Raw genomic sequence first — 45453 nt, forward strand, 5'->3', positions numbered from 1 at the left:
CTCGGCGCGCTCGAGCTGCACCTTGCGGCCCAGATTTTCGCGCTCGGCGACGTAGATCATCTCCTTGGTGATGATGCCGGCGCGGGCAAATTCATACTGCGTGATCATCGCATCGCCGACGCCACGCATCGGTCTGTGGTAGGCGGTGAAGGATTTGGCGGCATGCGCCGCGCCGACATTGCCATTGTCTTCCGGCTTGACGTCGCGACCGTCATATTCCTCGACGCCGCCGCGCTCCATCACCCATTTTGCGCGCGGGCGCGCCAGCCCTGCATTGACGTCGATGATGACGTTCGGATCGGTGTAGGGACCCGACGTGTCATAGACCGGCAGGTCCGGCTCGCCGGCGCCCTTGCTCAGCATGATCTCGCGGATCGGCACCCGCAGGTCCGGCGCGCTTTCCGGGATCGCGTAGACTTTTCGCGACGACGGCAAGCTGCCGGTAGTGACCGCGGGCAAGGTGGTGTCGGGGTTGGAGCGGATGTTCATGACGTGGCCTCCGGTGAGATGTCGTTCTTGAATGTCGTCGCGTTCGTCATTGCGAGGAGCGAAGCGACGAAGCAATCCAGTCTTCGCTTCCGGCCTTCTGGATTGCTTCGCCGCCAAGGCGCTGCTCGCAATGACGTGGAGAAAGTGGTGCGCATCACGCCGCCTCCGCGCTCTGGCCGAGCCAGGCGCGCACACGGGCGTCGGGATCTGTGTTCTGGGTGACGTCGCTGACGACGGCGATGGAATCGGCGCCAGCGGCGTAGATCTCGGTGGCCTGTTCGAACTTGATGCCGCCGATCGCCACCAGCGGGATGTCTCCGATGCGCTGCTTCCAGGTGGTGAGTTTCGGGATGCCCTGCGGCGCGAAACGCATCGATTTCAGCGTGGTCGGAAAGACCGGGCCGAGCGCGATATAGTCCGGCGCGGCACGCAGCGCGACTTCAAGCTCTTCGTCGTCATGGGTGGACAGTCCGAGCGTCAGGCCCGCGCGCCGGATCGCGGCGAGGTCGGCGACGGCGAGATCCTCCTGGCCGAGATGCAGATGCTTGGCGCCAATGTCGATCGCCACCCGCCAGTAGTCGTTGACGACCAGCTTTGTCGAGGTGCCGGCCGTTACCGCCAGCGCCTCGCGCATCAGCGTCGTCGCTGCCGCATCATCGAGATCCTTGGCGCGAAGCTGCACGGTGCCGACGCCGAGCGCCGTAAGGCGTTTGACCCACGCGACGCTGTCGACGACGGGGTAGAAGCGGTCAGGATACGGCATGCCAGAACGGGGTCCCAAGGACTGGAGTGGAGGGAGAAGCGAAATCGCGCGCGCCCATCAGGCCCGCCTCGAAAGCAGTGCGGCCGGCGTCGACGCCGAGCCGGAACGCGTTGGCCATCGCGACCGGATCGGCGGCCTTGGCGATCGCGGTGTTGAGCAGCACGGCGTCAAAGCCGAGCTCCATGGCTTCGGCCGCATGCGAGGGTGCGCCGAGGCCGGCATCGACCACCAGCGTGACGTCCGGCAGCCGGTCGCGCATCAGTTTCAAGGCATCGCGGTTGATGATGCCGCGCGCCGAACCGATCGGCGCCGCCCACGGCATCACCACGCGGCAGCCGGCATCGACCAGCCGCAGCGCGACGCTGAGATCCTCGGTGCAATAGGGAAACACCTCGAAGCCGTCCTTGATCAGGATCGCGGCGGCTTCGACGAGGCCGACCAAATCGGGCTGCAGCGTGTCGTTGTCGGCGATCACTTCGAGCTTGATCCATGAGGTGCCGAACAATTCGCGCGCCAGTTTGGCGGTGGTGACGGCTTCGCGCACGCTGCGGCAGCCGGCGGTGTTGGGCAGCACCGCGACGTCGAGTTCCCGGATCAGTGACCAGAACGCGTCGCCGGTCTTGCCGCCGGCGGATTCGCGGCGCAGCGATACCGTGACGATGCCGGCGCCAGAGGCGCGGATGGAGTCCTGCATGATGGCCGGTGACGGGTACAGCGCCGTACCGATCAGCAGCCGCGACGCAAAGGTCTTGCCGTAAAAATCGACCAACGAACTAACCTCCCTGCCGGGGCGTGATGATCTCGATCTCGTCGCCATTTTTCAACGCCGTCTGCGCCCAGACGCTGCGCGGCAGCACGTCGAAATTCAGCGCGATCGCGAAATGCTTGCCCTCGTAGTCGAGTTCGGACAATAGCGCGTCGACATGCGACGCCTGGACGTCGCGATGTTCGCCATTAATGATCACGCGCATTGCATCACCTCATTGTCGATCTCACCGCGCTGCACATAGGCCAGCGTCAGCTCCGCCAGCGCCGGCGCCAGCAGGAAGCCATGGCGATACAACCCGTTGACCGAGATGCGCCGTTGCTGAACCGCGATCCGCGGCAAATTGTCGGGAAAGGCAGGGCGCACGCCGGCGCCGAATTCGAGGATCCTTGCTTCGGCAAAGGCCGGATGCACAGCATAGGCGGCGCCAAGCAGCTCCAGCGCCGAGCGGACGCTGACGCCTTGGTCCTCGCTCTCGATCGAGGTGGCGCCGAGCATGAAGCGGTTGCCGTCGCGCGGGATCACATAAAGCGGCCAGCGCGGGTGCATCAGGCGTATCGGGCGCGACAACTGCACCTCGTCGGTTTCGACGATCACGATCTCGCCCTTGACGCCGCGCAGTGCCGGCTGCTGGTCGCGCGCGCTGAGCCCGCGGCAATCGATCACGATGCCGTCGAGATCCCGCGGCCGCTGTTCGCTGTTGTACTTGATGACGCCGCCGGCGGCGGTGATCTGTGCATGCAGCTGCGGCAGCACGCGGCGCGGTTCAACATGGCCTTCGTCGGGATAGAACAGCGCGTTGCGAAACCGGCCTTCCAGCGACGGCTCGATGTCAGCCAGCGCGGCGGCGTCGAGCCGGCGGTGTCCCGCGGTCATTTTGGCAAAGCGCTCGTAATCGGCGCGGTCGCGCGCATGTGCGACGACCAATGAACCGTTGAACGGCGTATCGGGAATTTCCTGATGCCACAGCTGCAGCGCCCGCAGGCCGAGGCGGGAGACCACCGGCTCGGACACTTCGGCCTCGCACCACGGCGCCAGCATGCCGCCGGCCCAATGGCTGGTGGCCTGCTGCATGCTTGCGTCGCCGCGCTCATGCAAGGTCACGGCATGGCCCGCCTTGGCGAAGGTCAGTGCCTGCCAAGCGCCGGCAATGCCGGCGCCGATCACGGCTATGGGGGAATCCCCACGCGCAGTTTGCGTATTCTGTAACATCCCTGTCCCTTCGCCGGCATGACCCGGATCAGGTTCAAAGGGTCACCGCGGTCTCGCACGTCTCTTCGGATGAAGAGTGCCAGCTTGCGGTATCTCAGCTCCTCGTCGGAGCTCCCCTCGGAACGATTGCAATGTAAGCTGATGCGCCGGAGTGTCAACGCACGCCGCCTGAATGGCTCGGCTCAGGGCTTAGGAACCTGCGCATTGGCACCGGCAATTGCCGACTCGGCCGGCTTGTCGGCATTTTTGGCAAAGATTGGCTGGTGCGGCGGGCTGGAAGGCTGGCTTTGCCGTTTGGCAGCATAATAATAACCACCGGCGTAATACGACACCGTGCGGTTGTGGTCGCCATTGGCGGCACGGAACGCGCCAGCCAGATACTTCACGGCGTAAGTCAGGTTGGTGTCGGGATCGCGCAGCCCTTCGGCCGTGCCGGTGTAACCGAGCCCGCGCGCGGTCGCGAGCTTGATCTGCATCAGGCCGATCGTGCCGCCGCGGCCGATCAACGCCGCATGGTATTTGCTCTCGCGCACAATGATGCGGTGCACCAGCGCTTCCGGTACGCCGTTGGCCTTGGCGTGGGTGGAGATTATCGCATCATAGTCGGCTCGGTTCTCGGCAAAGGCGGTTCCGGGAACGGCGGCGAGAGCCAGTGTTGTCGCCAGCCAAAGAGAACGTTTCATCAAGGGGTCTCGACGTTTCAGGGCATTCAAATCCGGCTGCCATTTGCAGCCCGTAGCCTTTCAGCCAGCCTAATCACGCAGAATCAATTATTGTCGCTTAGGGCGCAAATCCTGCCTTTGTGTGGCGAGCTTTGGCACATACCGCCGGGTTTACCAAGAATTATGCCTGGCCATGGTTGGATCGGCCGGCAACCCATTGTTTTCCGTACGAGCGCCCGATGACGATGTCCGCCACCCACGCCGTCGAAATCCGCAGGCCATTGCATGGCTTGCTGCCGCTGGCTGTCGGCCTTGGCACTTACGCACTGATGCTCGCGGCTGGCAATGCGTTGCTCAATGACCCCGACACCTACTGGCAGGTTGTAGTCGGACAATGGATACTCGATCACCGCGCGGTGCCGCGCACCGACGTCTACTCGTTCACGATGAACGGCCAGCCTTGGATCTCGACGCAGTGGTTGGCGCAATTGCTGTTCGGCGCCACCTACCGCGCCTTTGGCTGGGCCGGGCCAGTGGTGCTCACCGCCGCCGCGATCGCGTCCACCTTTGCAATGCTGGCGCGGTTTCTCAGCCAGCGACTGACCAGCAATGCGACGCTGGTGTTTGTCGCGGTGGCGATCGCCCTGATGTTTCCGCATCTGCTGGCGCGGCCGCATGTGCTGGCGATGCCGGTCATGGTGGCATGGGTCGCGGGCCTGGTGGCGGCGATGGACCGCCGCGGCGCGCCGTCCTGGGCCTTGTTGCCGCTGATGGCGCTATGGGCCAATCTGCATGGCGGCTTCGTGCTCGGCCTCGCGCTGATGGCGCCGATCGGCCTCGATGCGATCTGGAGAACTCCCGCGGCAGCGCAGCGATCGCTGCTGCTGCGATGGGCGACGTTCGGGCTGGCGGCGCTCGTGGCGTGCTGTCTGACACCCTATGGCTGGGAGTCGTTGCTGGCGGCGCGGCGTATTCTCAATCTCGGGCAGGCGCTCGCTTTGATCGGCGAGTGGCGGGCGGCGAATTTCGGCCATGCCGGCCCGCTCGAACTGACGGTGCTGATCGCCTTCGCGCTGGTGCTGTGGCGCGGCGTCACATTGCCGCCGATGCGTATCGTTCTGGTGCTCGGCTTCGTGTTCATGGCGCTCAGCCACGTGCGCAATGCCGAGGTGCTGGCGCTATTGGCACCGCTGGTGCTGGCCGGCCCGCTGGCGGCCCAGATCGGTCGCGGTGACAGCGCGGCGGTCACGCCGCCGCGGCGCCTTCTGATCGCTGCTGTTGCGATCTGCGTGATGGCTGCGACCATTCTGGTCGCATCAACGCGGCGCTTTACCCCGGACCTGCGCAATTCGCCGGTGGCGGCGGTCATCGAACTTCAAAAACTTCATCTCAGCCGCGTGTTCAACGATTATGATTTTGGCGGCTATCTGATCGCCAGCGGCGTGCCGACCTTTATCGATGGCCGCACCGAACTGTTCGGTGAGAAGCTGATGGTCGATCACAACAATGCCAGCGGGCTCGCCGATCCCGACGATCTGTTCCGTTTGCTAGCGGACTACAAGATCGAGGCGACCTTGTTGCGGACGCAGAGCGCGGCAACCAAACTGCTCGATCGCGTCGATGGCTGGGAGAAGGTCTATAGTGACGAGATCGCGACCATCCATCTTCGCCGCGCCGGCGCGTCGCATACGCGGTCGCCGGCGGTCCAGCCGGATCTCACATAGGCTCAGGCCGTCGCCACGGCTGGCTCGCGCGGCGGCAGGGTAATTCTCGCGATCAACCCGTGCGGCTGGCGGTCGTTCAGCGTCAGTTCGCCGCCATGGGCCAGCGCCACCGCCCGCGCGATCGACAGGCCGAGGCCGAAGCCAGCGGATTGATGGTCCATGTTGCGGGCGTCGTCGCCGCGCACGAAGGGCTGCAGCATGGCGCTCTTCTGTGGGTCGGAAATTCCCGGCCCATCATCGGCGACATCGATGCTGGATCCGGCGGCGGAGACCGTCAGCCGAATGTTGGCCTCGGCGCCGAATTTGATGGCGTTCTCGACCAGATTGGTGACGGCGCGATGGAGGTCGTCGGGGCGGGCCATCGCCATCGCATGCGATGGTCCTTCATAGGTCACGGCATGGCCGACATCGACGAACTGGTCGGCGATCAGCTGCAACGTGGTGGCGATGTCGGTGAGTGTCAGTGCCTCGAGCTTGCGGTCGTTGCGCAGGAACGACAGCACGGCTTCGAGCATCGAGCGCATCTGGTCGAGGTCGCGCAGCATGTGGCGGCGATGGCCGTCGTCCTCGATGAATTCCGAGCGCAGCCGCAGCCGGGTGATCGGCGTGCGCAGATCATGGCTGATCGCCGCCAGCATCTTGGTTCGGTCATCGATCAGCACCGTGATGCGTTCGCGCATCCGGTTCAGGGCACGCGCCACCGATCGGATCTCCTCGGGCCCGCGCTCCGGCAGTGGTTCGGCGGCGCCATTGAGGCTGAAATCTTCCGCGGCCTTGGCAAATGAGGATAGTGGTGCCGACAGCATCCGCGCTGCCCATAATCCGAGCAGGGTCAGGCTGATAACCACGAACAGCAGCGTCATGAACCAGGGGCCGCCCCAGAACGGGCCATTATGGCGCTCCGGCTTTATGTTCAGCGAAATCAACTCGCCATCCGGCAGCGCGATCCCCAGCCGGTCGCGCGGCTCGCCGGAGATGCGCAACAGGCTGACACCCTCCAGAAGCCGATGCAGGCTGCGTTGCGGATAGTTCGCGCTGTCGTCGACAACGGCTGTGGTGGCGGGCGACAGCGTCTGGATATCGAATTGCGGGAAGGTCCGCGCCATGATCCGCAGCGTCGCGGGCCGTTCGGCCGCCGGCGTCGCAGCGAGCAGTCTGACCAGCGCGACGATTTCGCCATGGCCGCGATCAAACCTCTGATCGCTGGGATCCGGCTGAAACAGCATGAAAGTAGTGGTGACGATCAGATGGATCGCGATGATGGAAACCACCACCAGCGCGGCAATCTGGCCGCTGATCCGCCGGAGATTGACGACGTCGAGAAGCTTCATGTCCGTCGGTCTTGATCAGTTGGTGGTGGCGACGGCTATGGCTTCCACGGTCGGCGTGAACATATAGCCGCCCGATCGCACCGTCTTGATCAGGGTGGCATCCTGCGGGTCGGCCTCGATCTTGCGCCGGATGCGGCTGACCAGCACGTCGATACTGCGCTCGAACGAACCGGCATTGCGGCCCTGGGTCAGATCGAGCAGGCTTTCGCGCGACAGCACCCGTCCCGAGCGTTCGCAGAAGGCACGCAGCAGGTCGAATTCGGCCGACGTCATCGCGACGCGCGCACCGGCCGGGTTGCGCAGCTCGCGCAGCCGGAAATCGATCTGCCAGCCGGCGAAGGACAGCGCGGTGGCGCTTGGCGTCGCGCTGGCGTTGAGGGCGGTGGCCTGGCGGCGCAGTACCGCGTTGATGCGGGCCAGCAATTCGCGCGGATTGAACGGTTTTGGCAGGTAATCATCGGCGCCCATTTCGAGGCCGAGGATGCGGTCAACATCCTCGCCGCGCGCGGTCAGCATGATGATCGGCAACTGCGATTCCGCGCGAACCCGGCGGCACAGGCTAAGGCCGTCCTCGCCGGGCAGCATCACGTCGAGGATCATCAGATCGATCCGCTGGTCGGCCAGCGCCTTCTCCATCTCGCGACCGTCGGCCGCCGTGGTGACGTTGCAGGAATTGGTACGCAGATACTTCGCGATCAGCGTGCGAGTCTCGCGGTCATCTTCGACGACCAGGATATTGGGAGAAATTGCCATGGCGACCCTTTTGGCCGGGATTGAAGTCGTCTGCCGAAGTTTTTTGTTTCGGACTATTGCTGAACCCGAATGGGCAACATGCTGCAACATGTCAGCAAGGCAATAAAAAGACCTCGTTAATATCGTTAACGGAATGTGGAAGCGTCTCAAGCACCTTGGAGCTTCCCATGACCTCGATCTCGGCTGCATCCAGCAGCTCCTACCAGACACCGCTTCAGAAGCTGCAGCAGGAGCTGCAAGCCGAAATCACGTCAGGAAAGATTTCTACGGCCGATCAGGACGCGCTGTCTTCCGCGCTCACCGACATCGACTCGTCACTGCAGGCCGGTAAATCGGGGCAGTCAGGTACCTCGGCGAAGGCGTCGCCGGATGACCTCAAGTCCAAGATCAACGATCTGATCGCCGGCGAAGTGTCCAGCGGCAAGCTGACCGCCGATCAGGCCACTGAATTGCAAGACGTGTTCAAGTCCGCTTTTGCCGGCGGCGCGAATGGAGCGCGCGGGGCTGGTGGCCCGCCTCCCGGCGGTCCGCCGCCGTCCGACGGCACCACCTCCGCCGATAGTGCGTCGTCCACGGACAGCAGCACCACGGACGCCAATGATATTCTGCAGAAATTCATTGCCTCTCTGCAGCAATCCCAGGCGACCTCCAGCTCCAGCCTGTACAGCGCCAATGGTACGTCGTCGGCCTCGGCCAGCAGTCAGGCGTCGTATTCGGCGCTGTTGATCGACTACACCACATAGCCGAGCACCTCCGGTCGTTACTCCGGGCTACTTTTCGCTATTACCCGATCGAAGATGTGGATGTCCGGTCGCCGGACGTCAACAATTTGGCGGGAACCGGAACCGAGTTGATATCGTCGCGTTTCTTCTGCGTCACTCGCAACAGGAGAAATGTATGTTCAGGAAATATATGACAGCTGGTCTGCTTGGATCGGCGCTGCTGACCTCGACCGCATTCGCACAGAGCCCATCGGCCACTACCACGGCGCCGGCCGCGGCTCCCGTGACGGCCTCTGACGCAAACTATAATGGCAATTGGCGAGCCTCCAAGGTCGTCGGCCTCAGCGTTTACAATGAAGCCAATGAAAGCCTCGGTTCGATCAATGATCTGCTCACCGACAAGGCCGGCAATATCAAGGCTGCCGTCATTGGTGTCGGCGGTTTTCTCGGGGTCGGTGAACGGCTGATCGCGGTGCCGTATGACAAGGTCAAGTTCGTGACCGAGCCGGTTGTATCGGCCGCTGCAACGGGCAACCGTCCGGCCTCGCCGAGCAGCACGACCACGGGCGCAGCTCCCGCAACCCCGGCGCCCGCCGCGAAGCCCAATCCCTGGTATCCCGACCACGCTGTTCTCAGTGGCGCGACCAAGGATGAGCTGAAGGCCTTGCCCGAGTTCAAATTCACCACGAACTAGACTGATCTTCTGACCCATTGAGATGAGCGCGTCCGGTTCCGGACGCGCTCATCTTCGTTGATGATGTCAGGACTTATCCTTGACCAGCGGACAGCCGCCCTTGTCGAGTGGCCGGAACGCCTCGTCACCGGGAACTTCCGCCAGCAGCTTGTACAGGTCCCACTCGCCTTTCGATTCCGAGGGCTTCTTGACCTCGAACAGATACATCTCATGCACCATGCGGCCGTCCTCGCGGATCTTGCCGTTCTTGGCGAAGAAGTCGTGGATCGGGGTCGCCTTCATCTGCGTCATGACCTTCGGTGCCTCGTCGGTACCGATGGCCTCGATGGCCTTGAGGTAATGCATGGTCGCTGAATACAGCCCGGCCTGGATCATGGTCGGCATGTGTCCGACTTTCTCGTTGAAGCGCTTCGAGAAGGCGCGGGTGCCCTCATTCATGTCCCAGTAGAAGGCGTCGGTGGCGATCAGTCCCTGCGCTTCCTGAATACCCAGCGAATGGGTGTCGGTTATTTCCTGCAACAGCGCGATCATCTTCTGTCCGCCCTTGAGGATGCCGAATTCGGCGGCCTGCTTCAGCGCGTTGGTGGTGTCGCCGCCGGCATTGGCGAGCGCGATGACCTTGGCTTTGGAGGCTTGCGCCTGCAGCAGGAACGACGAAAAGTCGGAGGAGTTGAGCGGATGCTTGACACCGCCGACCACCTTGCCGCCGGTGGCCTTGACGATGTTGGATGCATCGCGCTCCAGCGCCGCGCCAAAAGCGTAATCCGCGGTGATGAAGAACCAGGTGTCTTCGCCGCGCTGAACCATCGCCTTGCCGGCGACATTGGACAGCGCATAGGTATCGTAGGTCCAGTGCACGGTGTTCGGCGAGCAGGCGGCGCCGGTGATATCCGAGCTGCCGCCGCCGGAATTGATATGGATCTTGTTCTTCTCGCGAGTCAGCGCCGAGACCGGCAATGCCACGGATGAGGTTGGCACATCGAAGATCGCATCGACCTTGTCATTATCGTACCAGTTGCGGGCGATGTTGACGCCGACGTCGGGCTTGTTCTGATGGTCGGCGGAGATCACCAGCACCGGCTTGCCCTTGACCTTGCCACCATAGTCGGCGACGGCCATTTCCGTCGCGACCACCGAGCCCTTGCCGGTGGAGTCGGCATAGAGGCTGGACATGTCGGTGAGGACGCCGATCTTGACGACGTCGTCGGAAATCTGCGCCTGCGCCGCCGTGGCCGACAAGACCAAGGCGAAGCCGGCCACGCAGGTGGCTGTGCTGAATTTCATGGATGGCTCCCTAGACTTTTTGGCGGCTTTTGCCGCTTGGTAGTTCAGCCATCCTGACCGCAATCATCTGACCCGGCAAGGCGGAACAGGCTACAGACCCGGCAACGCCGTCACCGCGACATTGATGACGCCGTCGGCCTCGGCGATCACCCGCAGCGTCCTGGAGTCGAAGCTGATGCCGCCGAGGCGGAGGCTGGTGATCTCGGCTCCGACGCGGATGCCTTCCTCGTTCTTCTGGAAATCGGCGACGACCGCCGCGATCTTCTTCTGTGCGTTGGAGGCGAATGGCTTGAGATCGATGGTGGCGCGTTCCGCCAGCGCGTTCTGCAGCAATGGCATCGCGGCGCGCGCCGCCGGGCCGAGCAGGCCGAAGGCAGCTTCGGATTCCACCGCCAGCGCGATGTCGGTCAGCCGGACGATCTGCGAGGCCGGATCCAGTATCGGCTTGCCCCAGACATGTATGGTGGCGTCGCCGCTCAGTCCGAACCAGCTCTTGTTGGCATTGGCGTTGACCAGCAGCGAGATCAGCAGCCGGTCGCCCGAGGCGGCCACGGTGGCCTTCTTGACCGTAATGCCGACCGCACCGGAGCCGTCTTCCGGAAAAGTCTTGCCGACCAGTTGCGCGTCGATGATCTTGTTGATCTCGGTGAATGGCATGTCGACGGGGATGCCGATGGCCAGTCGGCCGGGGCCAGGCGGGACGATGTTCAGCGTCGCCGGAAACGGGCAATCCGGGGTTGTCTGCGTCGCCGTGACCCTGGTCTCGGCTTCGATCCCGAGCGTCAGTGTCACATGGGTGGCGTCGATATGCGGTTGCGCGGCGACCGCGCGGGTCGGTTTCAGCTCCAGATAAAGGCCCTGCAGCGCGCTGGCGCCATGGAGTGGGATCGAGCGGCACAGCTTGGCCCATTCGCGGCGCGCATTCTGCTCCAACGCCGGATCATTGCGCAGCCGCGCCTGCAAAGCGGCGACCTGCTCGTTGACGGCCTTGTCGATCACCGGTTTGACCTGCGCCGGCACGTTGATGCGCGCGCCGGCCATCGACACGCTGGTATCGCCGAGATTGACCAGCGCGGCGAGATTGGGCTCGACCCGCCAGTTCGTTGCCAGTTGCGGCCGCGCCGAGACCACGACATTGCCGCGGATTTCGCCGGAAGCGTTCAGGTTCTTGATGTTGACGCTGCCGATCTGCTTGGCGACATTGCCACCGAGCAGGTTGCCGAGCGCGCCACCCAGCGCGTCGCGAACGTCGGTCGAGAGCGAGCCGGTCACGTCCAGCGTGCCGGTCAGCGGCGTCGACAGCGTCAGCGTGTCCTGGGCTCCCGTCGCGGCGATCGGTCCGCGCGCCGCCGTCCATTTGATATCGGCGTTCTGCAAAATCTGTTGGGCCGGATTGGCGGCCGTCCCGCTGAAGTTTCGTGGCGCGCCGCGGTCGGCGGCATCGCGGATCGCGCTGAGCGAAATTGCCACCGGAACGATGATGCTGGAGGTATGGGAAGCGGCTGGCAGCGGCGGCACATCGACCAGTGTTGGCGCCGAGCTTGCGCCGCGCGGCGATAGATAGTCCATCACCTTCAGGGCGCCGACAAAGAACGTCGCGACCAGCACGAACGCGATAAGGATCGTTTTAAAACGCATTGCTTCCCCGCTCATTGGAATGCGGAGGTTACAGCAAGGCGTTCATCGGGCAAAGGCTCCGACGGTCGCTCCGGCGATCTGCAAAATGTCACAATTGAAGCTGCGGGGTGTCCGATGGCGCAGACCGCCACGCGCGACCATTTGCGGCGTCCGGTAGATGGCGCGTTCGCTCTGGGCCGCCAATGGTCGGCCAGCAGGCAGAGGCTATCTAAGGTTTGGAAAACGAGTTTGCAGGCGGATAAGCGGCCGTCTGCCAATCACCTGGTCGGCCGGCCCGATCCTCCGGCATGTTTCTTAAATAAGCTAACGCTTTTGAAAGACGGCACAAATATACCTATGCGGCCTCATATTATTGGTGGGTCGAAGGATTTTTTTGTGAAATTGATTCGCAATCTTTCTATTAGAGCTCTGTTGGGTCTCATCATCGGCGCCATGGGTGTGCTGCTCGTCGTGCGAAGCTCGACGTCGCTCGTTGACGCGGTTGTGGCGAGTTCGAATGCCCGACGAATTGCAACCTCGGCCGTCGTCAGCAAGCATCTGTTTCGTGCGCTGATTGGCATGCGGCTCGACCGTGCCAAGGGCATTGCTGGTCTGGTCGGCGAGGATCCCGTCACCAGCGTGATGATTGCCGATATCGGCAGCGCGCGTGCCGATTTCGAGGGCGGATATCGCGATGCCATGACCGCGCTGGCGGCCCTCGATTCAAGGGAGATGACGCAGGCCGCCGACCGCCTCAAGGTCGCACATGACGGCGCCGCGGCGCTATGGCCGCGGATGGCGACGGCGACGCGCCAATCGAAGTCGGCGCGTGACGGGGAGCTGCTGGCAGAATGGTCGAAAGCTTCGCAGTCGATGCTGGATGCCCTTCTGTCCACCACGGACCTGCTGGAGGCGTCGCTGATGCTGGTCGATCCGGTCACCGATCATCTTCTCGCCATCAAGCGTGCCGCATGGACAGCGCGGCTCAGCCTTGGCAATGCCTCGTTGATGACTCAGGTCCCGGTAGCCGCCGGCAAGGCGATGACGGCCCCGGAAGTCCTCGCCTGGTCGAAGGAAGTGGCGCGCGCCGGCGGCGCCTGGGTGTTCGTGCTGGAGGCGGCCGAGCGTGCGACTGCGCCGCGCGCGTTGGTCGACTCGATCAAGGTGGCCAATACCAACTTCAGCGGTCCGTCCGCGGAGGTGGTGAACGCGCTCGTCGCGGCGCTCGCGGCTGGACAGAAGCCGACAGTGAGCATTGAAGAACTGCGCAGGCTCAACACGGTCAACACCGGCTATGTGGTCGACCTGATCAACGTGGCGCTCGATCAGATGGTAAAACGCGCTGACGAGCAGGCCAGCCGGGCGACGGCGACGCTGCTCACCGACGTATTGGTGTTGTTGGTCGCACTTGGGCTTTCGACCGGCGGTTTCCTGATCGTGCGGCGCCGTGTCAGTCAGCGCATCCAGGCGTTGACAGCCACGATCGACAGGCTGGCGCAGCAGGATTTCGTGGCAGCCATCCCAACACTGACCAACGGCGACGAAATCGGCCGCATGCAACAGGCCTTGATGGTCTTGCGCGAGAATGGTCGCGTCCATCAGGCCGCGGTGGAGGCCCGCGCCGTCGAGCAGGACGGAATTACCCGACGTGCTGATATCGTCGACCGGAAATGCCGAGCCTTTGATGGCCAAGTTGGGACCACGCTGGCGGCTGCTGAAGCGGCGGCCTTGCGGATGACCGATGCGGCATCCTCTATGACCGAAGCCACGCAGCGATGTACTTCCGAGGCCAGCACAGTGGCGCTCTCTGCCCGCGAGGCATCGACCGGGGCCGGCACGGTGGCCGCCGCGACGGAGCAACTATCGAGTTCGATCGCCGAGATCAGCCGGCAGATGAACCAGTCTTCCGAGATCTCCGGCGTTGCCATGAGCAAGGCGGAAGAGGCTGACGCGACCATCGCCGGGCTGGCCACGGCGAGCCAGAAAATCGGCGAGATCGTGACCCTGATCAGCAACATTGCTAGCCAGACCAATCTGCTGGCGCTCAACGCGACGATCGAAGCGGCGCGCGCGGGTTCGGCCGGCGCCGGCTTTGCCGTGGTGGCGTCGGAGGTCAAGAACCTGGCGACGCAGACGGCGCGGGCGACCGATGATATCACCAAGCAGATCGCCGACATCCAGGGTATCACGGGCAATGCCGTGGCCGGCGTGCGCTCGATCTCGGCGGTGATCGGACAGATGACCGGCATCACGTCGGCGATCGCAGCTGCCGTCGAACAACAGGGCAGCGCGACCAACGAGATCGCGCGCAATGTTCAGGAGGTTGCGACCGCTGCCAACCAGATTTCATCCAGTATTGTGAAACTCGGCGAAGCGGCGGAACGGGCCAATCATGTGGCAAGCGAGGTCGGTGATGCCGCGGATACGATGTCGGTTCAGGCCGTGGCGCTGAAATCGGACGTTGCCGGCTTCCTCGGCGACATCCGCGCGGCGTAACCCAAAGCCTATCCACGCTTGCCGCTGACATTGTCGGTGCGGCGGTCCATCGGCAGCACGATCACCCGGGTGCCCATATTGACGCGGGAATACAGGTCCGACACGTCCTGATTTGTCAGGCGAATGCAGCCCGAGGAGACCTGGGTGCCGATGGTCTCCGGCATGTTGGTGCCATGGATGCGATAGATGGTACCGCCGAGATATATCGCACGGGCGCCGAGCGGGTTGCCGGGACCGCCGGCCATGTGGCGCGGCAGATAGGGCTGGCGCGCGATCATTTCCGCCGGCGGCGTCCAGGCCGGCCATTCGGCCTTGCGGGTCACCGTCTGCACGCCGGACCAGGTGAAGCCGTCGCGGCCGACGCCGATGCCATAGCGGATCGCCTGACCACCGCCCAGGACGTAGTACAGATAGGTGTTCGGCGTATCGATGATGATCGTGCCGGGCGCCTCGCGGCTGGCGTAGCTGACGATCTGCCGCCGGAACCGCGCCGGCTGTTCGATCACCGCGTTGTCTTCATCTGATTGTGGCGATTGCATCAGCGGCACCGGCGACTGCTGCGCCGGTGGCATCATGAAGAACGGAAACAGTGGTAGCGGCGTGGCCGCGGCGGAGCCGGTCAAGGCCAGCGTGCCGATCGCCATCGCGCTCAGGGCGACAGCGCTACGGTGGAGGATTTTTCGGTTGATGAAGTCGGTCATGGTCATTCTCTGTTTGAGCGCCCTGCGAGCGCCGTTGCGGTGCTTCGTTAGGTGAATGACTACACAACCGATGCTTCAGCCGGTTTTCGCCGGACGGGAGAAACGGTTTCGTCGCAGAAGGGAATGTGTCGTCGATGATGTCGTGGCACGGCCGCGTGGCTCGGATGCACCGCACATTGTCCATCACCAGGAGCTCTGGAATTCCGGCGGCGATGAAAGACCCGAATCAATTCCTTCTTGCGACCTCGGAGCGGTCAGTCGGTGCAGCCGCTGATGGTGGCCGGCGGACCGGCGCCGATATTTGACACCTCACAAATGAGTCCACCAAAAAGTTATTTTGATACCCGTGGAGTAACCAGTTACCGCGCGCAGGAGCACACCCGTTTTTTATCTCGACGGTAAGGCAATGTCGTATTGACAACATAGCGATCTAACTCTCTCAATCGACATGTTATTAATCAGATGCGCGTGGCTTTGCGTGTCGGAGCGACGCCTCGTCAGATTTTTTCAATACGATCTTCGTGAATTTTACCTTCGCTTCGGGGGCGCGAATGTTTTGCCTATCGTCATTGAAATCCATTGCCTCGAAGAGTGCTGGTAGCCGGCGCTCACTGTGGCTTGCGGCGCTGTTGGGCTGTTCGGCGCTGGTGGCCGTCACCGACGCGCACGCGATCGACGTCGCCAACCAGACCGATTGGAATACGGCCGTCGCGGCAGTGGCTGCGGCAGGCACAGGCACGACCACGACGATCAATATCACCGCCGGTTTCACGCTGTCGAGTTCGCTGGCGCAACTGCAGGCCGCCAACACCGGCGTCATCGTCAACATAACCGGCAACGCGCAGGCCATTGACGGCGCTTCGTCGTTTCAGGGTATCCAAGTCAACGGTGCCAACGCGTTGACCGTCAATATTTCGGATCTCTCGGTCACAAATACCAAGGCAGCCGGCGGCAGTGGCGCCAACGGTCAGAACGGATATTACAGCGGCGGCCTGTCCTACGGTTCGGGCGGCGGCGGCGGCGGCGGCCTTGGCGCCGGTGGTGGCTTGCTGGTTGGTAGCGGCGCCAATGTCACCCTGTCATCGGTCACCTTCACGGGCAGTAGCGCCACCGGCGGCAACGGTGGTACGGGCGGCAGCGCCCAGAACGCCGCCGCCGATCCGGTCAATGGCGGCAATGGGGGCGCTGGCGGTGCTACGAACAATGGAGGTGCCAGCGGTGGCGGCGGCGCTGGCGGCACCGGCGGTCATGCCGGCGGCCAGGGCACGACCGGCACCACGGGAGCCGCACCCGGCGATGGCGGCGGCGGCGGCGGCGGCTCCGGCACCACCGGCAGCACCGTCTATACGACGAACAACAGTGGCGGCTCTGGCAACGCCAATGGCGGCAACGGCGGGGCGGGCGGCGACGGCGTCACCAACAACAATGGCAGCCAGGGACCCGGCTCCGACGGCGGCTACGGTGGCAGCGGCGGCGGCGCGCTGGGCGGGGCAATCTATGTCGCGACCGGCGGCACACTGACGATTCTCGATACGCCGATCGGTGGCGCTGTCGCAACAGGCGGTGTCGGCGGCAATGCCGGAGTCGGCGCGGGCCCGAGTGCGTTCAACGGCGCAGCCGGCGGAGCCGGCACCGGTTCGGGCGCAGCGATCTATCTCAGCGGCGTGATGGCCAATATCGGCGTCTCCGGCGGCACCGTCACCTATGCCAACACGATCGGTGGCACCGGCCTGACCACGAGCGGCGTTAACACCGCGCTCAACAAGACCGGGGCCGGCACGCTGGTACTTGCTGCGACCAACACCTTCATTGGCAACGTCAACATCAGCGCGGGCACAGTCTCGATCAGTTCGACGGGCAATCTCGGCGCATCGAACAATGGCGTGTTCATCTTGGACGGTGGCGCACTGGCCGTGACGGCGACAACGACGCTCGCCGCCGCGCGGGCGTTCAAGATCGCCGGTTTTTCGACCATCGATGTTGCCAACGGCACCACGACCACGCTGCAGGGCGTGATCGGCAATGGCGCCTCGACCGGCGCGCTGGTCAAGGAGGGCGACGGCACGCTGCTGCTCTCGGCCGCCAACACCTATGGCGGTTCGACCACCGTGAATGGCGGCACGCTGCGCGCCGGCAATGCCAGTGCACTGCCCAGCGGTAGCGCTTTTACCGTCGCCAGCACGGCGCTGCTCGACCTCAACGGCTTCAACAGCGCGACTGGTTCGCTGGCGGGCGCCGGTACAGTGACCAATGGAGGCGCCGCCGCGATCACTTTGACGGCCGGTAGCAACGGGACCAGCACTGTGTTTTCCGGTGTCATCCAGGATGGCGTCGGCGCAATCGCATTGACCAAGTCCGGCGCCGGCAATCTGAATCTGTCAGGCGCCAACAGCTTTACCGGCGCGACCATCGTCAATGCCGGCACGCTATCCGTAAACGGCTCGACGGCGACGTCGTCGATGACCACGGTCAATGCCGGCGGTGCGCTCGGCGGCAATGGCACGGTGGGTAATACCACCATCAATGGCGGCGCGCTGGCGCCGGGCAATTCGATCGGCACGCTGAACGTACAAGGCAGCCTCAGTTTCACAGCGGCATCGACCTACATGGTTCAGGTCTCGCCCGCCGCGGCGGACCGCACCAACGTCACTGGCGTCGCGACGCTGGGCGGCGCGACGGTCAATGCGAGCTTCGAGCCCGGATCCTATGTGGCCAAGCAATACGTCATCGTCAATTCTATCGGCGGTGTCAGCGGTACCTTCGGCGCGTTGGTCAACAGCAACCTGCCGGCCAGCTTCAGCTCGAATCTGAGCTATGATGCGAACAATGTGTTTCTGAATCTGACGATGGGAAGTTCGGCATCGCTGAACGTCAACCAGACCAATGCGTCGAATGCGCTGGCCGGCTATTTCAATCGCTCTGGCGGCATTCCCGCCGTATTCGCGACGTTGACGCCTACGGGCCTGACGCAGGTCTCGGGCGAACTTGGCGCCGGTTCGCAGCAGACCACCTTCGATGCCATGAACATGTTCATGGGCGTGTTGAGCGATCCGTCGGTCGAGGGACGCAGCGGTCCGTCAACGGCGTCGGCGGGGCCGAGCGCCTATGCCGCTGACAGTGACCTCGCGCGCGCCTATGGCGGGCGCGAGCTGTCGGGTTCGGAACGCGACGCGCATGCGATGATCACCAAGGCAGCGCCATTGACCGCGGGCTTTGACGCGCGCTGGAGTGTGTGGGCCGCCGGCTTCGGCGGTTCGCAGACCACCGATGGCAGCGCGTCGGCGGGATCAAGCAGCGCGACTTCCCGTGTCTATGGCACTGCGGTGGGCGCGGACTACCGGTTTTCGCTCCAGACCATTGCCGGCTTCGCGCTGGCCGGCGGCGGCAGCAATTTCTCGGTGGCGAACGGACTGGGCTCCGGGCGCAGCGACCTGTTCCAGGCCGGTGCCTTCGTCAAGCATCATGTCGGCCCGGCCTACATCCTCGGCGCGCTGGCCTATGGCTGGCAGGACGTCACCACCGACCGCGTGCTGGCCATTTCCGGCGATCGTCTGCGGGCAAATTTCAACGCCAATTCCTATTCCGGCCGGGTTGAAGCCGGCTATCGCTATCTGACGCCATGGATGGGTGTCGGTCTGACACCCTATGCGGCCGGACAGTTCACCACCTTCGACATGCCGGGTTATGCCGAGGGCTTTCAAGCTCCCGCCAATACGTTTGCTCTCAACTACGGAGCCAAGAGCGTGACGGCTTCGCGCAGCGAACTCGGTCTGCGCAGCGATAAATCATTCGCGGCACGGGAGACGATGGTCACGCTGCGCGGCCGCGGGGCCTGGGCGCATGACTACAATATCGACCGCAACGTCACCGCGACCTTCCAGACGCTGCCCGGCGCCACCTTTGTCGTCAATGGCGCGACACCGGCGCGTGACGCCGCGCTGACGACGGCTTCGGTCGAAGTGAAATGGCACAACGGCATGTCGGTCGCCGGCACTTTCGACGGCGAATTCTCGCAGCTCACCCGGAGCTACGCCGGCAAGGGTGTGGTGCGCTATAGCTGGTGAGCGCGATCGTTTTATCGACGTTCTAAATACAGTCCGATATTCCCGTGGTTTACCGGGGTTCCGCACTTCCTTAACCAAAACGGAATTAATCTGACGAACACTGCAACCAGGGGTTAGCTGGTTGGGGGTCGGCGGTGGACATTCTCTTGGTATTGCTGGTGTTGCAGCTCGCGTTGATGGCTTCGGCATGGTCATGTGCGAAGTCGTACTTCGAGAAGGGGCGCCTGCGTGGTCTGGAACAGGCCACCCAGGAAAGCGTGCGCGGCGCGCAGTCGCATCTGGCCTGCCGGGGCAAGCCGGTTCCCGATGCGGTATCCGCCAGTATCGCGTCGATTGGCGCCATGCTCGATGCCCGTGCCAAGGAAGCCTATGAGCCGCCGCTATGGGCGTTCGGCAATGCGCTGGGCGAGGCCTGCTGGCGAAATGGGTATGACGCGGGAGTTGAGCAGGGGGCGATTCCGGAGGGCAAGATCCGGATCGAGCTGGCGGCTGCCGAACTGCTGCAGGTCACTTGGCTCGCTCATCTCGGCTTCCAGCACATGATGCCGAATTACCGCGGATTTGACGTGCATCGCTTCAGCGGCTCGGACGACGCCCATGAAGGTGCCCGTTCGGTCGCGCTGCTGGAATGCGCGCTGCCGCGCCGGCAGCGCCCCTTCGCCGATATCAAGACCCAGATTTGCGGTCGCGAGAAGCTGATCGCCGACTGGTGGATGGTCGGCGCGGAACGAAGGCTGGCGTAGCTCCGTCGCGGGGCATTATTCGTTGATCGTGGCATCCGGACGCCAGGTCAGCAGCCGGTTCTCGAGCGTGGTCAGCAGCCATTCGGCGACCAGCGCCACCACGGCGATCACGATCATGGCGGCGAACACGCCATTGGAATCGAATGAGCCCTGCGCGGTTGCAATCAGCAGGCCCATGCCCTCGCGCGCGCCCAGAAACTCGCCGACGATGGCGCCAACCAGCGCGAAGCCGAACGACACGTGAAGGCTGGCGAGTATCCAGGACAGTGCCGAGGGAATCACCACCGCGCGGGTCATCTGCCAGTTGCTCGCGCCAAGAATTCTGGCATTGGCGATCAGGTTCTTGTCGGCCTCGCGGACGCCCTGGAAGGCATTGGCGAACACCACGAAGAACACCATCACGACGGCGAGTGCGATCTTCGACGCCGCGCCGAGCCCGAGTGCGACGATAAAAATTGAGCCCAGCACCACGCGCGGGATCGAGTTCGCCACCTTGATGTAGATCGAAAATACGTCCGACAATAGCTGGTTGCGGCCCAGAGCGATGCCGCACAGGATGCCCATCACCGCGCCGATCAGGAAGCCGGCGCCGGCCTCGTAAATGGTCACGGCGATCTGTTTCCATAAGGGCCCGATCGAGGTGCCGTTCTGGAACCAGTCGATCAGCTTGACGACGATGCCGGACGGCTGGCCGAAGAAGAACGGATCGATCAGATCAACGCGAACGCCGAGTTCCCAGCCGCCGATCAGGAAGACCAGCACGGCCAGACGCAGGGTCAGGACCAGCCGGTCATGGCGGCGCATCCGCTCGACGGCGGTTTCGAGTTTCGGCTCGGCGGGCTGTGATGTGATGCTGGTTTCGGTCATGTCAGTGTGCCGCCCGTGCGCGAAGCACTTCTTCGCGAAGATCGTCGGAGATTTTGCGTGCAATGGCGATGAAGCGCTCGTCGTAACGCAGCGTCGCCACGTCGCGCGGTCGCGGCAGGTCGATCGTATGCACCGACTTCACCCGTGCCGGGCGCGTGGTCAGCACCGCGACCCGGTCCGCCAGCAGGATCGCCTCGTCGAGGTCGTGGGTCACGAACAGCACCGCGGATTTGGCCAGCGTCCACAATTGCAGCAGTTCTTCCTGCATCAGCTCGCGGGTTTGCACGTCGAGCGCGGAGAACGGCTCGTCCATCAGCAGCACCTGCGGATTGTTGATGAAGGTCTGCGCCAGCGCCACGCGCTTGCGCATGCCACCGGACAATTGGTGCGGATGATGGCCTTCAAACCCCTTCAGCCCGACGCGGATGATCCAGTCGCGCGCGTCGGCTTCGGCCTGGTCCTTCTTGACGCCGCGAAACAGCGGCCCGGCCATCACATTGCCGAGCACGTCGCGCCACGGAAACACCGCGTCCTGCTGGAACACGAAGCCGACGCGACGGTCGACGCCATCGACCTTCTTGTCGAACAAGGTCACCTCGCCGGCCTGCGGCCGCGCCAGGCCGGCGATCAGGCCCAGCGTCGTCGACTTGCCGCAGCCGGTCGGGCCGACAATGGCCATGAACTCCCCCGGCGCGATGGTGAGGTCAAAGTCTTCCAGCGCCGACAGCAATTCGCCATTGGGCGTCACGAAGCGGCGGGCGACATGTTTGAGTTCGATGGCGGAGGGAGCTGCGGACATGATCAAGTTTCGATTCTTCGGTAGCGGTGGTTGCATGAAGCTGTTTCAACCGTCATTGCGAGGAGCGAAGCGACGCGGCAATCCAGAAAGCCGCAAGCGAAGACTGGATTGCTTCGTCGCAAGGGCTCCTCGCAATGACGAATGTGAGTCCTTCGTACGCCTCAATGCGTCGCGTTCGCCTTCACCACAAAGTCCGTGGTGTAGGTCTTGGCGAGGTCGATGGTCTTGCCCTGCAGGTTGGGCGAGAAGCTGGTCAGCACCTTCAGCACCGATTCCGGCGCGCCGGCGGGCATCATGCCATCGGGCGAATATTGCGCGCGGCCTTCGCGCAATCCCTGAATGTAGAGGTCAAGCTCGCCGGCATAGTAATCCTTCGGCATCGCGGCTGCGATCTCTTCCGGCGAATGCGAGTTCATCCATTTCAGCGTCTTGACCATCACATTGACCACTTTCTGCGCGGTGTCCTTGTTGGCTTCCATCCAGGCGCGGTCCATGTACAGGCAGGCGGCGGGATAGTCGCCGCCGAGCGCGGCACGGGTGGATTCCGGGGTTCGCAGGTCGATCCCGACCTTGGCACTGCCGTTCTTGATCGCGCGGGCGACCGTCGGCTCGGTGGTCATGCCGGACACGATCTTGCCCTGTTGCAGCGACGCCAGGAACGTGTCGCCGGCGCCGACCGGTACCAGCGAATAATCCTGCACCTTCAACCCGGCCTTGGCGGCCAGCGCGCGGGTCAGAAAGTCGGTCGCCGAGCCCAGCCCGGTGACGCCAAGCGCCTGGCCCTTCCAATTGGCGGGATCTTTCAGTTTCTCGGCGTCGGCGGCCTTCACCAGCACCACTTCGCCGGGAGCCACGGCGAACTGCACCACCGAGGTGATGAACTTTCCCTTCGACTGCAGATCGATGGTGTGGTCGTAGAAGCCGACGACGCCTTGCACTTCACGCGCCAGCAGCGCGGTCGCGGCCTGCGAGCCGGATGTCGAGTTGAACAGCTCAACGTCCAGCCCCTGTTCCTTGAAAAATCCGAGCTGGGCTGCGAGCTTGGCCGGCAGATAGATCTGCTTGTCGATGCCGCCCACCATGATCTTGATCGGGGTCTGCGCACGAACGGGTGCGGCCAGCGCTGCGACGGAGATGATCGCGACAACCGCAGCGGCGAATATTTTGCGCATGGATGTTTCCTGTCGTTTTGATTGTTGCGGGCATCCCACTCCGATGCCTGTCCCCAGGCCGATTGACATACCATTCTGAGGTCATGAATCCCCTCCGCGGCCCTGCTGTCAATCCGCCATTCGCTTTTTACCGGGCGCCCCAGCCGCGCAGCGTGATACAACAAAAGCCCCGTGCGAAACGGCGCGGAGCTCTTGCTGCAATTCTGTTTGTTAGGCCTTCAAATGCGGGTGCTAAAGCACACCGAACACGATGGCTCCGACGAGGGCGAAGGATGCGTAGGCGGCGACGACGCCAAGCTGGTCGGCGAGGGGACGGGGTACGCTCATGGACATCTCCCTGTTCAGGTCAAAATTGGACGCAACGCTGAAACATGAAAATCGTTCCGCTCCACCGATAGCTCAGGTTTTTGTTGCGGTGCAAAAAAGCCGGGAGCCTATCGCTGCCGCCGCCATCGCAACGAAGCCGGCGCCGCCGAATGCGAGGCTGAAGCCGTGACTGTCGTCGATCTGGCGCAGGCAGGCCAGCAGCGCGACGCCGAGGCTGAAGCCGATCTGGCGCATGGTGACGCAGATCGCGGATGCCATCGCGGCGCGGCCCGCCGGCACCGCGCTGATGGCGGCGGCGGTGATCTGCGAATTAATCAAGGCACAGCCGATACCGCTGGCCATCAGCGCGACGACGATCAGAGTGTTGCCGCCGTCCGTCCATGCGGCCAGCGACAGGCCGAAATCGGCAACGCCGACGATCACAAGGCCGAGCGGAAAGAACAGCTGCGCCGGCAGTCGTGATACCAGGCGCGCGCCGAACCGCGGCAGCACCAGCATCGGCACGGTCATGGCGGTGAGCAGGAGGCCGGCCCCGGCGGGATCGAGGCCCATCGGCCCGCGCGCCAGCCGCGGCACGTGCACCAGTAACGACCAGTAGCCGGCCGCGCTCGCCGCGGCCGTGACGCAGATCGCGGCAAACGGCCGTGACCGGAACAGCATGAGGTCGATGGCCGGATAATTGTGGCTGCGCTCGACGATGACAAAGCCGACGGCGCAGAGCAAAGCGAGACCTGTAACAACCGCCACGCCCGCCGACCACCATCCGCCCAGTATCTCCGCATCGAGCAGCACCACCGCGAAGCCGCCCGCCGCCAGCGCCAGCAGCAGGCAGCCGCGCCAGTCGATCTTGCGCCCGGCGGCGTCGGGATCTGAGGATTCCGCGACACCGCGGGCGACCAGCGCCAGGATCGCGGCGCACAGCGGCAGGTTGATCCAGAAAATCCAGCGCCATCCCAGCGTCGATGCGATGAGCGCGCCGAATGGCGGCCCGGCCACCATCGACGCGCCGATCACGGTGCCGCTGATGCCGAAGGCGCGGGCGCGCGATGATCCCACATAGGCGTGGGCGAGCAACGCCATTTGCGCGCTGGTCAGGAACGCGCCTGCGATGCCCTGCAGGGCGCGAAGCAGCAGCAGCGTGCCGAACGAAGGCGCCAGCGCGCACAGTGCGGAGGACGCGGCAAACAGCACCGTGCCGGTGGTGAACATGCGCCGGCGACCGAACCGGTCGGCGAGCGTGCCCGACGCGGGCAATGCCAGCACCAGCCCGAGACTGTAGATGTCGATCAGCCACGCCGAGGCTTCGCTGATAACGCCGAGGTCCGCGCCGATCTCGGGTCTTGCCGCGGCCAGCGCGGTGAGATCGAACTGGAATAGGAAGCCGCCGATGCAGGCGGCCCACAGCGTCATTTTCGCCTGCGTCAGCGAAGTAATTGATGCGCTGGCGGGGGGAGCGAGTGATGACGTCAGCGTTGTTGACGTCGGTGGATCGAGACGCGTTATATCGTAGGCCATGCCGCTACGTTGCGTCATAGGCTTCGCACGCGCCAATGATGTCGCTGCGAAACCGCATGAATCGACATCATGGCATCGATAATATCGTCTGGAGACAAGCATGCCGCGCCGCGTTCCGCCGTTCCAGCCATTGCTCGCCTTCGACGCGGTCGTGCGGCATGGCTCCTTCACCCGCGCGGCGGCCGAACTCGGCGTCACGCAAAGCGCGATCAGTCATCAGGTGCGCCGTCTCGAACGGCACTTTGGCACGCCGCTGCTGGTGCGTTTGAATCCCGGAGTCGAACTCACCATCGAGGGCCGCGCGCTGCTGCCAAAACTGACGGCGGCGCTCGACGACCTTGGCGCGCTCGATGTCCATGTCCGCCGCGCATCGCGGCAGCGCACGCTGCGGGTCGGCGTCGGCTCCGCGCTGTCGAACTGGTGGCTGATCCGTCGGCTGTCGCGCTTCGCTGGGCGGGCGCCCTCGATAAATCTTGAACTGGTGCCGCTGGAAAAGGATGGCGTGGCATCGCGGCCGGTTGATATCAGGATCGGTTGGGTTTTGGCCGGCGAAGCCCACCGCAGCACGACGCAGGCGCCGCTATTTCAAGAGCATGTGTTCCCGGTGTGCGCGCCGGCGCTGCGGGCGCAGGCATCGTCCACGCCCGCCGCCTTGCTGTCTTTGCCGTTGATCCACAAGGACGCCGATCGCCTGAGCGAGTGGTGCTGGGACGCGTGGTTTGCGCGCTTCGGGTTGCGCCGTGACGATGCCCGCGGTCGCGGAATGCAGCTTGGCGACATCGGAATGTGCCTCGCGGCCGCGGCGGAAGGCGGCGGCGTGGCACTCGGCCGTTCGCTGCTGGTCTCCGATGCGATCGCCGACGGCCGGCTGGCGCCGCTGTTTCCGGATGGTCCGGTAATGCGGTCGAGCAAGGCGCATGTGGCACGCTGGCCCGTCGCGTTGTCCAGCGACGCCGACGTGCAGAGCTTCGTAACATGGCTGGCAGATGAGGCCACGCAGACCTGCGCGGTGCCAGCCGGACCGACATGGTTAATCAAAAATGATTCCAACGCGTTGAAGAGTCATTAAAACATTTAGCCGAACTTGCGCGGATGACGCGCGGAATTCGTTTGTATCTCGTCGGCTCCGTCGTCCTTGTATCGCTTGCAGGTTGTGGTCGCGGTCTGTTTCAGACCGAGGAACGCGAACCCTGGCGTGCCGAGGCAGAAGTCGCATGTCTGAAATCCGGTGCCGTGAAAGAGGGCGCCGATCTGGTCCGGATCAGCCCGATTTCCGGGCCGGGGGTCTGTGGCGCTGAATTTCCACTCAAGGTCGCGGCGCTCGGCGAATCCAGCGAAAGCATCGGTTTTGCCGATGAATTGCGGCCGCCCGGCAGTGTCGGTGGCGCCGGTAATCAGCCACGCTGGCCGGTGCAGCCAGCCGGGCGCGCGAGTTCCTATCCGGAATCCTACCCCTCGGCGGCGCCCAGGCCGCAGGTTGGCTACGGCGTTCCCGGTAGTAACGCCCCGATCTCGTTGAATGCTCCCGGTGTCTCCCCGGACGAGGACGACATCGAATTGCCGCCGCAAGCAACGTCGCAAGACAACGCGCCGGACGCGTCGCGCCCCCGCGCACCCTATGGACGCTATAGTTCAGGCGTACAGCCGGCGCCTCAGCGTCTTGGTCCGGCGCAGGGCAGCGTCACCGGTACGGTCGGACCCGTGGCGATCAAGCCGACGGCGACTTTGGCCTGTCCGATCGTATCCGCCCTGGACAAGTGGTTGGCCGACGCCGTGCAACCGGCGGCGATGCGCTGGTTCGGCACCCGCGTGGCCGAGATCAAGCAGATCAGCGCCTATTCCTGCCGCGGCATGAATGGCAGCTCGCGCGCGCATATTTCCGAACATGCGTTCGGCAATGCGCTTGATGTGTCAGGTTTCGTGCTGGCCGACGGCCGCAAGATTTCGGTCGAGAGTGGCTGGAAGGGGATGCCGGAAGAGCAGGGGTTTTTGCGCGACGTGCAGGGCGGCGCGTGCCAGATCTTCAACACCGTGCTGGCGCCAGGCTCCAACGTCCACCACTACAACCACATCCATGTCGACCTGATGCGGCGGGCCAAGCGGCCGGTGATCTGCCAGCCGGCGGCGGTTGACGGCGAGCAAATCGCGGCCCGGGCGATGCCGCGCAGCACCTATTCCAGCCGCGAGCCGGCATCGACGGGGTCGCTCGGCCGCTGGTTCACGAAAAAGCCTGCCGCCAAGGCCCATGACGAGGAAGACTACGCCGACGAATAGCGCAGGCCCGGTCAGGCCGGACTTGGCTGGTAGGCCGCCAGAAACATCCTGGTTGCGCTCGCGACCACCGTGGCGATCTGGGCCGGCGAGGGCGCCGGTGCGGCCTGGAAAATGAACGGCATGAACAGCGAGGCCTGGCAGCACATCATGAATTGCGAGGCCGCCAGTTCGAAGTCGTCGATCGCAACGTCGCCCTGCTTTGCCCGCGCTTCCAGATAGGTCGCCAGCCGGCTGATCGTGAGCGCCACCACATTGTTGTAGAATCTCTGGCCCACTTCCGGCATGCGCTCGGCGATCGCCATCACCGTACGGGTTGAGGACCCGCCGCCCGGCCGGCACAGCAGCTGGATATAGGCGGTGCCAAAATCGTGCAGCGTGGTGGCCACGTCGCGTTCCGGATCGAAATTGAACGCCAGTTTTCCCTGCTCGAGCACTTCCTGCTCGACGATGGCTTCGAACAGCCGGTTCTTGTCGGCGAAATAAACATACAGCGTGCCTTTCGAGACGCCGGCGGCGCGCGCGATCTCGCCCATGCTACCGCCATCGAAGCCGAGCTTCATGAACACCGTGCGGGCGCCGTCGAGAATCTGGCGCCGCTTGGCACTGTCTTCCTCGCCGACCACCGATAAGGCCGTGTGTTGGGTCGCAACCATAAATTCAGCCTGTTCAAGGGAAGCGTTCGCGCTGAAACGCTTCCGACATTTGTGAATAGCTATGTTCGTATTACATTAGAATATAGCTTGACCGAACCGTTCGGTCAATGTAATCGGTATTTAATTACGCGGAACATCGGCAGGTTCGATACCGCGAGACCATTTCAGGAGCCCTCGATGGCCGGACCGCGTGACCAGGCAGCTCGTATCGTTCGTCCCGAGCCGGACGGGACCGCTGACGCCCCGGTGCGTGTCGTGTCCACCGCTTCCGCCGAAGCGCATGCCTCCAGTGAGCCCGTTGCTCGCGGCCCGGCGGATGCACCGGTCACCGAACAGCCCGCGGCCGCAGCGCCAATGACCGCTGCGACCAGCGCGGCGCCGAAGTCCGGCAAGAAGAAGGTCGTGCTGCTGGGCGTCGGCGCGCTGTTGGCGATCGGTGCCGTCTATTATGGCGCGAACTATTATCTGGTCGGCCGTTTCATGGTCTCGACCGACGACGCCTATGTCCGCGCCAATAATTCAACGCTGGGGGCTCGCGTTTCCGGGCACATCGCGTCGATCCTGCCGCGCGACAATTCGTCCGTGAAGGCGGGCGATGTGCTGTTCAAGATCGATGATGGCGACTACCGCATCGCCGTCGATGCCGCGCGCCGCAAGATCGAGACCCAGCAAGCGACCATTTTGCGCATTGGCCGCCAGGTCACCGCGATGCAGAGCGCGGTCGAGCAGGCCAATGCGCAGATGACCTCCGCCGATGCCATGTCGAAGCGCGCCCAGCTCGATTTCGACCGCCAGGATGCCTTGAGCACCAAGGGCTTCGCCTCGCGCGCCATTTTTGAAACCTCGCAGGCCACGCGCGATCAGACTGCCGCGGCCGTCCTGTCGGCGAAGGCCGCTATCGACGCCGCGCGCGACAATGTCGAAGTCACCAAGGCGCAGCAGAACGAGGCCCGCGCACAGCTCGCTGAATTGCAAAGCTCGCTCGACAAGGCGCAGCGCGATCTCGATTTCACCTCGGTGAAGGCGCCGGTGGATGGCATCTTCTCCAACCGCCTCGTCAATACGGGCGATTTCATCGCAGCCGGGCAGCGCCTTGCCAATGTGGTGCCGCTCAACGACGTCTATATCGACGCCAACTTCAAGGAGACGCAGCTGCGCCGCCTGAAGCCGGGCCAGCCGGTCAGCATCGAACTCGATGCCGACAACGGCCGTGCGATCGAAGGCACAGTGGACAGCCTGGCGCCGGCCGCGGGGTCGGTGTTCACGCTGCTGCCGCCCGACAACGCTACCGGCAACTTCACCAAGATCGTGCAGCGCGTTCCGGTGCGGCTCAAGGTCCCGGCCGATGTCGCCCGTGAAAACCTGCTGCGCGCCGGCATGTCAGTCTATGTCCGCGTCAATACCAAGCCGGGTGCCGAGCCGGCGCGCTGAATCGGGCCCGCGCGATGTCCATCACCACAGCCACGCCTGGCGCGATCGCAACCAGCGCCGCGCCTTCCGACAGGATCGCGCCGAAACGCCTGTTCGCGTTCCTGATCATGGTGTTCGGCATGTTCATGTCGATCCTGGACATCCAGATCGTCTCGGCCTCGCTTTCCGAGATCCAGGCTGGTCTGTCAGCCTCTTCCAGCGAAGTGTCCTGGGTACAGACCGCCTATCTGATCGCCGAAGTCATTGCGATCCCGCTGTCGGGCTTCCTGTCGCGGGCGCTCGGCACCCGCATGCTGTTCGCGATTTCGGCGGCCGGTTTCACCGTCGCCAGCCTGATGTGCGGTTTCACCTCGTCGATCGAGCAGATGATCCTGTGGCGCGCGATCCAAGGCTTTCTCGGCGCCGGTATGATCCCGACCGTGTTCGCCTCGGCCTATACGGTGTTTCCGCGCTCGAAATTTCACATCGTCGCGCCGATCATCGGGCTTGTCGCCACCATGGCGCCGACGGTGGGCCCGACGGTCGGTGGCTTCATTACCGACGCGCTGTCGTGGCACTGGCTGTTCTTCATCAACGTGGTGCCCGGTATCGGCATCACCATCGGCGTGCTGGCGCTGGTCGATTTTGACAAGCCGAATCTGGCGCTGCTCGATCATTTCGACTGGTGGGGCCTCGGTTTCATGGGCGCGTTCCTCGGCACGCTCGAATATGTGCTGGAAGAGGGGCCGCGCAACGACTGGTTCGGCGACACCTCAATCGCGATCTGCGCGGTAATCTGCGTGGTCACCTGCGTGGCGTTCTTCTGGCGGGTGCTGACCGCGCATGAGCCGATCGTCGATATCCGCGCCTTCACTGACCGCAATTTCGCACTGGGTTCGATGTTTTCCTTCTGCATCGGCATCGGGCTGTATGGTCTGACCTATCTTTATCCCCGCTATCTGGCGGAAGTTCGCGGCTACAGCGCGCTGCAGATTGGCCAGACCATGTTCGTGTCCGGCATCGCGATGTTCATGATGGCGCCGGTCGTCGGACGTCTGATGACCAAGGTCGATCTGCGCTATTTGATCGCCCTTGGCCTGGTGCTGTTTGCCGCCGGCACCTGGCAAATGACCTGGATCACCAAGGATTACGATTTTTACGAATTGTTGATCCCGCAGATCCTGCGCGGCATGGGCATGATGCTGGCGATGGTGCCGGTCAACAACATCGCGCTCGGCACTCTGGCGCCGGAGCGCATCAAGAATGCGTCCGGCCTGTTCAACCTGACCCGCAACCTTGGCGGCGCGCTAGGCCTGGCACTGATCAACACCGCGTTGGACGACCGCACCGACTTCCATATCTCGCGGCTGCACGACAAGGTCACCTGGGGCAACGCCCAGGCGGTCGATACGCTGAACAACTTCACCCAGAAATTCCAGGGCATGGGCGATGCCTCGATGATGGCGCTGAAGCAGCTCAATCAGATCGTTCACCGCCAGGCCACCGTGATGGGCTTTGGCGATTCGTTCTTTCTGCTGTCCTTCTTTTATCTTGCTCTGAGTACGTTGGTGCTTCTGCTCAACAAGCCGAAAAACCCGGCCGCGGGCGGTGGCGGGCACTAAATCGGGCAAGGCGACGTGATTGCTGAAATGGCGAGGGGCCCGGCGTTGTGCGCCGGACCCCTCGTTATCAAAATAAGCATCAGCCGGCCTGTAAGCCGGGTTTTGTAGGGTACCATCCGGTTGCCCGAATGATACGTGACGGCCATTCCTCTGGGACCGCATTTGCATGCGGCCTCAAGCAACCTACCCGGACAGCGAGCAAGACATTGCCCTGCAGTGTTATCGCTCGAGGCTTTCGCCTGTGGTGAGCGAACTGACTGCGTTGCCGTCCCTATTCGGTTTTGCTCCCGGTGTGGTTTGCCATGCCGTTTCCATTGCTGGAAACGCGGTGCGCTCTTACCGCACCTTTTCACCCTTACTCGCCTCGCCCTTGCGGGTTACGGAAAGCGGTTCGTTCTCTGTGGCACTTTCCCTGGGGTCGCCCCCGCCGGACGTTATCCGGCACCGTATGTCGATGGAGCCCGGACTTTCCTCTCCCGCAGCCTTTCGACCGTAGCGGGAGCGGCCGTCCAGCCGACTGACGGCGTAGCCATGGGGTTTGCCAGCGCTGGCGTCAAGCCGGACGTTGTCATCGCGTAGCAACGTTTTCCGACGGCAGGCTCACCAGCAGCGCGCGCAGCGTGGTCAGCGTGGAGTGGTCGGTGACGCCATCCACACGCTCGGGTCGGAAGTGTCGCTGGAACGCGGTGACGACTTCCATCGTGGTGGCATCGTACAGGCCATTCGGGGAAACGCCGTAGCCATAGCGTGCCAGCGCATGCTGCAAAGCCATCACATGCTCGCCCTCGGCGCCGAGCTTGATGCTGTCGCCGCGCACGACCGGCGCCGGTCGTACCCAATGGCCAACCCCGGAATGGGCGAGCGAATGCCATGGAAATTTCTCGCCGGGGTCTTTCTTGCGGGCCGGGGCGACATCGGAATGGCCGAGCACGCGATGCATCGGCATGTCATGGCGCAGCAGGATGCCGCGGCACAGCGCCGTGACCGCGGCAATCTGCCGGCCGGGGAAATCCGGATAGCCCCAATCATGGCCGCGGTTGATGATCTCGATGCCGATCGAGCAGGAGTTGATATCGGTCGCGCCGGCCCAATAGGCGATACCGGCGTGCCAGGCCCGTTTCGCTTCCGGCACGGTCTGCACGATACGGCCGTCTTCCAGCACGATGTAATGCGCCGAGACGTCGGTGCCGGCGCTGCATAGACGGGTGATCGCGCCCTCCGCGTCGGGCATGCCGGTGTAATGCAGCACGATCATGTCGGCGACCTGGCCGTTATTGCGCTCGCCGAAATTCGGCGATGGAATGACGTCGGAAGCAACCGATGAATCAGGAGAGAAGGTGGTCACGTCCGGCGCGCCTTTTGGCAAAGGGAGGGCGCGTGGACGCCTCGAATCGGATGCGGACGTGAACGAACCTGAGGGCATCGGACGAATCAAACCTGGCAGGAGAACGGCAGCGGCGCTTGCGCGAACACCCCTCGACGGCACTATTTCGGTCGCCACCCGTTCGTGCAACGGCGGTGTGACATCTATTCAGTGTTTTGTGACCGAGGCCCGGTTCAATCGGCTCCGGTTCCCGGCTCGCCGTGACCCGATTGGATAAATCCCGGCGCGATCTGTCAACGCTTTCTTAAGGCTAGGTGACGTTACTGAAGGGTGACAAGCCGTCCGATGGGCGGTCGAGTTCCCATTTGACGTCCAACACCTCCTGGCAACGCTTCTGGATAGATGCGGAGAGCACGGGGTGTCCGCCATAGCGGCGGGGTGCGTCGAACGGGATTGGTAATCGTGCGGTGCGGCTGCTTTTCACGTCGAAAAGTCGGATGCAGTGCTGACAGTTGGGGCGACATGGGCCAGCGTATGTCCAGTTTGACGTTGCGCCTTGATGCGAGCGACCGGCTTGTTGCGGTCGAGACCCGTTTAGGAGCGGGCGCATGATCACGTCGGACCCGCGCCATATTCCAGTTCTGGGCCGCGAGGCAGTCGAGGCGCTGCAGCCCTCCGACGGCGGTATCTATGTCGATGCTACTTTCGGCGCCGGCGGTTATTCGCGCGCCATCCTCTCCACGCCCGGCACCCGGATCATCGGCATCGATCGTGATCGTACCGCCATCGCCGGCGGTTTTGCGCTGGTCGACAGCTCGCAAGGCCGGCTGACGCTGGTGCAGGATCGCTTCTCGCATCTCGCGGACGTCTGCGCCGCGCAGGGCGAAGCCCTCGTCGACGGCGTTGTGATGGATGTCGGCGTATCCTCGATGCAGATCGATCAGGCAGAGCGCGGCTTCTCGTTCCGCTTCGACGGCCCGCTCGACATGCGGATGAGCCAGGATGGTCCGACCGCGGCCGATGTTGTGGCCATAGCGTCCGAGGCCAATCTTGCCAACATCATCTATATTTTCGGTGAGGAGCGTTATTCCCGCGTCGTCGCCAAGGCCATTGTCGCCGCGCGAAAAGAGGCGCCGATCCTTACCACCCAGCAACTGGTTGCGATCGTCTCCAAGGTGGTGTGGGCCAAGCCTGGCGAAATCCATCCGGCGACGCGCACGTTCCAGGCGCTGCGAATTTTCGTCAATGAGGAACTCGACGAGTTGCATCTGGCTTTGGCCGCGGCGGAGCGCGTGCTGAAGCCCGGTGGACGCCTCGCGGTGGTCTCGTTTCATTCGCTGGAAGACCGCATCGTCAAGAATTTCATGGTCGAGCGCAGCAAGACCGGCGGCGGCTCGCGGCATCATCCGGAAATCTCGCAGTCCGCGCCGCGCTTCAGCCTGATCAACAAGCGCCCGATCATCGCCGGCGGCGACGAGATCAGCGCCAATCCGCGCGCGCGTTCGGCCAAGCTCCGCGTCGCCGAGCGCACCGATGCGCCGGCGCGGGACGCGGGTCCGTTGCCGGGCTGGCCATCTCTCGTCGATGTGATGAAGGGGGGCTGAGCATGCGCATCATCCATCTCCTCGTCATCGCCGTGCTCGTCTTCGCCGCGGCCTATGTCTACCGCATCAAGATGGAGTCGACCGTGCGCACCGAACGCGTGCTGCGGCTGCATGCGGATATCCGCGAGCAGCGCGACGCCATTGCTTCGTTGCGCGCGGAATGGGCCAAGCTCGATGCGCCGATGCGGCTGCAGGGCCTTGCCGAACGGCATCTGGCACTGAAGCCGATCACGGCGCAGCAATATGATTCGTTGAAGAACTTGCCGGACCGGCCGCCAAGCTTTGCCAAGCCCGGCGCTCGCGATCCGATCGGCGCGATGATCGATACCATCGATCCGGACATCGTCACCGGCTCGCTGCCGTCACCGGAGGATCCGCAGTGAGCGATCAGGTGCCCACCACCCGCCGCCCCGTGGCCAAACCCGCCGAACCATGGCGGCAGCGGCTGATCCGCAGCCTGTTGTACGGGCGCAATGTCGACCGCGCTGCGAAAGCGCGAGCCCGCGTCGGCCTGGCGATGGTCGCGTTTGGCGGCATCTATGGCATTATCGCTATCCGGCTCATCATGTTCGCCGTCGCCGGTGATACCCACGGCGAACGCCGGGCCACCAAGGACGCGGTCGCGACCGCGCGGCCGGATATCGTCGATCGCAACGGCGCGATCCTGGCGACCGACATCAAGGCGCCGAGCCTGTTCGCGGAGCCGCGTCGCATCATCGACAAGGACGAAGCAATTGAACTTCTCACCGCGACGCTGCCCGATCTCGACACCTCGGAAGTGCGCGATCGGCTGCTGTCCAAGAAAGGCTTCGTCTGGCTGAAGCGAGAGATCACCACGCAGCAGCAGCGCGACATCCACCGTCTGGGTATTCCCGGCGTCGGCTTTCTGCGCGAGAACAAGCGGGTCTATCCGAGCGGCCCGGCGGTCTCGCACATCATCGGCCTGGTCAACACTGACAATGCCGGCATCGCCGGCATCGAAAAATGGCTCGACACCAACGGCCTGGCCGATCTGCATCGCGCCGGCTTTGCCTCGGACCGGCTGCAGCAACCGGTCGAACTCGCGGTTGACCTGCGCGTCGAGCACGCGTTGCGCGACGAGTTGATGAAGGCCAAGGACAAATATAAGGCCAAGGCGGCCTCCGGCCTGGTGTCCAACGTCAAGACCGGCGAGATCGTCGCGATGGTGTCGCTGCCGGATTTCGATCCGAACAATCCGAAGGAAGCGCACGATCCCGACCGCATCAACCGCCTCACCACCGGCGTCTACGAAATGGGCTCGACCTTCAAGACGCTGACGCTGGCGATGGCGCTGGACGCCGGCAAGGCCAATCTTTCCACCATGTATGACGCGCGCGTGCCGCTCAGCTATGGCAAGTTCAAGATTCACGACAGTCACTCGCTGGGCAAGTTCATCTCGCTGGCCGAGGTGTTCACCTACTCGTCGAACATTGGCGCGGCCCGGGTGGCGCTGTCGATGGGTGTTGAGGCGCACAAGGCGTTCCTGAAGAAGGTCGGCCAGATGGATCGTCTGCGCACCGAACTGCCGGAAAGTGCGATGCCGATCGTGCCGAAGCGCTGGGGCGAACTCAATACCATCACCATTTCTTTCGGCCACGGCATCGCGGTGGCGCCGCTGCAGGCGGTGATGGGCGTCAACGCCATGGTTAATGGCGGGTTACTGATTCCGCCAACCTTCCTGAAGCGTACCGAGCAAGAGGCGCAGGCGATCGGCAAGCGCGTGGTTAAGAAGGAAACCAGCGACAAGATCCGTTACCTTATGCGCCTGAATGCCGAGTCAGGAACCGCCAAGAAAGCGGAGGAATTGGCCAAGGGCTATTACCTCGGCGGCAAAACCGGTACCGCGGAGAAGGTCGTCAATGGCCGCTATTCCAAGAAGCAAGTGCTGAATTCTTTTACCGCGGTGCTGCCGATGGATAACCCGCAATACCAGGTGCTGGTGATGCTCGACGAGCCGAAGGCGCTGCCGGAAACCCATGGCTTCATCACCTCGGGCTGGAATACGGTGCCGGTCGGCGGCAAGGTGATTGCGCGGATCGCGCCGCTGCTGGGGCTGGAGCCGCGCTTCGATCTGGCGCCGTCCGACCGCCTTATTCTTGCGGCATCCAGAGCCACGCAATAGGCTCACAATCCCGCCGCATCGGCGCTTTACAGCCGGGGCGAAATACGGTTTGCGTGGCTCGCGCCACTCTGACTTGCCAGCCTGGATCAGCATGAAACTGCGTGACCTTTTCAGCGACGATGAGATAATCGATGACGCCACTGGCGACGTCGAGGTCAGCGGTCTGGCCGTCGACAGCCGCGCGGTGCGGCCGGGCGACCTGTTCTTCGCGCTGGCGGGCGCCAAGACCGATGGTTCACGCTTCGTCGCCGAGGCGGTTGCCTCCGGTGCAATAGCGGTTGCCGGTGATCAAGCGCCCAGCGGTCTGCCAGTGCCGTTTGTCGCCACGCATAGTCCGCGCCGCGCGCTGGCGCTGGCCGCGGCCAAACTCTATCCGCGGCAGCCCGCCGTGATCGCCGCCGTCACCGGCACCTCGGGCAAGACCTCGGTCGCGGCCTTCATGCGCGAGATCTGGCAGCAGCTCGGCCGAGAAGCGGCCAGCATCGGCACCATCGGGCTGGTGTCGCCGAAGCGCACCGTCTACGGCTCGCTGACCACGCCGGACCCAATCGCGCTTCACCGCCAGATTGACGAGATTACCGGAGAGGGCGTCACCCATCTGGCGCTCGAAGCCTCGTCACACGGGCTCGATCAATTTCGACTCGACGGCCTCCGCATTGCCGCCGGCGGCTTCACCAACCTGTCGCGCGACCATATGGATTATCATCCCAACGTCGCGCATTATCTCGGTGCCAAGCTGCGGCTGTTCCTCAATCTCGTGGTCGATGATGGCGCCGCGGTGATTGCCGCTGATCACGAATATTCCGGGCAGGTGCTGCACGCTGCCCAATCGCGGCATCTGAAGATCATCACGGTCGGGCGCAAGGGCAACGGCGCCGGCGAAGGCATCCGCCTGGTGGACGCCGTCATCGACGGCTTCTCGCAAAAATTGACGCTTGAGCATCGCGGGAAGGTCTGGGCGGTAACGCTGCCGCTGGTCGGGGAATTCCAGATCGAGAACGCACTGGTCGCGGCTGGCCTGGTGATCGGCACCGGCGCCGAGCCGGAGCAGGTGTTTGCCACGCTCGAACATCTCAAGGGCGCCCCGGGCCGGCTCGAACTGGTCGGCGATTATCACGGCGCGCCGGTGTTCGTCGACTACGCCCACAAGCCGGATGCGCTGGCCAAGGCGCTGCAGGCGCTGCGACCCTACGCCAGCGGCAAGCTCGTCGTGGTGTTCGGCGCCGGCGGCGATCGCGATGCAGGCAAGCGGCCCCTGATGGGCGAGATCGCGATGCAGAACGCCGACAGCGTCATAGTCACTGACGACAATCCGCGCAGCGAAAACGCCTCCAGCATCCGCGCTGCCATCCTGCTGGCCGCCAAGGGCGCCACCGAAATTGCCGACCGTGGCGAGGCGATCCGCACGGCGGTCGAAAGCCTGCAGCCGGGTGACGTGTTGCTGATCGCGGGCAAGGGTCATGAGACCGGACAGATCATCGGCGAGCGGATCCTGCCGTTCAGCGATCATGAAACGGCGGTGGCCGCGCTGACGGCGAGGGTGGCATGAGCGATCTGTTATGGACCTCTGCCGCGATGGCGGCCGCGATGCGCGCCGCGGCGCAGGGCGCGCTGCCGGCGGGTATCACCGGCATCTCCATCGACAGCCGTTCTCTTCAGCCGGGTGATGCCTATTTCGCCATCAAGGGCGACATCCATGACGGCCACCTTTTCGTCGAGGCGGCGCTGAAGGCTGGCGCCGGGCTCGCGGTGGTGGAAGCCGCGCAGCGCGACAAATTTCCCGCCAATGCCCGGCTGTTGATCGTTGATGACGTACTGGCTGGACTGGTCGAACTCGGCCGCGCCTCGCGTGCCCGGCTGGGCGCGCGCGTGATTGCGATCACCGGCTCGGTTGGCAAGACCTCGACCAAGGAGGCGCTGCGCCGTGTGCTCGAAGCCCAGGGCGCCACCCACGCGTCGGTCGCTTCGTTCAACAACCATTGGGGCGTACCGCTGACGCTGGCGCGTTGCCCGGCGGGCGTGCGCTTCGCCATCTTCGAGATCGGCATGAACCATTCCGGCGAGATCGAGCCGCTCGTGAAGATGGTGCGGCCGCATGTCGCCGTGATCACCACCGTCGAGCCGGTGCATCTGGAATTCTTCGCCGGCATCGAGGCCATTGCCGACGCCAAGGCGGAAATCTTTCTCGGCCTCGAGCCCGGCGGCGTGGCCATCCTCAACCGCGACAACGCGCAGTTCGCCCGCCTGCGGCAAAGCGCGGAGCGGGCCGGGGTATCGCGTATCGTTTCGTTCGGTACCGATGCGGAGGCCGAAGCGCGGCTGGTTGATGTTGCCTTGCACTCCACCAGTTCTGATGTCCGTGCCAGCATCCTCGGCCATAACGTCAGTTACAGCCTCGGCATGCCCGGCCGCCACATGGCGATGAATTCGCTGGCCGTTTTGGCTGCCGTTGAAATGACGGGGGCTGACCTGGTTCTAGCCGCACAGACGCTGTCGCAGGTGCAGCCGGCCGTCGGCCGCGGCGCCCGCTATCGTCTCGACGTCGATGGTGGTGAAGCGACCTTGATCGACGAGAGCTATAATGCCAACCCGGCCTCGATGGAGGCTGCCCTGAATGTGCTGGGCGCGGCGGCTGCAGGCTCCCCGGGCCGCCGTATCGCGGTACTCGGCGACATGCTCGAACTCGGCCCGCAGGGCGGTGCGTTGCACCGCGGCCTGATCGACGCCGTGCAGGGCAACCAGATTGATCTGGTATTCTGCTGTGGTCCGCTGATGCGCCAGTTGTGGGACGCGCTTTCCTCGGCTAAGCGGGGCGGCTATGCCGAGGACGCTAGGGCGCTTGAGCCGCTGGTGCTTGCGGCAATCCGGGCCGGCGACGTCATGATGGTCAAGGGCTCGCTCGGCTCGCGCATGAAACCGATTGTCTCCGCGCTCGAAAAGCGCTTTCCCGGCAAAACCGCACCCAACGACGCCGCGGTATAGGGCGGACTGAATGTTCTACTGGCTGATCGACTTCGCAGGCGCGATCCCCGCGTTCAACGTGTTCCGCTACATCACCTTCCGCACCGGCGGTGCGATGGTGACGGGAGCGCTGTTCGTGTTCCTGTTCGGCCCCTGGATCATCGACAATCTGCGCCTGCGCCAGGGCAAGGGCCAGCCGATCCGCACCGACGGACCGCAGTCGCATTTGATGAAAGTTGGCACCCCGACGATGGGCGGGCTGATGATCCTGTCCGGCCTCGTGGTCTCCACGCTGCTGTGGGCCAACCCGCGAAATCCCTATGTCTGGATCGTGCTGGCGGTGACGCTCGGCTTCGGCTTCGTCGGTTTTTATGACGACTATCTCAAGGTGACAAAACAGACCCATAATGGCTTCTCCGGGCGCACCCGGCTGGCGATCGAGACCCTGATTGCCGGTGCCGCCTGTTACGCCTTTGTCCGGCTTGGCCGCGATCCGCTGTCGAGCTCGCTGGTGATCCCGTTCTTCAAGGATGTGGTGCTGAATTTCGGCTGGTTCTTCGTCATCTTCGGCGCTTTCATCGTGGTCGGCGCCGGCAACGCGGTGAACCTGACGGATGGCCTCGATGGCCTGGCCATCGTGCCGGTAATGATCGCCTCCGCCTCGTTCGGCATGATCTCCTACCTGGCCGGTAACGCGGTGTTCTCCGACTACCTGCAGATCAACTACGTTGCCGGCACCGGCGAACTGGCGGTGTTGTGCGGCGCGGTGCTTGGCGCCGGCCTGGGCTTCCTCTGGTTCAACGCGCCGCCGGCCTCGATCTTCATGGGCGACACCGGATCATTGGCGCTGGGCGGCATGATCGGCTCGATCGCGGTGGCGGTGAAGCACGAGATCGTGCTGGCGGTGATCGGCGGGCTGTTCGTGCTCGAAGCCGTGTCGGTGATCGTGCAGGTGACCTCGTTCAAGCTGACCGGCAAGCGCGTATTCCGGATGGCGCCGATCCATCATCATTTCGAGCAGAAGGGCTGGACCGAGCCGCAGATCGTGATCCGGTTCTGGATCATCTCGGTGATGCTGGCGCTGCTCGGGCTGTCGACGCTGAAGCTGCGGTGACAGCGTGATCCCCGTCACTTCCTTCGCCGGCAAGACAGTGGCCGTATTCGGCCTCGGCGGCTCCGGCCTGGCCAGTTGCCACGCGCTGCGCGCCGGCGGCGCTGAAGTGATCGCCTGCGACGACAGCATTGACCGCATGGTCGAGGCGACGCGCGAAAATTTCATCACCGCCGATCTGCGCAAGGTGTCGTGGGCGAATTTCGCCGCATTGATCCTGACCCCGGGCGTGCCATTCACGCATCCCGCGCCGCACTGGACTGTGCTGGCCGCGCAGCAAGCCGGCGTCGAGGTGATCGGCGACATCGAACTGTTCTGCCGCGAACGCGCACAACATGCGCCCGACGCGCCGTTCATCGCCATCACCGGCACCAACGGGAAGTCGACCACCACCGCGCTGATCGCGCATCTGCTGCGCGAGGCCGGTTTCGATACCCAGATGGGCGGCAATATCGGCACCGCGATCCTGTCGCTGGCGCCGCCGGCCCCGGGCCGCGTCCACGTCATCGAGATGTCGTCGTACCAGATCGACCTGACGCCCTCGCTGAACCCTTCGGTCGGTATTCTGCTCAACGTCACGCCCGATCACATCGACCGCCATGGCACCCTCGAACATTACGCCGCGGTGAAGGAGCGCCTGGTTGCCGGCGTACAGGGGCAGGGCACCGCGATCATCGGCGTTGACGACGACTGGTGCCGCCACGCCGCCGACCGCGCCGAACAGGCCGGCACACGCGTGGTCCGTGTCTCGGTCGAACATCCGCTGGCCGAGGGCCTGACCATCGATGGCAGCCTCATCGTGCAGAACGGTGCCGGCGCGCAGCAGACGCGGGTCGATCTCAGCAATATCGGTTCGCTGCGTGGCCTGCACAATGCGCAGAACGCCGCCTGCGCCGCGGCGGCGGCGCTCGCGCTGGGTGTCAGCATCGAGGTGCTGCAAAACGGCCTGCGCAGCTTTCCCGGCCTCGCCCATCGCATGGAGCAGGTCGGCCGCCAGGGCTCGACTTTGTTCGTCAATGATTCCAAGGGTACCAATGCGGACGCCACCGCGAAGGCCCTGTCGTCATTCAACGACATCTTCTGGATCGCTGGCGGAAAACCCAAGGAAGGCGGCATCGAGAGCCTGGCCGAGTTCTTCCCGCGGATCCGGAAAGCCTATCTGATCGGCGAGGCGGCAACCGGTTTTGCCGCTACGCTCGAAGGCAAGGTGCCGTATGAAATCAGCGTCTCGCTGGATGTCGCGGTCGTCAACGCCGCCAGCGATGCCGCGCAAGCCGGTCTCGCCGAGCCCGTCGTGCTGCTGTCGCCGGCCTGCGCCTCCTTCGACCAGTTCCGCAACTTCGAACTCCGCGGCGACCGCTTTCGCGAACTGGTGCTGGTGCAGGACGGTGTGAAACCCGCCTAGCGCTTGTCATTTTGGGGCGCGGCCGCGGAATGAAGGTCGGGCGTCTTTCTCCCTCCTCCATTTTTTACAATCCGTTAACCCGCTGGCAACCACGATGGCGCACCAATAGGGGCTTATGATCCGCAGGTACGCCGATGATCTCCCGTGAAGAACGTACGCCGCTCAGTGAATGGTGGTGGACCGTGGACCGCCTGCTGCTGGCGGCGGTGGTGGCCTTGATGCTGGCCGGCATCATCCTGTCGCTGGCGGCGTCGCCGCCGGTGGCGACGCGGATTGGGCTCGACCCGTTTCACTTCTTCAACCGGCATGTGCTGTTCCTCGTGCCGTCCTTCATCGTGCTGATCGGCGTTTCGTTCCTGTCGCCGCGGCAGATCCGGCGCTCGGCGCTGATCATCTTTGCGATCTCGGTCGTGCTGATTATCGCGACGCTTCTGGTCGGTCCGGAAGTGAAAGGTGCGAAGCGCTGGATCACGCTGCTCGGCATCAATATCCAGGCCTCGGAATCCGCCAAGCCGTCCTTCGTCGTTGTCGCGGCCTGGCTGTTCGCGGAGTCCGCGCGAAAGCCGGAAATGCCCGCGACCTCGATGGCGGTGGTGCTGTTGCTGATGCTGGTGTCGCTGCTGGTGCTGGAGCCGGACTTTGGCCAGACCATGCTGATCCTGATGGTGTGGGGCTCGCTGTTCTTCATCGCCGGCATGCGGATGGTCTGGGTATTCGGGCTCGCCGCCACCGCCGCGGCCGGCCTGTTCACCGCCTATTTGTTCGTGCCGCACGTCGCCGGTCGCATCAAGCGGTTCATGGATCCGGCTTCGGGCGATACGTTCCAGGTCGATACCGCGATGGAATCCTTTGCCAATGGCGGCTGGTTTGGCCTCGGCCCGGGCGAGGGCATTGCCAAGCGAAGTTTGCCGGACAGCCACACCGATTTCGTGTTCGCCGTCGGGGCCGAGGAGTTCGGCATCTTCATGTGCCTGGCGCTGCTGTCGCTGTTCGCCTTCATCGTGATCCGCTCGCTGTCCCGCGCTTACGCCACCGAGGATCTGTTCACGCGCTTTGCCGCGTCGGGCCTCGCCATCCTGTTCGGCGTGCAGGCCGCCATCAACATGGCGGTGAATTTGCATCTCATTCCCGCGAAAGGCATGACGCTGCCGTTCATCTCCTATGGCGGCTCGTCGATGATCTCGCTGGCCTACAGCGTCGGTATGTTGTTGGCTCTGACACGGATGCGCCCGCGCACCGAGATGGAATCGATCGGCAACGCCAATGCGGTCAGCAATTACGCGTGATAGGCTGATTCCATGACTGATGCGCCTCTCATCCTGTTGGCCGCCGGCGGCACCGGCGGCCATTTGTTTCCGGCCGAGGCGCTGGGCGTTGCGCTGATGAAACGTGGCTGGCGTGTGCGTCTGGTGACCGACGCGCGCGCGCTGAAATATAGCGGCCTGTTCTCGCGCGAGATGATCGACGTGGTGCCGAGCGAAACCTTTCGCGGCAGCAATCCGATCGCGATCGCGCGCACCGCCATCACGCTCGGCACCGGCACCGGCGTCGCGATGAACCTGATGTGGCGGCTGAAGCCTGCCGCGGTGGTCGGCTTCGGCGGTTATCCGACGCTGCCGCCGCTGGTCGCGGCCAAGCTGTTCGGCGTGCCGACCATCATCCACGATTCCAATGCCGTGATGGGCCGCACCAATCGCCTGCTCTCGGGCCGTGTCAGCGCCATCGCGACCTCGCTGCCCGGCGTGCTCGATCGCGATCCCGAACTGTCGAAAAAGACCACGACCACCGGCACGCCGATGCGGCCGGCGATCCTGGCCGCCGCCGCCGTGCCCTATCTCGCCCCCGATCTCACCGGGCCGCTGCGGCTGCTGGTGGTCGGCGGCAGCCAGGGTGCACGGATCATGTCCGATATCGTGCCAGATGCGATCGAACGGCTGGAGCCGGCGCTGTGGAGCCGGCTGGTTCTGACCCAGCAGGTCCGCGACGAAGACATGGCCCGTGTGCGTGCGGTCTACGACAAGCTCAAGATCAGGGTCGAACTGGAATCGTTCTTCGGCGACCTGCCGGCCCGGCTGGCCTCCAGCCAGTTGGTGATTTCGCGCTCCGGCGCCGGCACCGTCGCCGAACTCGGCGCCATCGGCCGGCCTTCGATCCTGGTGCCGCTGCCGGGCGCGCTGGACCAGGACCAGTTCGCCAATGCCGGCGTGCTGGTCGATGCCGGCGGCGCGATCCGCATCGCGCAGAACGAATTCACGCCGGATCGGCTGGCTTCGGAAATCTCGGCGCTGGCCGCGGAGCCGGCGCGGCTCACCGCGATGGCGGTTGGGGCGCGGGCTGTCGGCAAGCTCGACGCGGCGGAGCGGCTGGCCGATCTGGTGGCGAAGGTCGCGAAGATCTAATTTCGACTGCTCGGCCGTCATTGCGAGGAGCCGTTGCGACGAAGCGATCCAGTTCTTCAGCGCTTCGGGCATTCTGGATTGCCGCGGCACTTCGCACCTCGCAATGACGGTTGAAAGTTCAGCGTGCTTCCCTCAGCGATCAGCACGCTGCTATACTTTGACTAGTTTCCTTACGCCGACGTGCGAGCATTGCCGTGGTCAAAGACTGCTTCGCGATTATCCCGGCCGCGCTGCGCGGCTCCGCGCGAACGGCTTTGTGGGCCGCATTAGGCTCGACGCCAATCGACGCGATCGCGCCATTACTCGGCGGCGTTTCGGGGGCCTTCGTGTTCCGGATCGAGGCTGGTGGCCGAGCTTACGTGTTGCGGATCGAAGGGACGCCAAGTCCGCTGCGCAACCCGCACCAATATGCGTCGATGCAGATCGCGGCAGAGGCGGGGATCGCGCCACGGCTGCATCATGTCGATGAGAACGCCGGCGTCGCCGTGATGGACTTCATCAATCAGTGCGCTCTCGAAACCTATCCCGGCGGACCGCCGGCTCTGGCGCAAGCGCTGGGCACGATGCTGAAGCGGTTGCAGGCGACGCCGACCTTCGGCCACTTCATGGACTATCCCAACATGGTTGCGCGGCTGTGGGTCCATGTCTGCAAAACCGGGCTGTTTGCGCCGGGCGTGTTGGATGCTCACACCCGGCGCCTTGCCGATATCCGCGAGGCCTATGTCTGGAATTCGGCCGGGTCGGTTTCCAGCCATAATGACATCCTGCCGCGCAACCTGCTGTTCGATGGTGCGCGGCTCTGGCTGATCGATTGGGAGGGGGCGTCTCGCAACGATCCCCTGGTCGACATGGCGACCACGCTCGATAATTTCGCGGCGTCGCCGGAATCGGAAGAAGCGCTGCTGCGCGCGTGGCTCGGTCATACGCCGGGGCAGGGCCTTCGCGACCGACTGGCGCTGGTCCGCGCGCTGACACGGCTGTTTTATGCCGGCGTCCAGTTCAGCGCCGTGGCGGCGGGGCCGCGGCGGGCGCCCGACACGGAACTAGCGGCGCCGACCCTGGCCGAGTTCCGGCAGGCGTTGCGCGATGGCGGGCTTTCGCCGGAGGCGCCGGAGACCCGGCATGTACTCGGCAAGATGTATCTCGCGGCTTTTTTCACCGGTGACAAGCCGCCGGGCTTGCCGCCCCCGATCAGTGCCTTCCGGCTGAACGTCGGACCGGAGGCGCCAGCGGTGACGGAATAGGCCGCCACACCCCGGAATGCGCCCGAATCCGGGCCGTCCCGCAAAATTCCCGTCATTTTTCAGTCATCGCCGGGCTTGTCCCGGCCATCCCGGTCTTGCATGAAGGGGGGCGATTTGGGGATGTCCGCGGACCATGCGGGCGTGACGGACAACGAGACTTCATCATGAGACTGCCGCGCGAGATCGGACCTATTCATTTCGTCGGCATCGGCGGCATCGGCATGAGCGGCATCGCCGAGGTGCTGTGCAATCTCGGCTATACCGTGCAGGGCTCCGACGCCTCGGAGAGCGCCAACGTCAACCGTTTGCGCGAAAAGGGCATCGTCATCCATGTCGGCCATGCGGCGGAGAATGTCGCCGGCGCCGATGTGCTGGTGGTCTCCACCGCGATCAAGCGCGACAATCCGGAACTGATGGCCGCGCGCGCGCAGCGCATCCCGGTGGTGCGCCGTGCCGAAATGCTGGCCGAATTGATGCGGTTGAAGAGCTGCGTCGCCATCGCCGGCACCCACGGCAAGACCACCACGACGTCGATGGTCGCCGCGCTGCTCGACGCCGGCGACCTCGATCCCACGGTCATCAATGGTGGCATTATCAATGCC

Annotated in this window: 37 protein-coding genes, 1 other RNA gene, 1 pseudogene and 1 riboswitch; of the genes and pseudogenes, 21 read left to right on the top strand and 18 right to left on the bottom strand. The window is 64.0% G+C overall.

Features of this window, described 5'->3' with window-relative positions; translation table 11 throughout:
• From Q0S16_RS19455 to Q0S16_RS19480, 6 genes and pseudogenes are all read right to left on the bottom strand, one after another.
• Positions 1-489: pseudogene (locus Q0S16_RS19455) on the bottom strand (phosphomethylpyrimidine synthase); the annotation flags it as partial.
• Between the two features lie 154 nt (positions 490-643).
• Positions 644-1252: a thiamine phosphate synthase gene (locus Q0S16_RS19460; RefSeq protein ID WP_295851734.1), complete on the bottom strand. Its 609-nt coding sequence runs from the start codon at positions 1250-1252 to the stop codon at positions 644-646.
• Positions 1239-2021, bottom strand: coding sequence for a thiazole synthase (locus Q0S16_RS19465; RefSeq protein WP_295851737.1), 783 nt, complete (start codon positions 2019-2021; stop codon positions 1239-1241). The genes Q0S16_RS19460 and Q0S16_RS19465 overlap by 14 nt, the downstream gene beginning before the upstream one ends.
• A 4-nt stretch (positions 2022-2025) precedes the next feature.
• Entirely contained in the window at positions 2026-2223 is a 198-nt protein-coding gene (gene thiS, locus Q0S16_RS19470) for a sulfur carrier protein ThiS (RefSeq protein WP_295851740.1), read from the bottom strand.
• Positions 2214-3230, bottom strand: coding sequence for an FAD-dependent oxidoreductase (locus Q0S16_RS19475; protein ID WP_295851743.1), 1017 nt, complete (start codon positions 3228-3230; stop codon positions 2214-2216). Before Q0S16_RS19475 ends, thiS begins: the two co-directional genes overlap by 10 nt.
• Positions 3218-3358: riboswitch (TPP riboswitch) on the bottom strand. (Overlaps the previous gene by 13 nt.)
• A gap of 54 nt (positions 3359-3412) precedes the next feature.
• On the bottom strand, positions 3413-3913 hold the full coding sequence (locus Q0S16_RS19480; RefSeq protein ID WP_295851746.1) for a transglycosylase SLT domain-containing protein: 501 nt from the start codon (positions 3911-3913) through the stop codon (positions 3413-3415).
• A 218-nt stretch (positions 3914-4131) separates the two neighbouring features.
• On the opposite strand from Q0S16_RS19480, the gene Q0S16_RS19485 reads away from it, so the two are divergent.
• Positions 4132-5616, top strand: a complete 1485-nt coding sequence (locus Q0S16_RS19485) for a hypothetical protein (protein WP_295851750.1) — start codon at positions 4132-4134, stop codon at positions 5614-5616.
• 2 nt (positions 5617-5618) lie between these two features.
• Here the strand turns inward: Q0S16_RS19485 and Q0S16_RS19490 are convergent, their stop codons facing one another.
• A complete protein-coding gene (locus Q0S16_RS19490; RefSeq protein WP_295851752.1) occupies positions 5619-6947 on the bottom strand; it encodes an ATP-binding protein in 1329 nt (442 codons plus the stop codon).
• 15 nt (positions 6948-6962) lie between these two features.
• Positions 6963-7700, bottom strand: a complete 738-nt coding sequence (locus tag Q0S16_RS19495; protein ID WP_295851755.1) for a response regulator — start codon at positions 7698-7700, stop codon at positions 6963-6965.
• Between the two features lie 167 nt (positions 7701-7867).
• Between Q0S16_RS19495 and Q0S16_RS19500 the strand changes: the two genes are divergently transcribed.
• Both Q0S16_RS19500 and Q0S16_RS19505 read left to right on the top strand, forming a co-directional pair.
• The gene (locus Q0S16_RS19500) at positions 7868-8443 is read left to right on the top strand and encodes a hypothetical protein (RefSeq protein ID WP_295851758.1); all 576 of its coding nucleotides are present in this window, start codon (positions 7868-7870) and stop codon (positions 8441-8443) included.
• A 154-nt stretch (positions 8444-8597) separates the two neighbouring features.
• Positions 8598-9116 (top strand): PRC-barrel domain-containing protein, encoded by a 519-nt coding sequence (locus Q0S16_RS19505; RefSeq protein WP_295851761.1) that lies wholly within the window; start codon positions 8598-8600, stop codon positions 9114-9116.
• Positions 9117-9182: 66 nt separating this feature from the next.
• Here Q0S16_RS19505 and Q0S16_RS19510 read toward each other — a convergent pair whose 3' ends face one another.
• Positions 9183-10400, bottom strand: coding sequence for an ABC transporter substrate-binding protein (locus tag Q0S16_RS19510; RefSeq protein WP_295851764.1), 1218 nt, complete (start codon positions 10398-10400; stop codon positions 9183-9185).
• A gap of 90 nt (positions 10401-10490) precedes the next feature.
• Complete coding sequence (locus tag Q0S16_RS19515; RefSeq protein ID WP_295851767.1) at positions 10491-12038, bottom strand: DUF4403 family protein; 1548 nt, start codon at positions 12036-12038, stop codon at positions 10491-10493.
• Positions 12039-12152: 114 nt separating this feature from the next.
• Between Q0S16_RS19515 and Q0S16_RS19520 the strand changes: the two genes are divergently transcribed.
• Complete coding sequence (locus Q0S16_RS19520; protein ID WP_295851768.1) at positions 12153-14513, top strand: methyl-accepting chemotaxis protein; 2361 nt, start codon at positions 12153-12155, stop codon at positions 14511-14513.
• 8 nt (positions 14514-14521) lie between these two features.
• On the opposite strand, the gene Q0S16_RS19525 is transcribed toward Q0S16_RS19520, so the two are convergent.
• Entirely contained in the window at positions 14522-15214 is a 693-nt protein-coding gene (locus Q0S16_RS19525) for a L,D-transpeptidase (protein WP_295851774.1), read from the bottom strand.
• 551 nt (positions 15215-15765) lie between these two features.
• Between Q0S16_RS19525 and Q0S16_RS19530 the strand changes: the two genes are divergently transcribed.
• Entirely contained in the window at positions 15766-19278 is a 3513-nt protein-coding gene (locus tag Q0S16_RS19530; RefSeq protein WP_295851778.1) for an autotransporter domain-containing protein, read from the top strand.
• A 134-nt stretch (positions 19279-19412) separates the two neighbouring features.
• Positions 19413-20021 carry a hypothetical protein gene (locus tag Q0S16_RS19535; RefSeq protein WP_295851782.1) on the top strand — a complete coding sequence of 203 codons (609 nt, stop codon included), beginning with the start codon at positions 19413-19415 and terminating at the stop codon, positions 20019-20021.
• A gap of 15 nt (positions 20022-20036) precedes the next feature.
• Here Q0S16_RS19535 and Q0S16_RS19540 read toward each other — a convergent pair whose 3' ends face one another.
• The 4 genes from Q0S16_RS19540 to Q0S16_RS19555 form a co-directional block, all read right to left on the bottom strand.
• Entirely contained in the window at positions 20037-20888 is an 852-nt protein-coding gene (locus tag Q0S16_RS19540) for an ABC transporter permease (protein ID WP_295851785.1), read from the bottom strand.
• A gap of 1 nt (position 20889) precedes the next feature.
• Positions 20890-21687 (bottom strand): ABC transporter ATP-binding protein, encoded by a 798-nt coding sequence (locus Q0S16_RS19545; protein WP_295851787.1) that lies wholly within the window; start codon positions 21685-21687, stop codon positions 20890-20892.
• 161 nt (positions 21688-21848) lie between these two features.
• Positions 21849-22859: an ABC transporter substrate-binding protein gene (locus Q0S16_RS19550; protein ID WP_295851790.1), complete on the bottom strand. Its 1011-nt coding sequence runs from the start codon at positions 22857-22859 to the stop codon at positions 21849-21851.
• A gap of 399 nt (positions 22860-23258) precedes the next feature.
• The gene (locus Q0S16_RS19555; protein ID WP_295851793.1) at positions 23259-24596 is read right to left on the bottom strand and encodes an MFS transporter; all 1338 of its coding nucleotides are present in this window, start codon (positions 24594-24596) and stop codon (positions 23259-23261) included.
• Between the two features lie 205 nt (positions 24597-24801).
• Between Q0S16_RS19555 and Q0S16_RS19560 the strand changes: the two genes are divergently transcribed.
• Together Q0S16_RS19560 and Q0S16_RS19565 are read left to right on the top strand one after the other, a co-directional pair.
• Positions 24802-25770 carry a LysR substrate-binding domain-containing protein gene (locus tag Q0S16_RS19560; RefSeq protein ID WP_295851794.1) on the top strand — a complete coding sequence of 323 codons (969 nt, stop codon included), beginning with the start codon at positions 24802-24804 and terminating at the stop codon, positions 25768-25770.
• A gap of 23 nt (positions 25771-25793) precedes the next feature.
• Positions 25794-26975 (top strand): extensin family protein, encoded by a 1182-nt coding sequence (locus Q0S16_RS19565; protein WP_295851797.1) that lies wholly within the window; start codon positions 25794-25796, stop codon positions 26973-26975.
• 11 nt (positions 26976-26986) lie between these two features.
• On the opposite strand, the gene Q0S16_RS19570 is transcribed toward Q0S16_RS19565, so the two are convergent.
• Positions 26987-27628, bottom strand: coding sequence for a TetR/AcrR family transcriptional regulator (locus Q0S16_RS19570; RefSeq protein ID WP_295851800.1), 642 nt, complete (start codon positions 27626-27628; stop codon positions 26987-26989).
• 177 nt (positions 27629-27805) lie between these two features.
• On the opposite strand from Q0S16_RS19570, the gene Q0S16_RS19575 reads away from it, so the two are divergent.
• Both Q0S16_RS19575 and Q0S16_RS19580 read left to right on the top strand, forming a co-directional pair.
• Positions 27806-29059 (top strand): HlyD family secretion protein, encoded by a 1254-nt coding sequence (locus tag Q0S16_RS19575; protein WP_295851804.1) that lies wholly within the window; start codon positions 27806-27808, stop codon positions 29057-29059.
• Between the two features lie 14 nt (positions 29060-29073).
• A complete protein-coding gene (locus Q0S16_RS19580) occupies positions 29074-30660 on the top strand; it encodes a DHA2 family efflux MFS transporter permease subunit (RefSeq protein WP_295851807.1) in 1587 nt (528 codons plus the stop codon).
• A 75-nt stretch (positions 30661-30735) separates the two neighbouring features.
• Here the strand turns inward: Q0S16_RS19580 and rnpB are convergent.
• Positions 30736-31181, bottom strand: an RNA gene (rnpB, locus tag Q0S16_RS19585) — RNase P RNA component class A.
• Positions 31182-31228: 47 nt separating this feature from the next.
• On the bottom strand, positions 31229-32083 hold the full coding sequence (locus Q0S16_RS19590; protein ID WP_295851810.1) for an N-acetylmuramoyl-L-alanine amidase: 855 nt from the start codon (positions 32081-32083) through the stop codon (positions 31229-31231).
• 509 nt (positions 32084-32592) lie between these two features.
• Here Q0S16_RS19590 and rsmH point away from each other — a divergent pair.
• The 11 genes from rsmH to Q0S16_RS19645 all read left to right on the top strand — a co-directional run.
• The gene (gene rsmH / locus Q0S16_RS19595; protein ID WP_295851812.1) at positions 32593-33588 is read left to right on the top strand and encodes a 16S rRNA (cytosine(1402)-N(4))-methyltransferase RsmH; all 996 of its coding nucleotides are present in this window, start codon (positions 32593-32595) and stop codon (positions 33586-33588) included.
• A gap of 2 nt (positions 33589-33590) precedes the next feature.
• Positions 33591-33971: a hypothetical protein gene (locus Q0S16_RS19600; RefSeq protein ID WP_295851815.1), complete on the top strand. Its 381-nt coding sequence runs from the start codon at positions 33591-33593 to the stop codon at positions 33969-33971.
• Positions 33968-35731 carry a penicillin-binding protein 2 gene (locus Q0S16_RS19605; RefSeq protein WP_295851821.1) on the top strand — a complete coding sequence of 588 codons (1764 nt, stop codon included), beginning with the start codon at positions 33968-33970 and terminating at the stop codon, positions 35729-35731. The genes Q0S16_RS19600 and Q0S16_RS19605 overlap by 4 nt, the downstream gene beginning before the upstream one ends.
• Before the next feature lie 91 nt (positions 35732-35822).
• On the top strand, positions 35823-37280 hold the full coding sequence (locus Q0S16_RS19610) for a UDP-N-acetylmuramoyl-L-alanyl-D-glutamate--2,6-diaminopimelate ligase (RefSeq protein WP_295851824.1): 1458 nt from the start codon (positions 35823-35825) through the stop codon (positions 37278-37280).
• Positions 37277-38713: a UDP-N-acetylmuramoylalanyl-D-glutamyl-2,6-diaminopimelate--D-alanyl-D-alanine ligase gene (locus Q0S16_RS19615; RefSeq protein ID WP_295851827.1), complete on the top strand. Its 1437-nt coding sequence runs from the start codon at positions 37277-37279 to the stop codon at positions 38711-38713. Before Q0S16_RS19610 ends, Q0S16_RS19615 begins: the two co-directional genes overlap by 4 nt.
• 10 nt (positions 38714-38723) lie before the next feature.
• Positions 38724-39806: a phospho-N-acetylmuramoyl-pentapeptide-transferase gene (gene mraY / locus Q0S16_RS19620; protein ID WP_295851830.1), complete on the top strand. Its 1083-nt coding sequence runs from the start codon at positions 38724-38726 to the stop codon at positions 39804-39806.
• Positions 39807-39810: 4 nt separating this feature from the next.
• Positions 39811-41208 (top strand): UDP-N-acetylmuramoyl-L-alanine--D-glutamate ligase, encoded by a 1398-nt coding sequence (gene murD / locus Q0S16_RS19625; RefSeq protein WP_295851833.1) that lies wholly within the window; start codon positions 39811-39813, stop codon positions 41206-41208.
• Between the two features lie 134 nt (positions 41209-41342).
• Positions 41343-42494, top strand: a complete 1152-nt coding sequence (ftsW, locus tag Q0S16_RS19630; RefSeq protein ID WP_295851837.1) for a putative lipid II flippase FtsW — start codon at positions 41343-41345, stop codon at positions 42492-42494.
• Between the two features lie 12 nt (positions 42495-42506).
• Positions 42507-43607: an undecaprenyldiphospho-muramoylpentapeptide beta-N-acetylglucosaminyltransferase gene (murG, locus tag Q0S16_RS19635; RefSeq protein ID WP_295851839.1), complete on the top strand. Its 1101-nt coding sequence runs from the start codon at positions 42507-42509 to the stop codon at positions 43605-43607.
• A 194-nt stretch (positions 43608-43801) separates the two neighbouring features.
• Positions 43802-44851, top strand: coding sequence for a phosphotransferase (locus Q0S16_RS19640; protein WP_295851843.1), 1050 nt, complete (start codon positions 43802-43804; stop codon positions 44849-44851).
• Positions 44852-45015: 164 nt separating this feature from the next.
• Positions 45016-45453, top strand: a 438-nt coding sequence (locus Q0S16_RS19645; protein ID WP_295851845.1) for a Mur ligase domain-containing protein, incomplete at its 3' end; no start/stop codon positions are given.

This window comes from Tardiphaga sp. (genome assembly GCF_025356345.1).
Taxonomy (GTDB): domain Bacteria; phylum Pseudomonadota; class Alphaproteobacteria; order Rhizobiales; family Xanthobacteraceae; genus Tardiphaga.

Excerpts from the sequence above, each read along its gene's own strand:
- Q0S16_RS19460 (WP_295851734.1), bottom strand. The coding sequence starts at position 1,252 with ATGCCGTATCCTGACCGCTTCTACCCCGTCGTCGACAGCGTCGCGTGG.
- thiS (WP_295851740.1), bottom strand. The coding sequence starts at position 2,223 with ATGCGCGTGATCATTAATGGCGAACATCGCGACGTCCAGGCGTCGCAT.
- Q0S16_RS19475 (WP_295851743.1), bottom strand. The coding sequence starts at position 3,230 with ATGTTACAGAATACGCAAACTGCGCGTGGGGATTCCCCCATAGCCGTG.
- Q0S16_RS19480 (WP_295851746.1), bottom strand. The coding sequence starts at position 3,913 with ATGAAACGTTCTCTTTGGCTGGCGACAACACTGGCTCTCGCCGCCGTT.
- Q0S16_RS19485 (WP_295851750.1), top strand. The coding sequence starts at position 4,132 with ATGACGATGTCCGCCACCCACGCCGTCGAAATCCGCAGGCCATTGCAT.
- Q0S16_RS19490 (WP_295851752.1), bottom strand. The coding sequence starts at position 6,947 with ATGAAGCTTCTCGACGTCGTCAATCTCCGGCGGATCAGCGGCCAGATT.
- Q0S16_RS19495 (WP_295851755.1), bottom strand. The coding sequence starts at position 7,700 with ATGGCAATTTCTCCCAATATCCTGGTCGTCGAAGATGACCGCGAGACT.
- Q0S16_RS19500 (WP_295851758.1), top strand. The coding sequence starts at position 7,868 with ATGACCTCGATCTCGGCTGCATCCAGCAGCTCCTACCAGACACCGCTT.
- Q0S16_RS19505 (WP_295851761.1), top strand. The coding sequence starts at position 8,598 with ATGTTCAGGAAATATATGACAGCTGGTCTGCTTGGATCGGCGCTGCTG.
- Q0S16_RS19510 (WP_295851764.1), bottom strand. The coding sequence starts at position 10,400 with ATGAAATTCAGCACAGCCACCTGCGTGGCCGGCTTCGCCTTGGTCTTG.
- Q0S16_RS19515 (WP_295851767.1), bottom strand. The coding sequence starts at position 12,038 with ATGCGTTTTAAAACGATCCTTATCGCGTTCGTGCTGGTCGCGACGTTC.
- Q0S16_RS19520 (WP_295851768.1), top strand. The coding sequence starts at position 12,153 with ATGGCGCAGACCGCCACGCGCGACCATTTGCGGCGTCCGGTAGATGGC.
- Q0S16_RS19525 (WP_295851774.1), bottom strand. The coding sequence starts at position 15,214 with ATGACCGACTTCATCAACCGAAAAATCCTCCACCGTAGCGCTGTCGCC.
- Q0S16_RS19530 (WP_295851778.1), top strand. The coding sequence starts at position 15,766 with ATGTTTTGCCTATCGTCATTGAAATCCATTGCCTCGAAGAGTGCTGGT.
- Q0S16_RS19540 (WP_295851785.1), bottom strand. The coding sequence starts at position 20,888 with ATGACCGAAACCAGCATCACATCACAGCCCGCCGAGCCGAAACTCGAA.
- Q0S16_RS19545 (WP_295851787.1), bottom strand. The coding sequence starts at position 21,687 with ATGTCCGCAGCTCCCTCCGCCATCGAACTCAAACATGTCGCCCGCCGC.
- Q0S16_RS19550 (WP_295851790.1), bottom strand. The coding sequence starts at position 22,859 with ATGCGCAAAATATTCGCCGCTGCGGTTGTCGCGATCATCTCCGTCGCA.
- Q0S16_RS19555 (WP_295851793.1), bottom strand. The coding sequence starts at position 24,596 with ATGACGCTGTGGGCCGCCTGCATCGGCGGCTTCCTATTCCAGTTCGAT.
- Q0S16_RS19560 (WP_295851794.1), top strand. The coding sequence starts at position 24,802 with ATGCCGCGCCGCGTTCCGCCGTTCCAGCCATTGCTCGCCTTCGACGCG.
- Q0S16_RS19565 (WP_295851797.1), top strand. The coding sequence starts at position 25,794 with ATGACGCGCGGAATTCGTTTGTATCTCGTCGGCTCCGTCGTCCTTGTA.
- Q0S16_RS19570 (WP_295851800.1), bottom strand. The coding sequence starts at position 27,628 with ATGGTTGCGACCCAACACACGGCCTTATCGGTGGTCGGCGAGGAAGAC.
- Q0S16_RS19575 (WP_295851804.1), top strand. The coding sequence starts at position 27,806 with ATGGCCGGACCGCGTGACCAGGCAGCTCGTATCGTTCGTCCCGAGCCG.
- Q0S16_RS19580 (WP_295851807.1), top strand. The coding sequence starts at position 29,074 with ATGTCCATCACCACAGCCACGCCTGGCGCGATCGCAACCAGCGCCGCG.
- Q0S16_RS19590 (WP_295851810.1), bottom strand. The coding sequence starts at position 32,083 with ATGCCCTCAGGTTCGTTCACGTCCGCATCCGATTCGAGGCGTCCACGC.
- rsmH (WP_295851812.1), top strand. The coding sequence starts at position 32,593 with ATGATCACGTCGGACCCGCGCCATATTCCAGTTCTGGGCCGCGAGGCA.
- Q0S16_RS19600 (WP_295851815.1), top strand. The coding sequence starts at position 33,591 with ATGCGCATCATCCATCTCCTCGTCATCGCCGTGCTCGTCTTCGCCGCG.
- Q0S16_RS19610 (WP_295851824.1), top strand. The coding sequence starts at position 35,823 with ATGAAACTGCGTGACCTTTTCAGCGACGATGAGATAATCGATGACGCC.
- Q0S16_RS19615 (WP_295851827.1), top strand. The coding sequence starts at position 37,277 with ATGAGCGATCTGTTATGGACCTCTGCCGCGATGGCGGCCGCGATGCGC.
- mraY (WP_295851830.1), top strand. The coding sequence starts at position 38,724 with ATGTTCTACTGGCTGATCGACTTCGCAGGCGCGATCCCCGCGTTCAAC.
- ftsW (WP_295851837.1), top strand. The coding sequence starts at position 41,343 with ATGATCTCCCGTGAAGAACGTACGCCGCTCAGTGAATGGTGGTGGACC.
- murG (WP_295851839.1), top strand. The coding sequence starts at position 42,507 with ATGACTGATGCGCCTCTCATCCTGTTGGCCGCCGGCGGCACCGGCGGC.